This is a genomic window from Mucilaginibacter robiniae (assembly GCF_012849215.1).
In the GTDB taxonomy this organism is placed as follows: Bacteria; Bacteroidota; Bacteroidia; order Sphingobacteriales; family Sphingobacteriaceae; genus Mucilaginibacter; species Mucilaginibacter robiniae.
The window spans coordinates 4,669,790-4,727,460 of the sequence record NZ_CP051682.1 but is presented as its reverse complement, the minus strand read 5'-3'; the positions used below and the strand labels follow the sequence as shown (position 1 = coordinate 4,727,460).

Sequence of the window (57,671 nt, the reverse complement as noted above, 5' to 3'; positions counted from 1 at the left end):
GGATACAATGATCGTAAGCATCACGCAGGTAAGTTTTGGTTTCATCATTTATCAGCGGACTTATAGTACGAATCATATCGTTGATTTTATCCCGCTCCGGCCAGCTTGCACGACGTAAGGTAATCAACGTACGCTTCATGCGTTGGGTATCATACATGATGCTACGGTCAACTTTACCGTACAATCGATCTTCAATATTATCTAACGCTTCACCAATATGATCCATTACTACAAAGTATCTGTCAATAATGGTGTCTAACAATGCGTAGCATAGGTAGCCTGGTCCGGCAGTACGAATAGGGCCTTTACCGCCTTTTAGTCGATTTTCAACCCCTTCAAAATTTTCATCGTATGTTTCTTCAAAACTGATGATGATGTTGTCTTTCACCAGTGCTGAAAATTGCGTATTCAAGAGCTCATTATCTTTATTCATGTTAATGAGTCGGCTGGTGGCAAAAACGTAGTTGTCGTATTCATCAAACTTAGGCCGTTGATGTACATTCATGATATCTTCTAACACCAAGTCGTTAACACTAAGCTGATGACCAATTTGCTGTATCAAATCAGCATCCCCCAAACCATTTATTTTAATCCAATGATTATGTGTATTACACTGGTTCAACTGGTTGAAAACAGCTTTTGCATTATCACAAGTTGCAGTAACAAACTCTTTAGTATTATATGAAAATACTTGAATACGGGGCTTTAAAGCACCTTCAGGTACATGAATGCTTCCTGGGCGATCACCAACGTTACCCTGAAGCTTCATTTTATATAGCTTCCGTTTGTTCTGGTTAGACATTTAAAGGTAATTAACAGATTGCGGCCCCTGATTAAACAGCAAATCAACAATACTCAAATTTTTCAGGAAGCCATTTCGTTCTTCAAAAACCTGAAAGTAAGTCTTTTGTTCAAAGTTGCTCTCTTTTTTCGGATGTATGGAGTTCCGGTAATCAGTTAAATCAAGATAAGCTTCCTGGTAGTCTGTGGTGTAGTTCAAGGTGAGCTGAATTTTTAGGCATTTTAGTATTAGTTTTAACAGTTCTTCATTATACTCGAATAAATAAGGAAATTGCTTTTCATAAAAGCGAGCAAAATCATCTTCATAATACTCAAAGTATGCTGACCGACGATAGCAAGATTGTAAGCTCATCCAATGCAAACGCTGCCAGTTGAAGTCGTAACTTATCTTTACATCTTTTACTTTGGTATGCATCTTTGAGCCTTTTACTACAGGTACTACTAAAGCAAGCAAACCATCGGGCGAGTAAATGTGAGCACGGTTACGATAGGTTTGTTTGGGAAAATGCTCTTCCTTTTCTATCCATATATCAGGTTTGTTTTTTTGTAGTGCCGTAAAATATTCAACAGGCGGTAAATAAAACATAGGTAAAACAGCACCTTTTTCCATCATATATTTTTATGTTTGTGGCTTAATTTTTTGCGAAAGTAATGATTAGAAAAGGGTTTTCAATGTTGGGAGCGAGCTTGCTATACCTAATTTCATTGCTGCCTTTCTTTATTTTATACCGCATAGCTGATGTTCTATTCATTGTACTGTACTACATAGCAGGATACCGCCGCAAGGTAGTACAGGAAAACCTACGTAACGCTTTCCCAGAAAAAACAACTTCTGAACGTGCCTATATTGAAAAAGAGTATTATAAGCATCTAGCTGATTTGATTGTAGAAAGTATTAAGCTTTTTACCATATCACAAAAAGACCTTGAAAAACATTTTACAATTACCAATTTCGATAAAGTGGTAGTGCCTGCTTTTGCTGCCGGCAAAAGTGTTATAGGTGCTGTTGGGCATTATGGTAATTGGGAAATGGCAGCGCTCAAATTAAGTTTATTAACTACCGAAAGACGTATAATTGTATATAAACCTTTATCAAATCCGGAATTTGATAGTATGTTTCAAAAGATGCGTTCTAAATTTGGAGCTACGCTAATTGCCATGAAAAATACCATGCGCAAACTGGTTGAGTACAGAAAAGAGCGTACCATAACCGTACTGGTAAGCGATCAAACACCGGCAAAAAGAGAGATACAACATTTCACAACGTTTTTGAATCAGCCAACGGCCGTATTTCTGGGAGTTGAAAAGTTAGCTAAGCTTACGGATAGTGCGGTTGTATTTTGCGATATCAGACGTATAAAAAGAGGCTATTATAATTGTAACTTCGTGCCCTTGTTTAACGACGTTAAAAACACAGCTGAATACGAAATCACAAACGCGCATGTGCAATACTTGGAGCAGGTTATCAAAAACGAACCACAGTATTGGTTATGGTCACACCGCAGGTGGAAGTATAAGCCGGAGGATATGCATAAATGAATAGTTACCCCAAGGTAGCAGTGGTGATACTTAATTGGAACGGGTTGAACTTTCTGAAACAGTTTTTACCTGCTGTACTATCGTCAACCTGGCCTAATCTGGAAATTGTAGTTGGAGATAATGCCTCAATAGATGGTTCTGTTGAGTATTTGCAATCTACTTATCCAACGGAAGTTAAGATTATTCAAAACCGTATTAATCTGGGTTTTACTGGTGGATATAATAGAGTATTGGAACAAGTTGATGCCGACTATTTTGTGCTGCTCAACTCAGATATTGAAGTAACACCAAACTGGATTGAGCCGGTTGTTCAACTGATGGAAAGCGATGACGCTATTGCTGTTGCTGCTCCTAAAATAAAATCATTTGCGAAGAAAAGCCATTTTGAACATGCTGGTGCAGCCGGCGGGTATATAGATCATTTTGGTTATCCATTTTGCCGTGGCCGCATTTTTTATGAGGTTGAAGAAGATCAGGGGCAATATGAGCAATCAAGCGAAGTATTCTGGGCATCAGGAGCAGCCATGTTCATCAAGAAAAAATATTGGCAACTATCAGGTGGTTTTGATGAACGTTTTTTCGCCCACATGGAAGAAATTGATTTATGCTGGCGTTTAAAAAATCAAGGGTATAAAGTAATGTATTGTGCCCAATCTACCGTGTACCATGTAGGTGGGGGAACCTTGAATACTGAAAACCCTTTGAAAACTTATCTTAATTTCCGTAATAACTTGTTATTGCTTAAAAACAATCTGCCGGTTACACGTTCTGTTTTCACTATTGGTGCACGTTTCGGATTAGACTTTGTAGCTTTACTCCGCTTTTTATCTGAAGGTAAACGTAAAGATGCCTGGGCAGTAAGCCGCGCTCATCAAAGTTTTGTAAAGAGCTTGTTTACCAGCCGTGAAAAGAAGCTATTACCTGCACATCACCCAACTACCGCTATAAACGTTAAGCCAGCTGGTACACGCCCAGCTAATTTGAAAGGCTTATATCAAGGTAACATTATTGTTGATTTTTTCTTGAAAAAAAAGAGTCGCTTCACTGATTTGGATGCAAATCGTTTTTGTTGATCGGCGGTTGCCCGTTTTCAGGCAGGTATACTCTTACGTCTTGTGTACTCTTCGGAACTTCAATGCCTTCACTTTCAAACGACTTGTAGATAGACGATAATACACGGCTTTTTAACTGTTGATACAAACTAATATCTGCGGCCCAGAATTGTACTTTAAAATCGACCGAGGAAGGTGATAAGTTATTCAGGTACACCACAGGAGCTGGGCTCTCCATAATATCATCACGATTGCTTAGTAAGTTTCGTAAAATGTTTTTCACCTGATCTACATCGCAACCATAAGCTACACTGATATTAAGTTCTACCTGGCGGTTACTATCGCTCAATGTCCAGTTAATTACATGTTGCGAAATCAAATCACCATTAGGAATGATGATTTCTGCTCCATTACCTGCAGCTATCTTGCTAGACCGTATGCCAATTTCTTTAATGGTACCTGTACGGTTAGCTACTTCTATCACGTCACCAATTTGTACAGGCTTTTCAAACGCTAATATTAAACCGGAAACTAGGTTATTTACGATATTTTGTAAACCAAAGCCGACACCTACACCAAGCGCACTAATGATGATAGTAATTTTATCTAATGGAAAACCTGAGGCTCCAACTGCTAATAAAAATCCTATGCTAAACACAGCTATCCGAATTAGTAATAAGGATGTTCGGTTTTTGCGTTGTGCTGTATTGCCGGCTTTATGTTGATCGGCAAAATCATAAAAGTAGCTGATGATGCGGGCTAATACAGAAGAGAGCCAAATAACAGAAACGAAAATAATAATGCTTCCGAAAGTAAATAAAGTGCCGCCCAACTTACGGGATTGGGTTAGGAAATCACCTATAAAGTCGAAAACACTATCTTCTATATTCAGGTTTTGCAACAACATAACCAGCCACATTAATAAGGCTGCAATGTTTAGTACGTTTCTGAATTTGCTTTGCAATAATTTAAAATCAAGGTAAGAACTGATATTGTTTTTTTCGACTTTGTTGGCTTCCAGTTGTAAAAACAAGCTTTGTACTAATATCTGTACTAAATAATACAGGCATATAGCCAGCCAAAAATTGTAGATAGCTGTAACACCAATTATTTTACCCAAGCTAAAACGGCCTAAGATGTTACCGACACAAGAAGCTACTTCAAATAAGATGAGTAAAGTTAATCCTGCACGACTATAGGGCAAATAGCTGACTTTTTCACGCTGAACATGCCTTAAAAACATAAAGCTAATCCAAGCTACGCCTGCAGCAAGCAGTAAAACGGCTATGCGGTCAACCAATGACACCTCAATAAATAAGTTGCTAATGCTAAATAGTACGGTTAGAAAAAACAACTTACCCAAGTAAGCAAAAAGCGCTGGCGGACAAGTTTTCTTAACCAGATATAATACACAACTAATTGATACTAGAAACAACAACTCCAGAAACACTACAGGCGGATGGTCGTAAACGTAAGGTATAATCAGCGTAGTAATTAGTAAAGCTGACGTAAAAGGGTATTGAGCTACGTAAGTGGTTTGAGCCAAAATATCTCCAGGCAGTTCTTTGGTTTTTACAATTTTACGGCGATTAAAATATACCCAACTGAAAAAGCCAATTAGTAAAAAGATTCCGAGGACGTGGGTTAAGGTTTCTCCACTTAATAACCTAAATAGTTTAAAGTTAACAGTAACTGTTCTATCCAAAGCAGATTTGAAAGTGGTGCTATTTACTGTTTTTAGATCCCACAAATAGCCGTACTCGCAATTAAAAGCTTTGTAACTAAAGGCTCTAATTTTAGTTGCAACTTGTTCCCGCTCATCAATTAGTGCAATGTAAACCGATGTAAGCCGATTCTGCATTAATCCTATTTTAAGTAAGTTCTTTTTGTTTAATGAATCCAAGTGGTGAGCCTTAATTTCTAAGGTTCCACGTTGTTTCAAAAAAGTTAGTTGCAGAGCACTATCGGTAGGAAAAATAAGGAAGGCACTATCTCGGTTAATTTCTTCCAGATCTGAATGTATATCAATTAGCTTATTACTAATGTCTGATAATTGATCCTGCCATAAATCCACTTCATCCTGCCTGTGGGTTAAAATATCACGAATAGCATATAAATACCGCAAGGTGCCCGAGCGATCGCGATTGATGAGGTTGCGAATCAGCGTTGTCGTTTTTTCCAGGCGAGGTATTTGGGCACTGATTTCGGCCGTATCTAAATCACGAGAAAGCGTATTGTTAATTTGGTTATACGACTGTGTATAATACTCAATCTTTTGTAAAAGGTTGTTGGTTGAAGTATCTGAGGTTTTGTAGTATCGCATCATCGAATCACGCCTTAGCATGGCTGCCCTTAGCGAGTCTGTTTTGCTTCGATGACGCTTGGTTTGAGTTTGTGCAATGCATGTATTATCAGGTATAAACCCTGTTAAAAGCAGCAATAAAAAACTAATTTTTAAGACTTTATACATGTAGGAGCAGCTGGAATGCAAACACAACACATTTACATCGAAAGCGTTTGACCAGAAATTGCTTTATTGGTTTAAAAAGTTTTCTAATGCTAAGCGGTAAGAATCTAATCCAAAGCCTGCTATAACACCTTTACAACTTGCTGCCAGCATTGATTTGTGCCGAAAAGCTTCACGCTTGTAAACGTTAGAAATGTGAACCTCAATTACCGGCGTGCTAATGGCTGCAATAGCATCAGCAATAGCGATAGAAGTATGGGTGTAGGCCCCAGCATTCAGGATGATACCGTCTGAATTAAAACCTACCTCATGCAGCTTATCAATCAGTTCACCTTCCTTATTACTTTGAAAGTAGGTTAGGCTATGGCTGGTATAACGTTGTTGCAAAGTGTTAAAGTAAGTTATAAAATCAGCATCACCATAAATAGATTTCTCTCTTACACCTAGTAAGTTTAAATTTGGGCCGTTAATGATATGGATTTTCATTACTTCAAACTTAGCTATTAATTACTAAAACTTATACAGCATGGATTGGCAATCGGCAATTAAAGGGTTTCAATCCTATCTAAAACTCGAGAAATCGCTTACCGTAAATTCTGTTGATGCTTATAGTAGAGATATAGATAAGCTCTCTCAATTTTCTGATATACAGTTACCTAAGTTATTACCGGAAACAGTTACTTTGTCTGACTTACGTAGTTTTATTGTTTGGGTAAATGAATTAGGGATGATACCTTCATCACAAGCTCGTATTTTATCGGGAATAAAAACTTTTTATAAATACCTGCTGATTGAGGATGTGGTAAAAACTGATCCATCAGAATTGTTGGAAGCACCAAGGCTGCAACGTAAATTACCCGATACTCTGAGCTATACTGACATCAATAACATGATTGCTGTAATTGATTTATCCAAGCCTGATGGGGTGCGTAACAAAGCCATTGTGGAGATGCTGTACAGCTGCGGCTTACGTGTATCTGAACTTACTGATCTTAAAATATCAAACTTGTATTTGGATATTGAATTTATCAAAGTAGCAGGTAAGGGTAATAAAGAACGATTAATACCTATAGGCGAAGCAGCAATCAAAGCGGTGCAAATATGGCTTATGCATGTAAGAGTACAAATTCCTATAAAAAAAGGTGAGGAAGATTATGTTTTCTTGAACCGCCGTGGTAGTAGGCTAACTCGTGTGTTTATTTTTATGATGATCAAGCAACTGGCAACTGCTATCAATTTGCAAAAGAATATTAGTCCGCACACCTTCCGGCATTCTTTTGCAACGCACCTGATTGAGGGTGGTGCAGATTTGCGTGCTGTTCAGGAAATGCTTGGGCATGAAAGTATAACCACTACCGAAATATACACTCATTTAGACCGTGATTATCTTAAAAGCACCATTGTACAGTATCATCCACGCAGTTAAAATTTACATCGGCCATATAGCTTTTATCATCCGGTCTTTACCCAACATGTCTTTTCTTAACTCAATGTTGATAAATAATTTATGGGTTAACATATTAACTGTTTGTTGGCCGTAAGATTCATTGATTTCAAAGAAGAGGTAACCACCTTTGGTTAAATGCTGACTTGCAAAATCTGCTATAGCATTATAAAACAGCAATGGATTAGTTTCCAGAACAAACAATGCCGTATGTGGTTCAAAATCGGTTACGTTGCGGTGCATTTGCTGCTTGTCTGTCTCTGTTACATAAGGCGGATTGCTAACAATTAAAGTATAAAGTTCCTGTGTAATCTCAGTTGGTTTCCAATTTAAAATATTCGTTTCCTGAAAGTTGATTTCAACCTGATTCAGGTCTGCATTCTGTTTAGCTGTCTGTAATGCAGCAGGTGATATATCTAATGCAGCCACTACGCTATTTTTCAATTTATGCTTTAAAGTAACAGCAATGCAGCCACTTCCAGTCCCAATATCTAAAATGTTTTGTTTGATAGCTTTGTTGTTGATGACAGTCTCCAAAATCCAATGTACCAATTCTTCAGTTTCAGGGCGGGGTATAAGCACACTAGGGTTAACGTTAAAGCTTAACCCGTAAAATTCAGTATGACCTAGAATGTACTGTAAAGGTTCACCGGTTTGTAAAGCATTTAATATTGAGTTTAACTGATCTATTTGTTCATCATTAAGTTCTCGATCAGGAAAAGCTTTGAGCTGAGCTTTAGGCAGACGAATTATACTGCCTATGGATAAGTTAGTTATAGCTTCAATCTCACGTACATCGTATACACTTTTTAAACTGTTTTGATAGGCTTCATAAACCTGTTTCACCGTTTGCATGCTACAAAGAAACAGAAAAAGCTACTTTTGTACGATGGCACAACACGAAATTTATATGCAACGCTGCCTGCAGTTGGCACAACTAGGCGCTGGTTATGTAAGTCCGAACCCTATGGTAGGTGCCGTTATTGTGCATCAGGGTAAAATTATTGGAGAAGGTTACCATCAAAAATATGGTCAGGCACATGCTGAAGTAAATGCGGTAAACCAAGTATTGCAAAACTATACAGATGCCGAAACATTGCTACAGCAAGCAACAATTTATGTTTCACTGGAGCCTTGCGCGCACTATGGTAAAACACCTCCTTGTGCTGATCTGCTTATTAAGCATCAAATACCACAAGTTGTGGTAGGTTGTCGTGACCCGTTTGATCAGGTGGATGGCAAAGGTATTGAAAAGCTGCTACAAGCCGGTCATGAAGTCATTGTAGGTGTTTTAGAACAAGAGTGTCAGATGCTTAACAAGCGTTTTTTTACCCATGTTCGGCAACAACGCCCGTACATTATTTTAAAATGGGCTCAAACGGTTGATGGCTTTTTTGCTCCCGATAACAATGCTCAGTATTGGATAACGGGTGCAGAAGCTAGACAACTGGTACATAAATGGCGTACAGAAGAAGATGCTGTTTTAATAGGGACCAATACAGCACGTATCGATAACCCACAATTAAACGTACGCTATTGGCAAGGCAGAGCACCAAAGCGCGTAGTTATAGATCGGCGTTTACAACTAGATCCTCATCTTCACTTATTTGATAACGCTGCTGAGACTTTGATTTTTAATGAAATTAAAACAGATATTGAAGGTAAGAACAAGTTTATCGCTTTAGAAAGCTTCGATTACTATGTGCCTCAATATATTATATACCAGTTGTATTTGCAAGATATTCAATCAATTATAATTGAAGGTGGTGCTCGTACTTTGTCTGCTTTTATTGAAGCTGACTTGTGGGATGAGGCACGTATTTTTACCGGGACATCCAAGCTGGGCAAAGGTATTGCAGCGCCACAGATTTTAGGTACAACCATCGCCCGGCAAGATGTTGGTTCTGACCAACTTGAAATAATGCAAAACCATGTTATTTGACGATACTTACTTAACAGTTAGCCAGCAAGCCGAAGCCGTATTTACCGATCGAGGTAGTAAGTTTATTGCTTACATATTCCCGATTACTAATGAGGCAGAGGTTAAGCCGCATATTTTGCAACTTAAAGCACTGCATCCGAAAGCCAATCATCACTGCTGGGCATTACGGCTCAGTCCAGATCGCACGGTGTTTAAAATTAATGATGATGGCGAACCTTCGGGCACCGCTGGTCGTCCTATATTAAATGTACTATTATCTAAAAATGTAACCAATACCTTAATTGTGGTAGTGCGGTATTTTGGCGGTAAGTTATTGGGCGTACCCGGCTTAATCAATGCTTACAAAACGGCGGCTGAGCAAGCTTTACAGCAAGCAGGCATTACTGAAAAGGTGAGTACCGATATTTACACCATTACATTTGATTATATTCAAATGAACGAAGTGATGAGGATAATTAAGGAAGAGCGTATTAACGTATTACAGCAAGTATCCGACAATCAGTGCTCTGTTAAGCTGGAGTTAAGAAAATCAAGTGTAAATCAAATTCTAAAACGTTTAGAGACAATCAAAAACGTACAGATAAAATATAATTTTAGCAGCTAGAACATTCCTAGAATATAGAAGTAAATAATTTGCATTTGGGCAAATATATTATTAACTTGGTACAACATTTACTTCTAACCTATTTAAGAACATGAACAGCTTACCTATTGGAATCTATCTCGAAGATGAGAGGAGATTCGAGTTTGATTTTGTTAAGCATTTACTAAAAATTAGCTTTTTTAAGGAAACGAAGCCCGCGGGGACTATTGTATCGCCTTTCCGTTTAATTAAAAATGACGATAACTTGTACTTACTGATACACAATTATGACCGCTTGGGTGAACGTAAGATTATTATTGAGTCTATTGATCACAATGAGTTGGTTATCAATCATGAAAATACTTCTTACAAACTGCAAAAGGTAGCTTAACTTAACAGTTAGCTAGAGGGGTTTTAACAAAAGGGTAATAGCAATATTACCCTTTTTTGTGCTGCATTAAGCCATATTTTGTAACTTGGGCGTGCATGCAATCTTTTGATATTGATAAATCAGACCTATTACGCCTAAAAACTGCGCTTGAAAACAGCGATGCTGAACTACAACAGGTTCTGCAACAATATCATACCTCTGAGATTGCCATTCTGTTTGAAAAGCTGCAACCAGAAGAACGGGAACGAATTATTAAAATTCTGCCGGCAGTAGAAGCTTCGGAGGTTATCTCTGAAATGGATGAAGAACATCATCCGGCCGAATTGCTGATTAATCTGGATAAAGAAAAACGTTCAGAGATTGTTGAAGAGCTGGATTACGATGATGCCACCGATATTATTTCACAGCTGGGTGAAAGTGAGCAGCAGGAGATTCTGGATGGAATAGACCAGGAAGATGCCACCAACATTCGTACACTGTTAACTTACCAGGAAGATACTGCGGGTGGTTTAATGAACACTGACCTGATTAAGGTGAATGTAAATTTAACCAAAAATGAAGCATTGGAAGAAATCATCCGCCAATCTGAACAAATGGAAGAATTCTATACTTTGTATGGAGTTAATGATATCGGTGAGCTTAAAGGTATTTTATCAATTAAAGATATTATAAAAGCCCGCCGTCAGGTTAGGGTAGAAGAATTGGTAAATACCGACTTTGTATTTGTTAAAGCTGATCTGGACCAGGAAGAAGTTGCTAAGCTTATTTCACAATATAATTTAACCAGCATACCCGTTGTTAATGACGATATGAAGCTGTTGGGCCGTATTACGGTTGATGACATCATTGACGTAATGGAGGAAGAAAACACGGAAGATATTTTAAAAATATCCGGCGTGTCGGAAGATGAAGAGTTAAGCGGTGGCTGGCAGGATGCGGTAAAAAGCCGTTTGCCCTGGTTAGTTATTAATTTAGGTACAGCTTTCCTGGCAGCTTCCGTTATCCGGCATTTTGATGCTACAGCAGCCAAACTGCCTGTTATTGCAGCATACATGACTATCATAGCTGGCATGGGCGGCAATGCAGCCACACAAGCCTTAGCGGTAACAGTAAGGCGTATTTCGCTAAGTGACTTAACAGATAAGCAGGCTTATAATACCGTTTTAAAAGAGTTTTTAGTAGGCATGATTAATGGAGCTGCCAACGGCGTGATTGTTTTCATAGTGGCTTTGCTGTATGATGCTAATCCCAAGTTGGGTTTAGCCTTGTTTTTAGCCATGACAGGAAACCTGATTGTTGCCGGCCTTACTGGTGCTACCATTCCACTCATATTAAAACGGGTAGGTATTGATCCGGCAGTGGCTTCCTCCATCATTATTACTACTTTTACCGATTGTATAGGCTTTTTATTGCCATTATGGTTGGCAACAAAGCTTTTATTGTAAATTTGCCACTACTAATATTTGAATGCTCATGGCTGAAGTTAGACATAACTGGACAAAAGAAGAGATTGCAGAAATTTATCATTCTCCATTATTGGACTTGATATACCGTGCGGCTACTGTGCACCGCGAAAATAAAGATTACGCTGAAGTACAAATCAGCTCGCTTATTTCGGTAAAAACCGGTGGCTGCCCTGAAGATTGTGCTTATTGCCCGCAGGCTGCGCGTTACCAAACCGGCGTAAATGTGCATGCTATTCTGCCTAAAGAAGAGGTAGTAGCTGCTGCTGAAAAGGCTAAAGCAGCTGGTGCTTCACGCCTGTGTATGGGTGCGGCCTGGCGCGAAGTACGTGATAACCGCGACTTTGATAAAGTAATTGAGATGGTAAAAGCAGTGAATGAACTGGATATGGAAGTTTGCTGTACCTTAGGGATGCTGAATGAGCATCAGGCACAACGCTTGGCTGATGCTGGTTTGTATGCTTATAACCATAACTTGGATACTTCAGAAGAAGACTACAAACGTATTATTACTACCCGTACTTACGATGATCGTTTACAAACCCTGGAGAATGTACGTAAGGCAAAAATTACAGTTTGTAGCGGCGGTATTATCGGTTTAGGCGAAACGGTAGAAGATCGTATATCGATGCTGAAAACGTTGTCAAACTTACCTAAGCACCCCGAATCAGTGCCTGTAAATGCTTTAGTTCCTATCCAAGGAACACCATTAGAAGCACAGCCACGTGTATCCGTTTGGGACATGGTACGCATGATTGCTACAGCACGTATCATTATGCCAAAATCGGCAGTACGTTTATCTGCTGGTCGTACAGAAATGAGTACAGTTGAACAAGCTTTATGCTTTATGGCCGGTGCCAGCTCTATTTTTGCAGGCGAAAAGTTGTTAACTACGCCTAATCCGTCTTTTAGTGATGATATGGCTATGTTTGAGCTATTAGGCTTAACACCACGTCCGGCATTCAAAAATGGCCGTCTAAACCAAGTAGCCGAGCAACAACAGGAAGTAGCTGAAGTATAAATTTGTTTTTAAGCGATAATCAAGCAATCTCCATGCATTTATAAAAGCTAGGAGATTGCTCGATTGTCGTTTATGATATATAAATGTGCTTTCTTCTTTAGCAGCTTATACTGCAAGTACTTTTACCTCAATATTACCCCGAACTGCTTTTGAATAAGGGCAGGCCCGATGTGCTTTATCAGCCAGTTGCTGAGTTTCATCCAAGCTTTTGCCGGGTATATGCACATGCAATTCGGCAGAAAGAGCATAAGCATTCCCATCCTTATTAAAACTTACGTGTACTTCGGCAGTAGCTTCGCTTACATCAACGCCGTCGTGCTTGGCTATAGTTCCTAAAGCACCTAAATAACAGGCACCGTATGCGCCAGCAAATAATTGTTCAGGATTAGTATAGTTTCCACCTTCGCCACCCATTTCTTTAGGTTTCTTCAAGTCTAAATCAATCACCCCGTCTGATGATTTTATATGACCATCACGGCCTCCTTTGGCTGTAACCACAGCGGTATAAACTTTCTCCATGTTAGTTTTCTTTTCAATTCAAACCTGCATCAGTGTGGAAAAGTTTTGTTGGCATTAATATTGTTTTGCTAAAAATATTAGTAATTTTGATTAATATGAATGCCGAACGAATTACCGAAAAACTGAACATTTTAGCTGATGCTGCCAAATATGATGTTTCGTGTGCATCAAGTGGCAGCAAACGTAAAAACCAGAACAAGGGTTTGGGTAATGCCAGCAATGGCATTTGCCATACTTACACGGAGGATGGTAGGTGTGTATCGTTGCTTAAAATTTTATTGACTAACCACTGTATTTTTGATTGTGCTTATTGCGTGTCGCGCAAAAGCAATGATATTAAGCGTGCGGCATTTACCGTACAAGAGGTAGTTGATTTAACTATCAATTTTTACCGGCGTAATTACATTGAGGGTTTATTTTTGAGTTCGGGTATTTTCTATAATGCCGATTATACCATGGAGCGTTTGGTACGTATAGCTAAAAAGCTGCGTACAGAACATAATTTTAATGGTTATATCCATCTGAAATCAATACCAGGTGCCAGTGATGAATTGATGCAAGAGGCCGGGCTATATGCTGATCGTTTAAGCGTAAACCTGGAGATGCCTACTGAAGAAGGGTTGAAGTTACTAGCTCCTGAAAAAAATAGGCACGATATGATACAACCTATGGGCTTTCTGAAAAATGAAATTATTAAGCGTACGGAAGAAAAATCTTTGTTTAAAAAAGCACCCGCCTTTGCTCCGGCTGGGCAAAGCACACAGGTAATTGTAGGCGCTACTCCCGAAACGGATAAGCAGGTATTGCATACAGCGAATCATTTTTATAAAAACTTTAATTTAAAACGGGTTTACTACTCAGGTTATGTGCCGGTTATTAGCGATAATCGCTTACCTGCTTTAAATACCAGTGTACCTATGGTACGTGAAAATCGCTTATATCAGGCTGATTGGCTGATGCGTTTTTACGGCTTTCAGGTTAATGAAATAGTAGATGAGCAGAATCCGCATCTCGACTTGGATATTGACCCTAAGTTGGGCTGGGCCTTGCGCAATTTGAATGCTTTCCCTATTGATATTAATAAAGCCGATTTGCAATTGATTTTACGTGTACCTGGCATTGGTGTGCAATCGGCTCAAAAGATAGTAAGTGCCCGTCAATTTGGTAAGTTGGATTGGGAGCAACTTAAAAAAATAGGAATAGCGGTTAACCGGGCTAAGTACTTTATTACTTGTAATAGTCGCCAGTTTGAACGACGCGATTTAGCCGGAACAGCCATCAAACAATACATTCTATCGCAATCACAAAGCAAATACATTAAAACGGCTACCACTCAACTTAACCTTTTCTAACCATGACCACTTTAATATATGACGGTACTTTTGAGGGACTGCTTACCGTAGTATTCGAAATTTACGAACGACGGCTTCAACAAGTAAAGCTGCAAAAAGGCGTGTGGTTAAGTATGGCTTTGTTTGAAGATGTGCTACAAATAACTACAGACAATGGCCGGGCTGGCAGGGTATTAAATGGATTAAGAAGCCGGCTTTCGGCTGAAGGGTTACAACGATTGTATGCGGCTCATTTAGCAGAAGTAGAGTCTGAAGATGGTATGATATTGGGTTATATACGTTATGTATTTGATGCGCCATTCAACGTTGAGGAAGATTATGGCAATAAATATGTATTACGTTTATCAGAGATTGTACGTACGGTTAGGCGTGAAAAGCATCGAATGGAAGCCTTTGTACGATTTAAAGAGCTACAAGACAAAACTTTTTACGCAACCATTGAGCCTGACTTTAATGTGTTGCCCTTACTAGGCAAACATTTTAAAGATCGTTATGCTGACCAGAAGTGGATTATTTATGACATAAAAAGAAATTACGGTTTGCATTATGATTTGCACGATTTGCAATTTATTACATTAGACTTTTCCACTACAAACCCCACTAATGTTATTTCAGCTTATCAAGAAAACGAAAGCTTATACCAAGACCTTTGGAAAAATTACTTTAAAAGTGCTAACATTCCAGCCCGTAAAAATACAAAGCTACATATGCGCCACATACCTAAAAGATACTGGCGGCATTTGCCCGAAAAGCTATAATGGATGCATTGCCGAATGTCATACTACTATTTTATCTTAAATAGTAGTATGAACAAAAACATAAAGCTGAAAAACTAAGATTAAACTTTCTTGAAAATAAATTTGGAAAGTTTTTTTATTTACATTTACTTTGAATAACAAAGTACTTTAAATGGAAAATAAAGACGTTTATGCCGAATTAAGTTCTATTCGAAACATTATGGAGCGATCTACCCGCTTTATTTCTTTAAGCGGATTATCAGGTGTTATGGCGGGTCTTTATGCCTTAATAGGAGCAGGGCTGGCTTACAAACTGCTTTATGCAGATGCGGAAACTTCCTTATATCGTACTGACACTTACAATCATGATCTTAACTTTAAGCTCTTTATAATTGCTCTGGTGGTACTGGTTTTATCGATAAGTACCGGAATATGGCTTACTATTCGTAAAGCACAACGCAAGGGGCAAAGCATATGGAACCAAAGCAGTAGAGCTTTATTAAAAAGCGGGCTTTTGCCTTTACTTATCGGCGGCTGCTTTGTGCTGATTTTGCTATATCAAGGTCATTATGGTATTATTGCACCGGGTTGTCTGATATTTTATGGGTTGGCGTTAGTAGCTGCCAGTCAATATACCTTTGGTGATGTTAAATGGCTGGGGCTATCAGAAATAGCCCTAGGATTATTAGCAACCTTTTTGCCCGGATATGGTTTAGCTTTCTGGACCTTAGGTTTTGGCGTATTGCACATCTTGTACGGTACCATTATGCACTTTAAATACGATCGTGAAAATAGCTCTCATTAACTTTGATAAAGCGTTTGAAAATCGCTTACGCCTGCAAATTATGAGCGTGCTGGTAGCCAATGAAAGTTACGATTTTAACTCTCTTAAAGAACTATTGGATGTTACTGACGGCAACCTGGCATCGCATTTAAAAGCACTGGAAAAAGAGGAGTACATTTTAGTCAACAAATCATTTATTGGTCGTAAGCCTAATACCCGTTATGAGGCATCTGCCAAAGGTAAAACTGCTTTTAAAAAGCATTTGGAAGCACTCGAAAATTTAATCAAGCAGCAGAAATAATTTTTTTTACACATATACTTTGAATTACAAAGTACTTTATAGCTAAATAAAATGAAAACAAGCACAGGATGGATTAAGCATTTCAAAGTAAATGCAACGAAAACGCGTATTAACTGGCTTTTACAGCCTACAGCGACTCAGGAGCAAATCGCAGCTATATTACCTTCGCTACAAGCTTGGCAATTAGGAGAAACATCAGATGGTGAAAATCTGATCAGAGCAGCAACAAAGTATGCCAAGCGCGTAGGTGATCCTTTATATGTGGATTGTATCAAACTTTTTATCAAAGAAGAGCAAAAACATGGCGAAAATCTAGGTCAATACTTGGATCGTATCGGCAAACCACGCATTCAACATAATTGGGGCGACACTTTATTCAGGGAGATCAGACATTTAAATACCAGTATGGAGATGTGGACGCTAGCCGTAATTACAGTAGAAAGTGCTGCCCAAGTATTTTATCAAGCCTTAAAAGATGCAACTCAATGCAAACTACTACAACAAATATGCACTGACATTTTGATTGATGAGGCTTACCACATCAGTTTTCAAACGGAACGCATGGCCATACTGTTCAGTCAAAAAACTGCGATTGAAAGATGGGTGTACCGCAGCTTTTATAAAGGCTTTTTCTTTAGCACAGCTATGTTAATATGGTTTGCTCATAAAAAACTATTTAGAGCTGGTGGCAACACACTTAAAAGCTACTTGCGTAAAATGCACTATAAGTATCTCATGACTATAGGGCGCACAACGAATCCATTAGGTACTCAGCTGGCTTATTACAAATCATCAATTTAAAAAGTTATGAAAACTATAGAGTACCGGTTATTACGCCGGGCAAAAGCATGCATATGGGTTGTGATTACTGGTTTAGCCGTAAGTGGGCTAACTGCCTTCCCGATTGAAAGTGAGTTGATTTTTTTAGTTAAACATAGCAACGGGTTCCCGTCGGTGATGCAAACATGGTTGCACATGGTATATACAGCCGTTATTACCACTAATCGAAATTACCCTTATCTAAGTTATGGAACCGATTGGCTGGCCTTTGCACACCTAATGCTGGCTATTTTATTTGTTGGGCCACTGAATAATCCGGTTAAAAACGTGTGGGTAATTGAATTTGGTATGATGGCTTGTGTGCTCATCTTTCCGTTAGCTTTTATAGCTGGCTCTATTAGAGATATACCCGTTTTTTGGCGAATGATTGATTGTTCTTTCGGTGTGTTTGGAATAATTCCATTACTAATTAGCCACCTTACTGTTAGGCGTTTACAATACTTACATCAACAAAGCATATAATGGTGTTTACATTCAATAAAAGCTATTTCTGTTGGTTCATAATTCTCTTGGATGTTGAGTTTTTTATAGGCTTGTTTATGCACGATAGTATTGTCAGGCCCTATGGCGGCGATTTCTTAGTTGTAATAATGCTCTATTGCATTGTAAAAAGCTTTTCGAAAACAAAACCTTATAGCACAGGTATGGCCATATTGGTGTTTGCTTATGTAGTTGAAGTATCACAGTATTTTCATTTAGTGAACAGGCTTGGGCTACAGCAATCATCATTGGCAAAGGTGATTATAGGCACTTCTTTTGCATGGACAGACCTGCTGGCTTATACCTTAGGTATGTGCCTGACGTTATTAGTAGAAAGGCGACGTACCCGCAGGCGTATGCAGACTAAATAGATAAAGAAAACAAATGAATGCAGAAATAGAAGATGTAGCCACTTTGCACAACTCACAAGGTATACAGTATTTTTCAAAGCCGGGTTCAATTGTAAGGAAGATATGGGGGAAAGCAGATACGGTGCTATTTATTTTTGCAGGAGCATCGGCAGAGTTTGCTTTGAATAAGGCTGTTGATTGGCTGTATTACACTGGCCGTTTGCCTGCTGACCCGCTAGGACGGTTATTTTCTACAGTAGAATATGCTAGCCGGATTGTGTTTTCGGAACAGGATAAAGCGTTTAAAGCAATTGATCAAATTGTGGGAATACATCAAGCTGTAGAAACTTCCCGAGGCGCACAAATACCTGATTGGGCTTACCGTGATGTACTATTTATGCTGATAGATTACTCTATACGTGCATTTGAGCTGCTGGAAAGAAAACTCACCAGCAATGAAAAAGAAGAGATATTTGATACTTTTTATAAAATGGGCAGCCGCATGGTCATAAGCGGCTTACCTAAAAACTATATTGAGTGGACCGAGATGCGCCGAGCACATTTGCAAGATAACTTATCAAATAGCCGCTTTACCCAAGACCTGTATAAACAATACCGCAAACACTTGGGTTTTGTGCGTTATCAATTATTAAAACAAGTACAAGTTCTAATAGCTCCACCAAGTGTAAGAAAGTTATTGAACTTAAATCGCACGCCTTGGCTAAAACCAATTATTAGCTTGTATAAATTATGTCGGCTAATTAAACTAGATTGGCTGATTAAAGAAGCTATATTGCCTACAGCTTACAAGCCACAAATACGCCGCTTAGATGTATCACAGGCGTAAAAAGCAATGTATTTTATATTAAATAAAGCTAAGCTCAAAATGATAGCTCGTATACAATTCAGCTTTCATTATGCATGGAGCTCATTCTAACAGGCTCCCCTAAAAACAAAAATCCCTGACCTTGCGTCAGGGATGAGGAGCCGAACATAGTCGGCTGTGATAAGGTTGGGTAAGCTATTTAATTAATTGTTTAAACAAAAAACCAAAACTGCTACAATCCGTAAGTATGGTTTACTTACATCTTGATATAAAAAGTATTTACTGATGTAAGTATAGATACAATATCTTACATCGTACACAATAATTCTCAAATCAGGTGTTAGTACGTGGTTTTGTACACACGTATTTCTACCTGGATATACGAAGGTCTGAGTTGCACTATTAGCTTAGCAATACAAGGTATTGCATTAGACATTATCAGCACAGACATTAACCATTGCTTAACCGCTTACTTGCCTAAATCATAGCATTTAGTATTATGGTACTTGTAATTAGCTCACCTTTCATTTTCTACTTGACATTTAAATAAGCTTCATTACGAATATTGGATATAGTTTCGATTAAAAACTTTATCATATTCCCTGTACTGCACCTAGAAAATATTAACCTATAGTGCATAATATTTTTAACCAAATGTTAATATTTATCCTAACCTTTTCTAAAAAGTTTTCGTAAACAGGTTAAAAGATAAATAATTTATTTGCTTTTATGTAGTACGGCTATTACATTTGACATACACCCTTAGGTAAACCCAATTATTTAAACTTAGATGCAGTATTTTATTATTTACTTCATTGTTGGCTTTTTAATCATGTATTTCAATGCCTTCAAACATTCTGCTTTCTGGCAAGTGATGAGTGATGAAATGGATAACCGATTACATCACAAGAGTGATAAGCAGAAGCAGTTCAAAAATCATTTTCTGGCCAGTGTGTATATTCTCATGATGTGTATATGGCCGTATGTAATTGTGCAGCTTTTTTTGGTTAAGCACGAAGAATAATTCTTATATTTAGTAATAAACAACTTTTAAATAAATTATAGTAAAAGCAGGCTTTCTTCGCCTGCTTTTATATTTGAATTCAACTTCTTCCTTCAAAGTCTAGTTTTTCACTAATATTGCGCGTCAATATCTATTCGAAATTGTGCCTATGAAGAAGCTGTTACTTATTATTTTGATATTTGCTGATGCACTAATTAGCCATGCCCAGCAAAAAAAGCCGAATATCATTATTATCATGATGGATGATATGGGCTATGGGGACACCGAGCCTTATGGCATGACAGGTATTCCAACTTTCAACTTCAACCGCTTAACTAAAGAAAGTACTCGTTTCACACACTACAATGCTGCCGAACCTATTTGTACAGCATCACGCGCAGCTCTGCTAACCGGTTGTTACCCTAACCGTTTAGGTATGACGGGCGCTTTATTGCCTGCTGACAAAAAAGCATTGAACCCGAACGAAGAAACTATTGCCTCCATGCTGAAAAAAGAGGGTTATCAAACAGCCATGTTTGGCAAATGGCACTTGGGCAACAAGCCACCTTATTGGCCATTACACTATGGGTTTGATACATTTTTTGGCATTCCATATTCACACGATATCTGGAACCGTGATCATGAAGGCAACTTAATCACTGATAAAAAAGATATTCGCTACACCTGGCCGCCGTTGCCTTTACTCGAGGGAGATCGGGTGGTAGATTCTATTACCTCAAAGCAGAAACTATCACACCTAATCGGGCAGCTTACCGAACGTTCGGTTCAATTCATCAAGCAAAATAAAAATAAGCCTTTCTTTTTGTACTTGGCGCAAAGTATGCCGCATGTGCCGCTGGCACCTTCAGCACAGTTTAGGGGCAAAAGTGAATTGGGAGAGTTCGGCGATGAGATTTTGGAAATTGACTGGTCAGTAGGGCAAATACTAAAAACGCTGGATGAAGAGAGGCTTGCCAATAATACTTTGCTTATTGTAACCAGCGATAACGGCCCTTGGCTGAATTTTGGTGATCATGCCGGTTCTTCAGGCGGTTTTCGTGAGGGTAAATCCACATCATGGGAAGGCGGAACGCGAGTTCCTTTATGGATAAGGTGGCCCGGGCAGGTTGAAGCAGGAGGTACCAACAGCATGTTGATGACCAATATGGATATATTGCCCACTATTGCAGCGGCTACTGGTGCAACATTACCGCAAAAGCCTATAGATGGTGTTAACTTTTTGCAAGTATGGCGAGGCAAAGTAAAAACCGACCCACGTGAAGTATTCTACTACTATTTTGGTAAAAACAACCTGGAAGGGGTTCGTTATAAAAACTGGAAGCTGGTGTTACCGCATCCCTCTAATACCTATGCTCCTTTGCACGGCAAAGGTGGCGATGGTGGAAAAATAGGCAGAGTTGATGTACCCGTGGCTTTATATGACTTAGCACACGACCCTGGCGAAGCTTATGATGTGCAGCTTAACTACCCCGATGTTGTAAAAAAAATATTAGCACTAGCCGACCAAGCACGGAATGACATGGGCGATGACCTGACACAGCATGAAGGTAAAAATAGGCGTCAACCAGCCATGTTGAAATAAATTGAAGCCATGTTGAAATTTGGTGGTTATTTAAGTTTGTTAATTATGCTAACCGCTTGCGAGCCTAAGAGTAAACCTTTGGCAGAGCAGCCAAAACATAGCCAGATGAAGATGGCAAAACAAACTTTTTGTACAGCCAAGCTACCTGTACGATTCGCTCATGTTAAATCATCTACTACACCTATTTATATTAATGAAGGACGAAAAGAACAGGAAGGTATGGTGTGGATACCTGAGGGTACATTCAGCATGGGAGCTGACAACCAACAAGCCAGTGCTGATGAATATCCAAAGCATAAGGTTACCGTAAACGGCTTTTGGATGGATGTAAACGAAGTTACCAATGCTGAGTTTGCTGCGTTTGTAAAAGCCACAGGCTATATTACCACAGCAGAAAAAAAGCCTGACTGGACTGAACTACAAAAGCAACTACCGCCCGGCACACCTAAACCAAATGAAAGCTTGCTGGTTCCGGCATCGCTGGTGTTTTCACCGCCTAGTGAGCCAGTTAATTTAGATGATTACAGCCAATGGTGGAAATGGCAACAAGGTGCCAACTGGAAGCATCCGCAAGGGCTACAAAGTAATTTAAAAGGAAAGGCGAATTACCCAGTGGTGCAAATATCGGTATACGATGCTTTAGCTTATTGTAAGTGGGCCGGCAAACGTTTGCCCACCGAAGCTGAATGGGAGTGGGCTGCACGTGGCGGTTTAGAAAACAACGTTTATCCTTGGGGTAATGAACCAGCGAATAGTGGTAATATCAAAGGCAACTTCTGGCAGGGGCATTTTCCGGATCATAATACAACGGCTGATAAGTATTACAATACAGCACCTGTTAAATCTTTTACATCTAATGGTTATGGGTTGTATGATGTAGCCGGCAATGTATGGGAATGGTGCGCCGATTTATACCATTATCAATATTATAGTCAGGTAAATACGCCTACCGGAGTTAAAAATCCTACAGGTCCTACAAAAAGCTTTGATCCACAAGAGCCTTACGCACAAAAACACGTGGTAAGAGGCGGATCCTTTTTATGTAATGATAGCTATTGCTCCGGTTACAGGGTAAGTCGCCGAATGAAGGAAGCGGACGATAGTAGTTCGGAAAATTTAGGTTTTCGCTGTGTTAAAAACAAGTAAGCTAATACAGCTTTTTTAAGGTTCTTATACAAAAAGAAGTTGAGAATTAAACATCCTCTACCTTTCCTTGTGGCACAAAGCTCAACTCCGTATCTGGACTGAATACCACATACGCTCTTTGCCAAGGGCTATCATCAATTAACCGCCATTTATGGCCACTTCCGGTAGTATCTTGTGCCAGCAACACTTCACCAGGCTTTAATATAAAAGTTTCTCCCTTAAACGTGGTAAACTCCAGTGTGCCACACAAGTTAATGACGAACTGCTGTGTTGGTGCCGGATGCCAATCATATACCGAACCCGGAGGAGATTCCTGAAAACGGATAGATTCCGCTTTACTAATTACAGTTTGCGATATATTACCTGTACGAAAATAGGAGTGCCCGTCGGTATCTGTATAAAGTTGATATGCTTTAATCATGAGTAATTAGCTTAGTTAGTAAACAATTTATAAGCAACATTTAGAACAGCCACATAGTTGGGACTAAGCAGCAATAAAATATACTTTTATCATAAAACGTTAATAAACCAGCTTATAATAGAAACGCTTTCAATGCAATTTGCGAATAATTACCCCAATCTTTCATAACAGATTTGAAGGTAGCTTGTAGCTGTTTATTATCAACAGGTTTGCCTTTTACCGGTGGTTTAATGATATTAGCAGCTATAGTCTGGTCAGTTACTTTGGTAGCAAACCAAGTAATATTTTCATGCGGAAGTGCTACGCCTAAAATCATACCGGGCAAGCCTGTAAAAGATTCTGGTCCGCCAGATACCGGGATTTCATCTGTGTAAAAAGCTACAACATAAACAGAATCCATAATTAAAGCATTAGCCCTACGGCAAGAGTAGCCGGCAATATCACGCACCTCATCAGTGATTTTCCACTTGATTTTGCGCACGGTGTCTTTTACCAAAAACTTCTCTTCAAATACTGTTTTCTGGGTGGCACTAGTATTGGTTGATAGGTTGGTGTAAGTAATGTTATTCTGACCAACCATCGGGTTATCGCCAAAGGCACCTTCTGCACTTTCATTATTTGCCACAGGTGCAAACAGCGTTTGATTGTTACCGAAGGTTAAAGTGCTTTTAAGCTTTACAAACTGCGGCTTTGATTTTTTATAAGCATCAAATGCCTGCTGCATAAAACTTTCATTTTCTTTATTAATGGTTTTAGCAATCAAAGCAAACATGTTGACTGTTTTTTCAAACTCAACACTGCCTTCTTTTGTAAACCTTTTATTAGTTTGAGCATAGCTAACTTCGCTAAGCAGCAAACAAGAAATCGTGAACAAACTGATAAGGTATTTCATACAAGTTATTTTTTAGCAGTAGTACCACCCATTTTGTTAAAGTCCCAGCTCAATGAAAGCATAAAATATCTTCTGATGTTAGTATAAGTGGTTTGTGTAAGCAAGTTGCTTTGAGCACTTCGGTCAAAACCTTTATTCTGGTTCAGTAAATCATAAGCAGATAAGGTAAGCTTTACATTATCTTGCTTGAAGAAGGTTTTTGCTACTCGGGCGTTAATGGTTACACGTTGAAAATCCTGATTGAATGATTCTGTTTTGGCGCGGTATTGATAATTAGCATCTGAACCCACCTGGAACTTACCCGGTAAGTAGAAGTTAAAATTGGCATCACCATTCAAACCATATCCGTTATTATTAACGCTTTGTAAGGATGACTGGCTGATAGTATAGGATGGACCAAAAGAAACATAAGCATCGTATTTTTTCTCTTTGTATTTAGAGGCGTACAAACTTGCCGAATAGTTGATAGACTTAGACATATTCAGTGCATTGTTCGCATAGTTGTATGAGGTGTTACCGTTGGTAGAAGCGTTTAGCCCCATGTTAACACTCAATGCTTTTATTTTTCTGCTTAAATAAGCTGATAAATAAAAGTTGGTAGATTGCTTACTACCCATGTTTACCGACTGGTAGGTACTTCTACCGGCAGAGTCAGTAAGCGTGTTGCTTACTATAGGGTTGGAAGTAAAGCTGTAATTACCATACAAGCCAATATACTGATCCGTTAATACTTTATAAGAACTATAGCTAAAGTTAAACTGATTTCTGAATGATGGTTTTAAGTTCGGGTTACCAACAGTTATATTCAGAGGGTCAGTATTTACCCGCACAGGTTGTAACTGATCTATAGTAGGTTGTATGGTGCTGCCGGAATATGCTATACGGATAGAGCTTTGCTTGGTAAATTTATACTGGTAGGTAGCCTGCGGGTTCCAATTGATAAAGCTGCGTTTATAAATACTGTTAGTGTATTCGTTTACCTGCTTGTAATTTACAGCGGCCACTTTAGTACCAAAGCTAAATATGGTTTTCTTTTTATTGTTGTAGTTAAAGATGGCTCCGCCTTCATTATACACTTGGTTGAACTTATAATTATTACTCAAGGTAGTATCCAATGAGTTATATTGCCCAGGTGCTGATTGGTTGTATGACTCACGATCAGCACTACTATTGTTTAAACTAAAGCCATAGTTGATTACTGCTGCAAAGTTTTTGGCTAAAGGTTCAGAATATGCCAAATTACTTTTTAGAACTGAGCTTCTGATTTTATTGGTTTTATACTGATCTGTTATTTGCGAACTGCTCTGAACACCAGTTGTATCGTAATATTTGATGTTAGATTTTAAATAACCATGAGCATCACTTTCGTTATAAAGTTCATCAACAGTTAATGATACCGTACGCCCAACTTTTTTAAACTTCTTTGTCCATAAACCATTTGCATGAAATATTTTACCATCTACATCATTATCAACACTCCGTTTGTTCTGGTTTAATAGTACACCATTGCCACGCACGCTGGTAGCATTATAATCGTTACGCGTTTTACTGTTCTTCACTGTACCATCTACAATAAATTTCAATGTTGAGCTAGTATCCAGCTTAACAGAGTAAGTTGCATCCAGCTTCTGTCTGAACATGTAGTTGTCGAAAGCCTGGTCGTTATTGCTGTTAATGATACCTGATGGTAACGTATTTTGCGTTAACGTATTCTTGGTACCAGTTACTCCTAATGAGCCAATTTTGTAGTTTGCGTTTATGGATTCCTTATCGCTGTTCCATTTACTATCATAATGTACCCCTCCGGTTCTGGCCGTTGGAATACCTTCACCGTTGTAACGGCCATCAAAAGAATCTAAATCATCTTGCCCGCCATCGAAATAAATGGCTATACCGCCGCCATCCATTAGTTCAACATTGCCCCCTGATGTTCCGTATTTATTGGCATCTTCCCAGCCTAACCCGGTTTTCCCGGTGTTCGCTAAAGTACCATAAGCCGAAAATTTTTGCTTACCTTTAAAGGCATTGAACATGGCTTGCGTTTGGTAATATTTGTTGGTACCCACACCACCATCTACTTTACCAAAATAACCGTTCTTCTTATCTTCTTTCAGCTTTATATTGATGGTTTTTGTTTTTTGCCCGTCATCAACACCTGTAAATGCCGCCTGATCGCTTTTTTTATCATACAATTGCACTTTATCAACCATATCCGCACGTAAGTTTTTAGTAACTAGTGTAGGATCATCGCCAAAAAACTCTTCACCATCCACCAAAACCTTATTCACGGTTTGCCCTTGGGCTGTAATCTTACCATCTTTATCTACCTGTATACCAGGAAGCTGCTTTAATAAATCTTCTACCTTGGCATTGGGTTGTATTTTAAAGTTGCCAGCATTGTATTCAGTAGTATCACCTTTAATCTTTATGGCGGCTCTTTCCGCTTTAATAATTACATCGGCCAGCAATTTTGATTTCAGTATCATGTTTAGCTTACCAAAATCAGCACTGGTTTTAGCTGAATCCAAATTAAAGTGCTCTACATAATCGGCATATTTCGGATAGCTAATGAGCAGAATGAATTTCCCTTTATTTAAGTTTTGGATGGCGAAACTACCGTCAGCTGTGGCGCGTGTAAACTTAAATAGGGTAGAGTCTTTAGCATTTAGCACACAAATAGTAGCGTTTTCCATTTTCTGGTGCGATGCGGAGTCGATAACTGCACCTTTAATAGAATACGGTGATTGCGCAAACGTTAAGAATTTAAATAAACACAGAAAAATTGTGGTGAGTAGAGGAATTTTCATGCGAGCAATAAGGTTGAGCTACTAAAGTATAATTATTTTTCAGGCATAATTATAAATTAACAAAATTTAACAATGCCTTCGCAAATAAACTAAATATTTAGTTTAAAATACAAGAGCTGAACGGTAAATATTTTGTAGGCATTTAGCAGCGACAGGAATTCATCGAGATACGAGAAGGAATAAAGGAATAGTAGCTGGTAAAAAGCTATAAATTCCCTGATGAATACTTATATTCAATTGGAGTAATCGAGCATATGAGTAGACACTTAAACAGATTATTTTAAATAATCGTCAGATACTTTTGCTACATCTGTACTGATTTTATTAATAAAACCTAACTGGTCCTTCAGCAATGTTTCATCTCCCGAAAGTTCGGATTGCTCCTGTGCAGCTACAATGGGCTTATCACCAATAAATTCAATAGCCGTTCCACCCAGTTTTCGAGCTGTGTCATTTAATACATTAATACTTCGCTTAACCATTTTTAAGTTTTCGGGGCGTGTTTTATGCAGTTCTTTGCCTGATAACCCTGAAGCTATAGTGGCGATGTATGAAGACAAAATATGATTCAGCACCACAAATTTATGTACATCCTTGTTTTTAATCTGCCGTGCTTTAGGCTCAGAGTTCATACGCTCGAAAGCACCTGCCAGCTCAGCAGATTTAATATAAACGTCTTTACGAGCCAATTTGTAATTAGTGGCGCTTACAGCTATCCCTGTAATATTTTCTGCAATCTTAATCAGGTAATTTACATTAGCAGTAATCACATCGCGCATAGCTATTTTCAGTTGTTCCGATTCCCAGGTTGGAAACACCAGGTAGCTGGCGGCAAATGCAATTACCGAACCGATAATGGTATCTAAAATACGCTCTTCAGCCACGTTTAAATGGCCAACACCTAAAAACTTGAACAAAATAAGTACGTAAGGCGTCATGAACATGATGCTGACAATGTAATTGATGCGGATAAAGCTGTAGGCACCAATCATCAGTATGGCTAAAATTATAACCTGAGCTGTACCATTATGCACTAAGGTTAGTATAGCCACTCCAATTAAGCCGCCTACAATTGTACCCACCAAACGTTGGAAGTTACGTTGCTTGGATAAGCTGTACGCAGGTTTCAAAATCACAATAATGGTTAAGAGTACCCAATAGCTATGCTGCCCGAACGCAACCTGCTTGCCCGTTACACTATGAATTAAATAGAGTAAAGCACTGGATTTTGTGATAATTAACCCTAGCAATGATACCAGGGATACCCGTAAAGCAAATCGAAAAGCTGAGGATTTAAAACTTAAATTATTGATTAACACCTGCGGCGAAAAATCCTGATGGGATACAAAGCGGGCATAATCAACCTCGTTAGGATTGTCAATAAGCTTTTTGGAAGACCGGATAGTGTGATAATTAGCAATATTTACTATCTTCTGGCTTAAGTCACGCAAATTAATGAGCACTTTTTTCAAGACCATATTTGCCGTGGGCGGAGTGGTTGCGCCAATGGCGTCAATCTTAGTTTTCAGTTGCTCTAAATCAGCATCAAACCTTTTAATAGAATCATAAGAGGTATTGGAGAGAACCGCATAGCCAACATTGTCCAGTTCATCGCCCATACGATGTAGCAGATGGCCAATATCTTCCAATATACCTGTATGACCGTATTGTTCGTGCATATGGCTGTAATCGTAGTGTGTAGCCATAATCTGCTCGAACAAATCCACTAAATCTACAAAGGTTAACAGCAGCATACGGCTGTAATTGGTAGATTCTCTAACCACTAAACGGCTTTTGAACAGTAGTTCACGTACAGCATCCTGATGCTGGCTTACCAGTATTTGCTGGGATATGAGCTTACGGTAGTTCGCATCAAGATCGGTTTGAGAAAGATAGAAGTCAGATTTAGTACGTAAATAATTTACAACATCGCGTATATTTTCACCGAGAGCCTGCTGGGCGGCGCGGTATGGCCGTATACCAAAAAACAGTAGGCTCATGGCCATGTACCATATACCACCAGCTGATACCGTTAAGCAAAAGGGGAGTATTGCATTAACTGGCAAAGCTTTATCCATAGTAAAAATAATAGCCAGCACGCCTGCCGAACCTACATTACCAGCTCTGTTGCCATAAATAATCAGAATAGAAAATAGGAAAAAAAAGAAAGTAATTTCCGCGCCAAGCACCCATAAGTTATAACGTGCAAAGCCAGTAATTAAAGTGATAAAAAATACCACCAGGTTGCCGATCAGCATAGCATTACGCTTGTGTATGGCTGGTCCTGGGTTATCAATCACACTCATGCAGGCCGCACCTAAAGACAATGTTACTCCGGTTGCCAGCATGCCGAACTGTGCAAACACTACAGCTGGCAGCAACAAGCCCATACTAATACGCAGCCCATCAGAAAAATACTGACTAAAAAAAAAGCTTTTTATTTCGCGGCTGTGTAAAGGCATGTATAACTGAAAAATTAATGAGCAAAAGTACACAAATCCCCTTGCTGTATGTTAAGCATAAAGAATCAAATAGCATAACTCATAAAATATCAACAGAGTTTGGTACTTTGATTTTTTAACCGGAATATTATAGCGCGCTTGTTTAAAGTTAGCGTTTACACATTTACGTGATATATACATGTCTGCAGCAGCACAATTAACCCACAGAGAGCATATTTTTAATCAGGAGGTGATTACCCGGTTCGAGTTGTATAACAGCTTATTTTTAACGCTTCCGTTTTATCAGGTTAAAGATACCGGCATTCTGTTGCCTTTCTTTAGCTCATTTTGTGAAAAGGAAACCGCTAAGCTCAAATCACCATCGGAAATTATTGAATCATTTTTTGAAGAATATGTACCCAACACCGATGAACGTGAGCATATCAATCGTTTGTTCCGCTTTATACAATATATAGAGCGCCAGGTGGTACTATTTGATGCTATTGAAGATTCTTCATTTAGCAAGCTTAATCGGCCTGAAGATACTGGTACATTACAGAACTTGATACAGCAAGCCACTGCTGATGATAGCTTACGTGCCAAAATCAGTGAAAAGCTAAAGAATTTTTCATTAAGATTGGTGCTAACTGCGCATCCAACCCAATTTTATCCAAGTACGGTACTCGGTATCATGACCGATTTAATTGATGCATTGAAGCACAATGATATCAATGACATTAACCTGCTGCTGCAACAATTAGGTAAAACTCCTTTTTTCAATAAAACATCCCCAACACCGATTGATGAAGCTCGTAGCCTGATTTGGTTCATGGAGAATACCTTTTATTATGCATTAGCCTCTATAAAAACCCGTTTAGCGGAAGTATTCGATATTGATGATATTCCTAATCCGATTTTTGAGTTGGGTTTTTGGCCTGGAGGCGATCGTGATGGCAACCCAAATGTAAGAACCAATTCTACGCAAACCGTAGCAGCTACATTAAGGCAAATTATATTCAGATGTTATTACCGCGATTTTCGTGTATTAAAACGTCGTATCACCTTCAGGGGCGTAGAAGAACCAATGCACCAATTGGAGAGCCTGCTTTATGAAAATGCTTTTAGCCCAAAACCTGATGCAGGTAATTTGCAAAATGACATGCTTGATTTGCTACAACAAATTAAGCACAAGCTTATAGATGAAAACTACGGCATTTTTGTTGACCTGATTGATGATTTAGCATTAAAGATTAAATTATACGGCTGCTATTTTGCTACACTCGACATTCGGCAGGATAGCCGCATTTTACGCAAAGTATATGATTACGGACTACAACAGCCTGAACTTTTTAATGGTGTTACAACAGAGTATGATAATTTACCAGAAGATGAAAAGCTAACAACCATCAGCTTTAATGAAGTGGATTATGCTTGTCAGTTAGGCGGCGACGATGTTAGCGATAAGAGTGATGAGGCTATGATAAAGGATACATTATGTACCATCAGGCTCACGCACACCATACAACAGCATAATGGCGAAAAAGCCTGCCATCGCTTTATTATCAGTAATTGCCAGGAAGCGTCAGACATATTACAGTTGATGCAACTGTTTTTATGGAGTGGTTGGAAAAAAGAGGAGCTGTATATCGACTTCATGCCGCTATTTGAAACGGTAAACGACTTGAAAAATGCAGCTGCCGTAATGAAAAAGCTTTATACGCATCCATACTACCAAGAGCATCTGAAACTTCGGGGCAATCGGCAAATGATTATGCTGGGCTTTTCAGACAGTACAAAAGATGGTGGCTACCTAACAGCTAACTGGTCTATTTACCAAGCCAAAGTTGAACTGACTGCCATCACTAAGGAGTATGGTATTGAATTAGCATTTTTTGATGGGAGAGGTGGGCCTCCGGCACGTGGTGGTGGCAAAACACACCGCTTTTATGCAGCTATGGGTAAAGAAATTGCTAATGATCATATTCAGCTCACCATACAAGGGCAAACCGTTAGCTCACAATACGGCTCGGTAGAAACAGCTAAATTTAATATTGAGCAATTAGTGAATGCTGGTATTACATCGGCTTTGCACCCTGAGCATCATGATTTATTAGATGAAAACCATAAACGATTAATTGCGGAAATGGCTGATGAAAGCTATCGTTTGTTTATGGATTTACGACATCACCCAATGTTTACCCAGTATTTGGAAAATTTAAGTCCGCTTAAGTTACTACCAAATGCCAATATCAGTAGCCGGCCTACCAAGCGTAATGGTGATGCGCCTTTAAAATTGGAAGATTTAAGAGCAATAAGCTTTGTAACTTCATGGAGCCAACTTAAACAAAACATCCCTGGTTTTTACGGTGTAGGCACTGCTTTACAAAAAATGAAGGAAACTGGTAAATGGCAAGAGGTTGTTGATTTATACAAATCATCAGGTTTCTTTAAAACCATGATAGATAATTGTATGATGTCTATGTCAAAAGCTGATTTCCGTATTACAGCCCATTTGGCGCAAGACGAGCAATACGGCACTTTTTGGACTATGTTAAAACAAGAATTTGATTTAACTAAAGCGCTGCTGTTAGAGCTCACCGGTACTAAAGAGCTGATGCAAGATTATCCAATTGAAAAACGTTCAATTGCTACCCGCGAGCGTATTGTTCTACCGCTGGTTATTATACAACACTTTGCATTAAATAGATTAAACCAAACAGAAGACAAAGAATTAAAAGATACTTATAGTAAGCTGGTTATTCGTACAGTTTATGGTGTTGTTAATGCTGGGCGCAACTTAGTATAAGTTTTATGGGCATAGTGTAAACCAGACTTGATTTTTATTGTTAATCAGGACAGATAATACCTCTAAAATCATCTAAAACATTATGAAAAACATAATTTGTCTGAGTGCATTAGCCTTAACATTAGCAGCTACAGGTTGCCATGATAACAGAAAAGCAAAAAACTACAATGATAAAACTCTGGTAGATGACGAAGGCGCTGCTTTTATTAAGCAAGCTACCGAGGCTGGCAATACCGAAATTAAGGCAGCTAATGTGGCTCAAGCTAAATCTCAAAACCCGCGAGTAATTAGCTTTGCAAAAATGATGATTGCCGACCATATGAAAGCGGGAGAGGAGTTGAGCAAAATTGCTAATAAAAAGTATGTAAATACACCTTCAGGTCCTAACCAAGAACATCAAATGAAAATTGATAGTGTATCAAAATTGTCTGGTGCCGCCTTTGATAAAGCTTATATGCAAATGATGGTTATGGACCATGAAAAAGTTGTGCAACTGTTTAGCGATTCACGTAATAATACCAGTGCCGCTATTGATAATTTTATAAAAGAAAATTTGCCAAAGATGCAAATGCACCTGGATTCGGCTAAGGCTATAAATTCTTTATTAAAATAATTGGCATAGCTAAAAGTTGTGTAGCAAACTGTGCGGAGCACTGCACAATTCAAAATGAGATTAAACATTAACACGATCCTGATGTACTTAAAGTATAATTAATTAATAATTTATATTTTAAGTACTATGAAAAGATTTACTATTGCAACTTTAGTATCAGTTTTTAGCTTTGCATTCGCCGCTAATGCGCAAATCCAAAAAGGCAACGTTTTGGTAGGAGGCGATTTTGCCGACATAAGATTGGGATTGGACAACTCTAAAGAATTTAATTTTAATATTACTCCTAAGGCGGCTTGGTTTATTCAAGATAATGTAGCGTTAGGTGGTTATGTAAACTTAGGTATAGAAACAGCTAAGCATTCCAGTACTACTGTAAACTATGGTGTGGGTGCACTCGGCCGTTACTATACAGGTAATGATGTAGCTGTATTACGCCACGGACGTGTGTTTGGTGAAGCTACCGTTGGTGTTGGCGGTATCAATGTAAGTAATGGAGGCGGCCATACTAACGGTTTAGATTTTGGCTTTGGTCCAGGTTTTGCTTACTTTGTAACACCGAACATTGGCTTAGAAACTTTACTTAAATACAATGGCATAGCAGGCTTTGGTGATGCAGGTTACCAAAACACTTTAACTTTGAATTTTGGCTTACAAATTTATTTACCAGGTCGTGGTACAGCTGCTAAAATAAAACGCGACGCTAGATAATCAATTTACTATCATCCCTAATAAAAAAGGCTTTCTCACAATATGTGGCAAGCCTTTTTTATTGTTTACAAACTCTTAACTCAGCAGTGTACGATATTGATAAACAAGTTCTACTTAACATAAAATATATTATTTAGAATATTATAATATTTGACCTATAATTTATATTATGTTAAGTAAGTGTTTAAAATATAAAGGGATAAATAGATTATCCCTTTATATTGCTATTTACAATGCATCTATCCTCTTCTTGATTTCTGCAGCGTGTGCATTATCATTTTTGATGATGTAATAGTTTCTTAAGTTGGTTAATGCAATATCTGATTTTGGGTTTAATTCAACCGCTTTATCCAGGTATGGTTTAGCTTGGTCAAGCTGTGCATAAACCTTGTTTTTTAAAGCATCATATTCAGTTTGCTTGATGGTGCGTGAGTTATTAGCATCTTGTAATTTGTAGATAGCTGGGCTCATCAAAACATATCCTAAGTTTAAAGAAGCATCTGCAAAGTTCGGATCTATTTGAAGTGCTTTTTTGTACATTTCAGCAGCCTGTGTAAAGTTCTCATCTTTAGTTTTTACGAAGGTTGCTTTCTTAGCTGGTTCTTTAGTCGCTTTAGCTGATTTTTCAGCGTTCTCAGCAACTTTTGAATACGCTAAACCTGAGTAATAATATAAATTTTTGTTCTGAGGATCTTTATTAATAGCCTCTTGAATTTGGCCTATTATTTCAGTTTGTTTACCTTGGTTTAAGCCAATTTGTATTTCAGTTGAACGTAAATCGTTGTTGTTCGGAAACTTCTCGATACCTTCATGTGCAGCAGCTAATGCAGCTGTAGTGTCATGTTTAGCTAAATAAATGTTTACGATATCGTTGTAGGCCTCTCCTTTTTTGCTGGAGTTGGTGGTAGCCAATTTTTTATAATTGGTTACGGCAGCATCATAGTTTTTAGCAAGGTTTGCCGCTAATGCAGTATAGTAAATAGCTGTAGTATCTTCCGGACTGCTAGCACGATAGTAATCGAAAGCTTTATAAGCATCATTATAGTTTTTGGTTTGATACTGGCGTACACCTGCATTAAGCTGATAGTAACCTAAATATTGCTTTGCAGAAGCAATAAGCTGTTTGTTTTCACCTTTAGCATCTGTTTCAACAGCTTTTTTGTAAGCTTCATCACCTGCAGCAAATAACGGCTGTGAACTACTAGCCACAGTATCCTGATAAGCTAATGCACTATATATAGCAGCCTTTAAAGCATAAGTTTGTGGTAGAGTTGCTGTTTTTTCATTAGCAGCAGCTTTATCAATGGAAGTTTTAGCTGTATTTATACTGGTTTGACCTTGTGCAAGCGTAGCTTTATTTTGTTTAAATACCTCGTACTTGCTGTACTCACTTTGAGCATTAGTTAATTCATTCTTTTGTGCAAACAAGGTTGCTGTGGACAGGGTTAGCACACCCGCCATTACTAACTTGGTTTTCATAGATTTATTAATAATTTAGTTGTTGCAATTTGTTACTTATTTTATTTAGTTGTACAGTATTTCCGGTTTTGGCATATATAAGTTGTAGCAATTGCAGTGTGGTTGCGTTTCTAGGTACCATTTCACTAGCCCTTTGCAGCCATTGTGCTGCCCTACTCATGTTTTTATCAGCATTATCTTGATACTGTTTTAACGTGGTTTCTTTTAAATACAAAACACCTAAGTTAAAAACTGCAGCATATTTTACATTGTTCAAATCAACCGCCCGTAAGTATAAGGATTCGGCACGATCGTAATCTTCTAAATGATCATAGCAGTTAGCTGCTAAAAATACAACATCAGGATTATTCGAATTTTGCTCAAGTAGCTTGCTTAGAATGGACTCCAATCCTTTATAATCTCTCTGGTTATTGTATATAGTAGCTTCTTCCATTAATAAACCTTTATCATTGGGCAAATACTTTAACCCCTTTTGTACGGTTTGTAGTGCTTTAGCAGTATCTCCCATCAACTTATAAATATTTACTGCTGCAGAAACATACTCAGTTTTAACGCTATCAGTTGTTAATAAGCCATTGTAGTATTTTACTGCATCCTGATAGTTGCCGTTTTTGGTATTAGCATAAGCAATATACGAGTTCAACTGACCAAAGTTTGGAGCGTAGGTTTGTGCATCATGGAAAGATTGTACCGCATTACCAAAGTCGCGTTGTTTAAGTTGCTCAAAGCCATGTCGTATATAAACGTTAGCCAGGCAGCGCTTAGCATAATCAATTTCGGTTTGATACTTGTAAATAGTGCTGCGTGATCTTAGCTTGTTTACCAGCTCTACCGTTTGGTCAAAGAAATTAGCTGGCTGATTTAGCTTATTGGTTGAATCAAGATAAGCTATACTGGAGTAAACAATGGCTTTATAAACGTTTTTAGCCATGTTGTTTGAATCAGAACGAGTTTTAATTAAGCTATCAACTGATTTTTTAGCATTACTTAAATATTTCAGTTCTGATTTTTGGCGGTAGTAAGCCAGGTTGTTTACTACAACTTTAAGCGCTTCAGTTTGGCTGAATGCTAAAGGTGCAGTAAACATAACCAATAAAACCGATAAGATGATTTTACGGCTCATCATAATATTTTATTCAATTTCTGTGTCAGCGGCAGATTCGTCCTCACCATTATCTTCAGGTGCAAAGTCATCTAAATTTTCACCGCTTTCATCTGTCGTTAAACCATTTTCTTCCAGCTTTTGTTCTAACTCTTCTTCCTCACTGTGTTCAATCTTCGCTACGGATGCAATCTCATCTCCTTCTTTTAACGAAATCAGACGTACACCTTGTGTAGCACGGCCCATCACACGTAATTCCTTCATAGCAATACGGATGATGATACCTGAACGATTGATAATCATGAGGTCATCGGTATCAGTAACGTCTTTTATGGCTACCAGCTTACCGGTTTTTTCTGTCACGTTAATGGTTTTAACACCTTTACCGCCACGGTTAGTTACCCGATAATCTTCAATGTCAGTACGCTTGCCATAACCCTTTTCTGACACTACCAGTACAGTAGTTTCAGCATCATTGATGGCAATCATACCTACTACCTCATCTTTTTCATCTTCTAAGGTAATGCCCCGAACACCAGTTGCAGTACGACCCATCGGCCTTACTGTAGCTTCATTAAAACGTATAGCCCTACCTGACTTTAACGCCATAACTACTTCACTATTGCCCGTAGTTAATGTTGCTTCTAATAAAGTGTCGCCATCATTAATGTTAATAGCATTGATACCATTAGCCCGCGGACGAGAATAAGCCTCAAGGGAAGTTTTCTTGATGGTACCTTTACGGGTACACATAATAATAAAATTATTATCCAAGTAATCCTGATCTTTCAGATTCTTAACTTTAATGTAGGCTTTAATTTTTTCTTCTTTCGGAATACTAATAATATTCTGAATAGCACGGCCTTTTGAAGTACGCGTTCCTTCCGGAATTTCAAATACCCTCAACCAGAAGCAGCGGCCAGCTTCAGTGAAGAACAACATATAATTGTGATTTGAAGCTACCAGCAAGTGCTCAATAAAATCTTCATCACGGCTATTGCTACCTAAAGCTCCTTTGCCACCTCTACCCTGCCGGCGGTATTCAGTTAACGGCGTACGTTTGATATAACCTTCATGTGAGATAGTAATTACAACATCCTCATCTTCAATGAAATCTTCCGTCATCATTTCGGCAGTTGAGTGTACCATTTCGGTTTTACGCTCATCGCCATATTTTTCTTTGACTTCAAGCAGCTCATCTTTGATGATTCGCATTTGCAGTTCCGGATCAGCCAAGATAGATTTCAGGTATTCTATCTGCTTCATCAACTCGGCATACTCTTCCTTTATCTTATCACGTTCCAGACCGGTTAAGCGGCGCAACGTCATATCCAGAATAGCACGGGCCTGAATTTCTGTTAAGCTGAACTGCTGCATTAAGCCGTCACGGGCTTCTTCAGGTGTTGCCGAACTACGAATTAAGCGGATTACTTCATCCAGGTGGTCTAAGGCTATTAACAAGCCCTCAAGTATATGAGCACGTTTTTCAGCCTCGGCTAGCTCAAACTTGGTTCGGCGTACAATAACTTCCTGACGGTGCTCAACAAAGTGATGAATTAAATCTTTCAGGTTAAGCAGCATAGGCCGGCCATTAACCAGCGCAATGTTGTTTACACTGAAAGAAGTTTGCAGCGCAGTATATTTATACAGATTGTTTAAAACGATAGCCGCATTAGCATCACGTTTTATTTCGTAAACAATACGGATACCTTCCCGGTTAGATTCATCGCGGATGGTAGATATACCTTCCAGCTTTTTCTCGTTCACCAAATCAGCTGTGCGCTCTATCATTTGCGCTTTGTTGATTTGATAAGGTATTTCGGTAACTATGATCCGTTCACGGTCATTGTTGAAGGTTTCGATCTCCGCACGAGCGCGTAAAACAACACGGCCACGACCGGTCTCGAAAGCATCACGAGCACCTTCGTAGCCATAAATAATACCACCAGTCGGGAAATCCGGACCTTTGATATAGGTCATTAACTCGGAAACTTCAATGTCCCGATTATCAATCAGCGCTACTGTAGCATCAATTACTTCCGACAGGTTGTGTGGCGCCATGTTGGTAGCCATACCTACGGCAATACCAGAAGCACCGTTTACTAATAAGTTCGGGATTTTAGCTGGCAGAACGGTTGGTTCTTCCAGCGTATCATCAAAGTTGAGCTGATAATCGATAGTATCTTTATTGATGTCAGCCAACATCTCTTCTGCAATTTTTTGCAGACGAGCCTCAGTATAACGCATGGCCGCCGGGCTATCACCATCAACAGTGCCGTAATTACCCTGACCATCAACTAACGGGTAACGTAAGCTGAAATCCTGTGCCATACGTACCATAGTATCATATACCGACGAGTCACCGTGCGGGTGATATTTACCCATCACCTCACCTACTATACGAGCCGATTTCTTGAAGGGTTTGTTATTATTTAAACCCAAATCAAGCATACCAAATAGTACTCGCCGGTGTACAGGTTTTAAACCATCACGCACATCGGGCAAGGCTCTGGATACGATAACTGACATTGAGTAGTCAATGTAAGCCGATCGCATTTCTTCATCAATATTTATCGGGATTATTCTGTCGTTTTGTTGTGAATTATCTTCAGCCATCAATTAGAATTTTTGTAGAAAAAACTTGCTAAACGTTTACAAGGTTGATGTAAAAAGTAACCTGCGAATATACCAAAAATAAGCCATATTACAGCTAAACTTACCAACATTTACGCGTGGTAAGTACAGTATTGAGCAGAAGCTATTTTATTAATTTTTAGAAAACAAAAGCATTGCCTACTTGGCCTTTTTCCAATATTCAAGCACATCCATGCCGCTGGGTAAATGGCCTTTCAAAAACAGCGTATCATTTCTGAATTCATAATGATAATGCAAGGTAACACCAGTTAGCTTGGTTGATTGTGCGTTGTAGGTTTCGGTTTCTAAACAACTATCTGTAGTTAAAGTATAATCACCCGCCTGAAATTTTTCCGGTTTGCTGCCTTGTTCAACAACAAAAGCTTCAAAACTAGATGCGGTATATTTTCTTTGCAGTTGATAATCGGTCGGTGCTGAATCTAGCTTGCCGTTATAGTACCCTCCGGCATATATCCAAGTACCTTTAAGGTTGCTTTTAGGCGCAAATGCCAGCAAAAAAGTAGCAGCTACCAAGCCAACAGCAGGAACAATCTTCATAATTGATATAATAAAAAACGCCAGCATTGCTAAGTAGTAACGCCGGCTCAAATCAAACAAGTTAATTAATCAGTGTATTTGATTTACTGAATAATTTAAACCCAATTTATACCTTTTTTTAGTAGTTGCAGCGTTTTCTCTTCTTCACTGCCCGGCTCTGGTTGGTAGTTATACAACCATTTAGCGGTAGGCGGCAAACTCATCAGTATAGATTCTATACGACCATTGGTCTCCAAGCCAAATTTTGTACCGGCATCATAAACCAAGTTAAATTCAGCATAACGACTACGACGTTGATATTGCCACTGCTGCTGGCGGGCTGAATAAGCAAACTGCCGGTTTCGGTTAACTAATTCTGAATATACAGGTGCAAACGTACGACCGACTGCTTTAGAAAATTCAAAGATTTCTGTCCAACTTAAGTCTTCGTTAGCGGTCAATCGGTCATAAAATATACCACCTACGCCGCGTGTTTCATCACGATGTTTGATGAAAAAATAATCATCAGCCCAGGTTTTAAAGCGTTTATAAAAATCAGGATGGTAATGGTCGCAAACTGATTTTAGTTCACTATGAAAAAAACGAGCATCATCTTTAATAACGTAATGAGGCGTTAAATCGATACCTCCGCCAAACCAGCGTAACGGAGAACCGCCAGCTATAGAAGAAGGCATTTCAAAATAGCGAATATTCATGTGGATGATAGGTATCAGTGGATGATTAGGATGCATCACGATAGATACGCCAGTTGCAAAAAAGTTATCTTGATCAACTTTTAAGTTTTTTTTCAAGCCATCAGGCAATTTTCCGTGTACAGCTGAAAAATTAACACCGCCTTTTTCCAGTACGTTACCGTTTTGTATGATACGTGTGCGGCCACCACCACCGCCTTCACGTTCCCAAATTTCTTCTTCGAAATGTGCTTTTCCATCCAAAGCTTCTAAACTTTGGCATATTTCATCTTGTATAGTTTGATAATCGGCTGCTACTTGTTCTTTAGTTATCATCAGCGCAAAAATGCAAATTTGAAGTGGCTTTAAGATAATACTTGCTTTAAGATACTACATTTACTTTTCCGTCCGGTTCATCTACTTCAACATAGTTTAAATCCTTGCCAAAACTTTCCTTCAACTGGCTAAGAGCAACCAAGGCAATTATTGTAACAATACCCATCATAACGTACGAACTCATAATGATACTATTATCCTGATAGCCATGTGTACTAAAGTATTTCACCAACAGCTCAAAGCCGGCAGTGATAGGAATTAATGCACCTCGTACAAAGTTGGGCACGGTGGTGGTTACAGTTGCACGTAAGTTGGTACCAAATTGTTCAGAAGCAATAGTCACGAAAGTTGCCCAATATCCTACAAAGAAGCCAATAAACAAGCACAAGCCAATAAATTGCCCGGTGGTAATCTGATCGGCAGTTAAATAAAATATTACACTTACAATTGACATTAACTGAAACGTCAGCATAGTTAAGCGACGTGATTTGGTAAACTGTGCAAAAAAGCCGGCAAAAACATCGCCGATAGATAAACCGATATAGGTGTACATAATACCCGTACCTGCATTAAGGCTTTGCTGAGCATGTAGTTCATTACCTATTTCGGGAGATTGAGCTATTAAAATACCTACGATAAACCAAAGAGGCATACCAATTAATATACAGCATATATACTTTACAAAGCGTTTTTTATTGTTGAACAGCATACGAAAGTCGCCTTTGGCAACCTGTTCGTGGGCAGCTTGTTTAAACATACCTGACTCGAAGGTTCCTACCCGAAGCAGAAGTAATAAAAGACCTAGTACACCACCTATAAAGTAGGCGTTTTGCCAACCAAAGTGTGATACTATATTAGCAGCTACCGCTCCGAATAAACCTACCACGGCTACGATCATGGTGCCATATCCCCTGTTCTCTTTACTCATGGTTTCACTAACCAAAGTTATCCCTGCGCCCAACTCGCCTGCCAGTCCGATGCCGGCTATTAACCGTACTACAGCATACATATAGTAGTCTGTAACCAAACCATTGGCAAAATTGGCTAATGAGTACAATAATATGGAACCGAACAATACTTTGATACGCCCGAACTTATCGCCAATTACGCCCCACAAAATACCGCCTAAAAGCAAACCGAACATTTGTGTATTAATGATGAATTCACCTTTAGTACGTATATCAGCATCTGAAACGCCAATATCATGCAAGCTTTTTACCCGTACGATTGAAAAAAGCAGCAAATCATATATATCAACAAAGTAGCCTAATGCCGCCACTAGCACCAGGAATATAACGTTTTTTGTATTTTTTGAAGCAAAGTCGTGTTGCGTGTCCATCCAAGAGAGTTTAGGGAAGGCAATATAAAATTTTAAGCATAAAAAAACCTCTGTGATTGCAGAGGTTTTTTTATGCCTATATTATAAAATCTATACTTTTTTCACTTTTACAGCTTGTAAGCCTTTGCGGCCATCTTCTACATCGTACTCAACTGTATCGTTATCTTTTATGGCATTTACGCCACCTTCAACATCTTTAAAGTGAACGAATAAGTCTTTCCCTTCTTCTGTGACAATAAAGCCATACCCTTTTTGGGTATTAAACCATTTTACTTTTCCAGTTTTCATAATATAAAAAATATCATCTAAGTTTATGAGGTAGTCAATATATAATGCCCTGAAAAAATGCAACAGCTTAGTATTCAGAAGATAATGGCAGATTAAATATTTGTTTCAAATATATAAATTTTATAATATAAACATAATTTATTTATTAGGCTGTGGAGTTAAACGTAAATATGGTTTAACTTCAACATGCCCTTTCGGGAACTTGGCAGGTATATCTTCGTTTTTAATAGATGGCGATATTACTACTTCATCACCGTCTTTCCAATCAGCAGGGGTTGATACACTGTAATTTGCTGTTAACTGTAAAGAATCAATTACGCGCAATAGTTCCTGAAAATTACGACCGGTTGAGGCTGGGTAAGTAATAATTAGTTTGATGGTTTTATCGGGAGCAATTACAAATACCGAACGTACGGTTACTGTTGCTGAAGCATTCGGATGAATCATGTCGTAAGCCTCAGCAACTTTACGGTTTTCATCTGCAATAAGCGGAAAGTTTACTTCCACATCTTGTGTTTCGTTAATATCCTGAATCCAGCCCTGGTGTGATTCTGCACTATCAACGCTTAATGCAATTACTTTGACGTTACGTTTGTCAAACTCTTGTTTAAGCGAAGCTACACGGCCCAGTTCAGTGGTACAAACTGGCGTATAATCAGCAGGGTGAGAAAATAATACGCCCCAGCTATCACCTAAATACTCATAAAAATCTATTTCGCCTTCAGATGTTTTGGCTTTAAAATTTGGCGCTACATCGCCTAATCGTAAACTCATAGTAGTATGTTTTTTGATGTTTTCAAATCGGTTTTTGCTAAGTTAAAACTTTAGTTTTTACATCACTATACTGATGCAAAAATCAACTATAGTTTACACCAGCATTACACTAACCTTTTAACCCTGAATATATGCATTAGCCATAAAATTAAGCGTTCAGTACTGTTACTCCCGTAGAAAGCGTATCTAATAAACGCCGTACCTCATCAGGGTTACGTAAATAAAATTTTGCTGCTGATGATCCTGAACCTACTTTAATAGTAATTGCTTTTTCGGGCATGGCTTTGAAAGTATCCTCATCGGTTACATCATCGCCTAAAGCCATAATGAAATCATACTCTGCCTGATCAAGCAAGCTCAAAGCAGCTTTACCTTTGTTGATTTCCATGTTTTTTACTTCAACCACTTTATCTCCAGGTAAAAGCTGTAAGCCTTTGTCGTTAGATGATAGCTTTAAGGTATTGATTAGCTCGCTGGCTCTAAGTTCGCCTAAGCCAAGTTGTGCTTTACGATAATGCCAAACTAACGAGTAAGTTTTCTCTTCAATGAATGTTCCGGGCGTACGATCTACAAATTTCTCCAGTATTGGATAAATATCCTTTTTCCAAGCAGTTGATAAACCATTGATTTTATACCATGATGATGTTCCTTGTGCTTTGAACCAGGCACCATGTTCGGCAATCATGAACAACTTCTCCTTGCCAAACCATTCTTCCAGATTTTCATGCTTGCGGCCACTAATAAGTACCAACTGGTTTTCCGGATCGGCAGTAAGTTGGCGTATAATTCTATAAAGCTCTTCGTCTGGGCTGGCTTGATTTATATCAGTCTTGAAATCTACTAACGTACCATCATAATCTAAAAATATGAGTCGTTTATGCGTTTGATGGTAACGATTAATGAGTGATTGTTCGGTAGCTGATGCTATATGCCGGGTTTGCATAGCACGCTGTAAAAACTTAGTTTCGGACAAGCCCGACATAAATAAGTTTACCCAGTGCGATATATTAAATTTACTAACCGCATGACGTAACTGCTTCATTCGGGTTTGCTGCTCTTGTAGCGGCATGTTAACAGCCTGAATTATAGCATCACGTACTTGAATAACATTATTAGGGTTAACAATCAATGCATCAATTAATTCTCGTGATGCACCTGCCATTTCGCTTAATATAAGCACCCCATCATTGTTGGTTCGGCTGGCTACGTATTCTTTACATACCAGGTTCATGCCATCGCGCATGGGTGTTACCAAAGCTACATCAGCGGTGCTGTATAATGCCGAAAGGGTTTCAATAGGTACCGACCGGTAATAGTAATGTATGGGCGTCCAATCCATAGTTCGGTACATCGCATTGATGTTACCGACTTTCTTATCAATCTGGTTATGTAATTCCATATACTGCGGAACCTGATCGCGCGATGGAACAACAACCATATACAAAGCTACTTTACCGACATATTCAGGATTCTCTTTTAGTAATAACTCAAATGCCTGCAAGCGGTGCAATATGCCTTTGCTATAATCAAGTCTATCTATAGATAAGATCAGATTAACATCTTTAAATACCAGCTTAATTTGCTCAGCTTGGTGCTGTACTTCCGGCTCTTGCGTTAAGCTGGCATATTTCTGTTCATCAATTCCCATAGGGTACGCTTCTGCTACTACTATCCGTTCATCACAGGTAATAGTATTGGATGATACTTGCATAGGCATGATCCGTGAAACAGAACTTAAAAAGTGTCTTACGTCATCAAAAGTATGGAATCCAACCAGATCGGCACCCAGCATTCCTTTTAATAGCTCCATACGCCATGGTATCAACCTAAACATTTCTTGTGATGGAAAAGGTATGTGTAGAAAGAACCCAATCGTCACATCGGGCAGTTGCTGTCTGATTAAAGCTGGCAGCAACAAAAGCTGGTAATCATGTATCCATATTGTATCGCCAGGTTGTGCATGTTCCAGCACAACATCTCTAAACTTGTGGTTTACCGAACGGTAGTAGTCCCAATTGGAAGGTTTATAGGTAGTATAAGTGGAAGCATAATAATGAAACACCGGCCATAAAACCGTATTTGAAAAACCTTCATAATATTCATTGTACTCTTCTTGTGTGAGGTACACAGGTACTAAACTTAAATCATGAAGCTTATTTGCTATTTGTTCCTGATGGGCAGGTTCATCTACAGTAACGCCAGGCCAACCAATCCAGATATTTCCATCCTGCTTGTAAATAGTACCTAAACCAGTAGCTAAACCGCCCTCACTGGCTGATAATTCATAATTTCCATTATTCTCTTTAACCTTTACCGGCAGCCGGTTTGAAATTATAATTGTTTTTCCCATTATTAAATCACCTCAGTTTGTTTAATAACAGAAACTATAAACTTGTTTTAATTACATGATAAATGGAACACTTGTAAATGCTTGTTAAAATAAAAGAGCCCTGCTTATATAAGCAGGGCTCTTTTATTTTAATGGTAGGTAACTATCTAATTATTTGATTACTTCAATAGATGAACTTGGCGTTACTTTGATAATGTGCTGTACATTATCTTTTGACAGCTTTACAAAGTAAGTTTCATCGTTTGACATATAGCGCTGTAAGGCTGGTGATACATTAGTATCTTCATAACGAAGTACTTCATCTGCAAAAAAACCTTTGTAAGTAGCGGCTAATTCTTTCTTAGCAGCTGCAGGCAATTCATTGAAAGTTATTTGTTTAGAAAAGCCAATATACTGACCAGTGGTATTATAATAAGCAGCCATCTTAACACCATCTTCTGTAAATTCAGCTTTTTGAATTTGGTTGTTAACTGTCCAGGTTACATTCTCGGCTGAGCCAAACTCAGCATTGAACTGGTTTTTAACGGTGTAAAATACTTTATCACCATCATCAGATAATTTAGCAGTCTTAGCAGCAAAAGTGCTATAGCCTAAAGTTAAAGCAGCGAACAGGGTAAATATTACTTTTTTCATGACGTATCCTTTTTATTTATGCAACAAAAATACAACATCATTGAAAATATGTAAAATATATTTTAATTTTTATGATAAATTAATAATTAATCGGTTTCATTGTTAAAATTTAAAAATACACAATGTATTCAGTAGCGTCAAAAATGAATTTATTAAAAAAGGGAGTAATCATGCGTTTACTCCCTTTTTTCTATGTTGCTTGTAATCAGCTTACAATTCTTTAATGTACTTTAAAAATAAATACAAAGCTTGCTTTTTAGCTTCCGTAAGTGGGTAATCTATACGCTTCATCAAATAATCTTGTATATCGAAGTCGGTGCGCATAGGTATTTCTTTAAACAAGTCATCCCGATGATCTAATCCGTACTGCAACGCTTGGTTGAAATCATTCATAAAGGATTGGGAAATAGATTTATTGGCAATCCATGCAGCAAAAGTAAATGGCAAGCCGGTAAACTTTATCCATTCAGCAGCCAAATCATATACAAAGGGGTAACTTTCTGCTTTGCCAAAAGTACGGTCGCCAATTTGCACAAAGGCTGTATATTCATCTGCCGGCTGTGCATAGTCGGGCGCGGCTGTTATTAGCTCTGGCTGTATTTGCCAGTAGTTTTTCAATAGAACTTTAGCCAGATTATTTGACGAGCGCGATTGTGGATCTAACTGTAGGCTTTTAACCTGTTGAATGTCGCAGTTACTAAAAATAAAAACAGAGTTAACCGGCCCAACGGCACCAATGCAGTAGTCAGATACTATTTCCCAATGTGGTAAGCTTAAGGTAGCTGCTACTGGTATTAAACCAATATCCACTACATCGTCAATAAGTTTTTGGGCACAATCTGATGGATTATCTAAACTTAAATCAATTTGATTGATAATGTCGGTATGTTGAATACCATATAAAAAAGGTTTGGTGTTAGTATAACTAACAGCCGATATTCTGATCTTTTCCAAAGAAGTAGATTAATGTATTTTAAGATGGATGGCATTATTAAAATCGGCTATTTCAAACCGGCTGCCATCGTAAGTAACTTTATACAGTACCAAGTTCTGGTGCGGAAAATTGTCCATCTCGATAAGTGGCTTATTGGTAAGCAGGCATAGTAACAAACGCATGGCGCGGCCATGCATGCAAATCAGTACATTTTTTTCTTCCGGATGGCTCATGATGGTTTCCAGCGCTTGTAGCTGCCGGTGTTTAACCTCATTCGGGCTTTCCCCTTTTTCAAACTTGGAATCCAACCGACCGCTGGTCCAGTCTCGCATAAGCTTGAAGAAAGCTGCCTTGGTTTCTGGTGTGCTGGGCTGACCTTCATGTATGCCCCAGGCTAACTCGTCTAGCCCGGAAAGCTTCTCGTAGGGAATGCCAAAATCTATAAAGGATTGAATGCTTTGCTGCGTTCGCTTCAGCGTAGATATATAAATTTTATCAAAAGGTATATGATGGTAAGCCTTATAGAAAAGGCTGGCTTGTAGCCGGCCTTCCTCGTTCAGGTTGGTATCCATACCACGGCCCTGAACAATACCTTGTTTGTTAAGGTCAGTTTGGCCATGGCGGACGATGTATAATGTTTTTTGAATCATTCTTTTATAACAGCTGCTTTAGTTTACAACAGGCAGCTTGTAAAATTGTGGTTTGGGTTCGTCAATAAAATCATGGTTGCTGTAATCAGTAACTACATGATATAAAGTATCCCGTTCAATAGGCTGACGGCCCACTGCTTTAATCAGCTCAACCAGTTGTTTGGTGCTCATGCCAGGGGTTTGTTCTTCAGCACCTGCCATGGTGTATATTTTGGTAGTATCATCTAAAGTACCATCAATATCATCCACACCAAAGTTTAAAGATAATTGTGCGGTGGTACGGCTAATCATGGCCCAGTATGCTTTGATATGATCAAAGTTCTCCAGATAAATGCGGGCTATAGCATAATTGCGTAAATCTTCTATCACAGATGATTCAGGAATGTCCGACATCTGGTTGTCTTTATTGCGGAACTTTAATGGAATGAAAGTCTGGAAACCGCCGGTACGATCTTGCAATTGGCGCAGACGTTCCATATGGTCAACCCGATGCCAATATTGCTCAATGTGGCCGTACAGCATAGTCGCGTTGGAGCGCATACCCAGCTTATGCCACTCCTCATGAATTTGCAGCCATTGGTCGGCTGTACATTTATCTTTGGCAATCAGCTCGCGTACATCCGGGTGAAAAATTTCGGCACCGCCACCTGGCATTGATTCCAAGCCAGACTCTTTCATCAGGCGCATACCGGTGGCATAATCTACCTTGGCTTTTTTAAAGATGTAATGATATTCTACCGGTGTTAAAGCTTTTACATGCAGTTCGGGACGGTGCGCTTTTATAGAACTAAAAAGCTGCTGATAGAAAGGCATATCATACTGCGGCAATACACCACCTACAATGTGCACTTCGGTCACTGGCTCATCATCGTATTTCTTAACGATGTTCAGCATATCTTCCATCGTGTACTCCCAGCCTTCCGAACGCTGTTTAATCAAGCGGGAATATGAGCAGAATTTGCAATCGTACACGCATAGATTGGTAGGTTCAATATGAAAATTGCGGTTGAAGTAAGTTTTATCTCCGTGGCGCTGCTCGCGGATATAGTTGGCCAATACGCCCAAATAACTGAGCTCACCTTTTTCGTACAATATAACGCCTTCTTCAAAGTTGATACGCTCATGGTTGAGCACTTTACGGGCAATATCTTTCAGGTCATCAGCCAAACGGGTATCTTCGAGTAGTACCCTTAATGATTGTTCAGCATCCATGTATATGTGTTTGCAGCAAAATTAATGATTATGCAACTATGGTGTATCACTTGTTTGTAACATTAGCGGCGAGGGCTTGACCAGAGTAGTGTTACAGGTGTTACATGTTTCAGTGTGTAACACCTGTAACACCCTGTAACACTGACAAACCATTGGCAGTGGTGGCATTAGTTTGTCACCATTTTATAACTAAACATTCTGTTGTTTAGTTATATTTCTGACCACCTGATAAATCTTGCCTAGCAATAACTTCAACGTACCTATTTAATCCTCTCGTATTCCGGATATAGGAAATCAGGTGAATTGTACCAACCTATACTTAACGTGTCACGTAAGCCATGACTAATGCTATAAAGTTGCCACCGCTCTGAACCTAATTGTATACCAGGTGCATTATAGCTTGACGAAAAGGCATAATGCTCATTAGTAACATAGCGCACCGTTGATTGGGAAACATTACTGTTGAACACTGTTAGTTGGCTATCAATAGAAATGGAAAGTACTACATCTTCGGTAGCTGGATGATGTTTGAACCCGGCAACTCCTCCGGAGTAGCTTACTAATTTCCATTTTCCGATAACAGACGAGGAACTGTGTATTTTGGATTTCTTACATGCAGCAGTAACGCTGCTTAAGAGCAGAACAATAACGTAAATATTCTTCATAGTCAAAGGCTTTACCTGATTACGTGTAAATACCAAGTATTGTAACAGGCTATGATGCTTTATTACGCTGTTTTCTGGCTGATAGCAATGCCAGTTTTATAATTAATAGCAAAGGGCAGATGTTAAACACCTGCCCTTTGCTATTAATTATATTGTATAACTGTATTATAGTACAAAGCTTTTTGCTTTAGCCAAAGCCCTATCTAAGCCACTTGCATCTTTACCGCCAGCAGTGGCAAAGAATGGCTGACCGCCGCCGCCGCCTTGAATTTCTTTAGCCAAGTCACGCACAATGGCACCGGCATTCAAGTTACGTGATTTTACCAGGTCTTCAGCAATCATGACTGTTAAGTTCGGTTTGCCATCAAAATTGGCAGCCAATACCAGGAACAAATCTGATACGATATCTTTCAACTGATAGGCTAAGGTTTTTACCGCTTCGGCATTGGGTAATTCCACCTTTTGGGCAATAAAGTTAATGCCATTAACGGCTTCAGCCTTTTGTGCCAGCTCTGTTTTTAAACCGGCTGCTTTTTCCTGAATAGATTTTTCAATCTCTTTTTTCAGTCGGCTGTTTTCGTCCAATAAAGTTTCAATGCTTTTGGTTACATCTTTCGGATTTTTTAACAACTCTTTTAATTGCTGCACCAAACGAGCCTGCTCGGTAATAAAGTTTTCGGCAGCGATACCACTAATTGCTTCGATACGGCGTACGCCAGCAGCTACAGCACTTTCACTAACTATTTTAAAGTAACCAATCTGGCCTGTATGTTGAATATGCGTACCACCGCAAAGCTCTTTTGAGAAGGTTTCATCAAAGGTAATTACACGCACATAGTCGCCGTACTTTTCACCAAACAATGCCGTAACGCCACTGCTGATAGCTTGCTGATAAGGCACATTGCGTTCTTCTTGCAAAGCAATGTTCTCACGTACCTTTTGGTTTACAATAGCTTCAATTTGAGCCAGCTCCTCTTCCGTTACTTTGCTGAAATGTGAAAAGTCGAACCGCAGGTTATTCTCGTTTACTAACGAACCTTTTTGGTTGACGTGGCTGCCCAATACCTGTTTTAGTGCAGCGTGTAGCAGATGCGTAGCAGAGTGGTTATTTTCGATACTTAAACGGCGTTCCGGATCTACATAGGCGGTTAATGCATCGCTCATATCCTGCGGCAAGGTGTCAGTAAAATGCACGATCAAGCCGTTTTCTTTTTTGGTATCTGTCACCGGTATAATATCACCATTCGGAAAAATCAAATCACCCACATCACCTACCTGGCCACCGCTTTCCGCATAAAAAGGAGTTTTATCCAGCACTATCTGGTATTGTTCCTTTCCTTTAGTTTTTACCTTACGATATTTGATAATATGTGCCACGGTTTCCGTTTCATCATAACCGGTGAACTCAACACTATCATCATCCTGCAAAATCACCCAATCGCCAGTATCTATAGCTGTTGCAGCACGTGAACGGTTCTTTTGCTGTTGCAGCTCATGCTCAAATTGCTCTACATTTACGTTGAAGCCTTTTTCACGAGCTATTAACTCCGTTAAATCAAGTGGAAACCCAAATGTATCTGATAGTGTAAAGGCAAAAGTTCCATTCACTAGTCTATTTTTTCGATCTTCATTAAACTCCCTTTTTATTTTAATGTGTTCAGCTACATCCTCATCTAGATGAGTCGCTATTCCCATTTCATTTGACAGATCGAAATATGTATCAAGACGACGTAAACCTAGCTCCAAATTTCTTAAAAATGCATTTTCTTCTTCTGAAACTACCTTTTGTACAAAATCCTTTTGGCTCCACAATTCATCAAACACCCCTTTAAATTGTTCAGCTAATAATGGTACCAGTTGATTTAAGAAGGGTTCTTTGAATCCTAAGTATTGATAAGCATAACGTACAGCCCTACGCAAAATACGGCGGATTACATATCCTGCTTTGTTATTAGATGGTAATTGTCCATCGGCAATAGCAAAGCTGATGGCGCGGATATGGTCTGCCATTACACGCATAGCTACAGCTTCGTTCCATCCTTCGGTGCCTGGTGTAGCAGCAGCGTTGTAAGGCTTGCCACTTTTTTCAGCTATGAATTGAATTAATGGTTGGAAAACATCCGTATCATAATTGGAAGTTTTGCCTTGCAGTACGCGTACCAAGCGCTCAAAGCCCATACCTGTATCTACGTGTCGAGCAGGCAGTGCTTGTAACGAACCATCTTTTAAACGGTTAAACTGCATGAACACGTTGTTCCAAATCTCAATTACGTTCGGATCATCGGCATTCACTAAGGCTTTACCATCTACCCGAGCTCTTTCTTCCTCACTCCTGCCATCATAATGTATTTCAGAACATGGTCCGCATGGGCCGGTTTCGCCCATTTCCCAAAAATTATCTTTCTTGTTACCTAATAAAATGCGGTCTTCTGCAATGTGTTGCTTCCAATAATTGTAAGCTTCCTGGTCGCGTGGCAATTGCTCTTTCTCGTCTCCTTCAAACACAGTTACATACAGGCGGTCGGCAGAAATGCCATATACTTTAGTTAACAACTCCCAGCTCCAGGCAATTGCTTCCTGTTTAAAATAATCGCCAAAGCTCCAGTTGCCCAGCATTTCAAACATGGTGTGGTGGTAAGTATCAATACCAACCTCTTCCAAGTCATTATGCTTGCCCGATACCCGTAAACAACGTTGCGTATCAGCCACACGCGGATATTTGGCCGCACTCTCGCCCAAAAATATATCCTTAAACTGGTTCATACCTGCATTGGTAAACATCAGCGTAGGGTCGTTCTTGACCACAATAGGTGCTGATGGAACAATGGTATGTCCCTTAGAAGCAAAAAAGTCCAGAAAAGCTTGCCGTATCTGTTGAGCTGTCATCATTGCAAAAATAAGTTTGCAAAGATAGAGGTTTTAGAACCAAGAGCCAAGAATCAAGAACCAGGACTTAGACTATTGAAGTTAAAAGGCACAAAATAATGACCAAGCTTTGCGTAATAGCAAGTATTAAGCTTCTTATATTATTAAACTACTTGCTCACAAAGAAATAGTAATTATATCCGTATTAAAATGAAAAAGTCTTGTTTCTTGGTTCTTTGCGCTTGGTTCTTTTTCAGTATGTTTGGTGAATTTTTTGACAGCCGCAGATGAATAAATTCTGGACTTATTTAAAAACTAAAGACTTTCGAAACAACTTTCTGGCGGCCATAGGTACGGTATTGGCTATTGTGCTCATTGCTTATTTAAGTTTAGGCCAGTACACACGGCATGGTTCGGGCATACCGGTACCGCAATTAAGCGGCCTACCTGTTGAACGCGCTACGGCCTTGCTAGACCAGCAAGGCTTCCGTTATCAGATTGACTCAGTGTATGTGCAGGATAAAACGCCTGGTACCATCATTCAGCAAGACCCTGACCCAGGTACTAACGTGAAAGAAGGACGTACTATTTACCTCACTATGGTAACTACCCAGGCTCCAACTATCTCTTTACCGGATATTGAACAAAGTACTTACCGCGAAGCCGCTGCTATATTATCAAACAATGGTTTAAGAGTTGGTGACACTACGTACAAGCCCGATATTGCTCGCGATCGCATTCTGGAAATCAGCTTTAATGGACAGCCAATTAAAACCGGATTCCGTTTACCTAAAGGTTCAAAGGTTGATTTGGTATTAGGTGATGGTGCAGGTGCTAATGAGGTAGATATACCCGATTTAATGAACCAGGATTTGGATGCTGCACGCTTCGCCATAAAAGGTTCAGGCTTAACTTTGGGAACGATTACTTATCAGGGAGCGATTACTGATTCATCGAGCCTGGTAGTGGTATCGCAATCACCGATGCGAACGGATTCAACCAGTAAAACCAGTATTGGCACCCGTGTTAATTTAACTGTTTCACAAGCTAAAAAGCAAGATGAACAACAGCCCGAGCCACCACAACCCTGAAATTAGCGCTACTGAGCTAAAGCAGCGTTTGCAAAATGCTGAAAATCTGTTTTTACTGGATGTGCGGGAGCCGGTTGAATACCATACCTATAATATAGGTGGCATTAATATTCCTTTGTCTAAACTAGCTGAAAGCCTGAGTAACATCAGCCAACACCAGGGAGATGAAATAGTATTGGTTTGTCAGGCCGGGTTAAGAAGTAAAACAGCACAATCTATTTTGCTTGAAAATGGTTATACACAAGCAAGAAACCTGACCGGCGGATTGCTGGCTTTAAGAAAACTACAACAATAAAATATTTTATACATAGCTATGGCTAATCAAACTTCATCAGGCAGCACGTTTAAAAAGTTTATTATTGCTTTGGTGGTGCTTATTATTGTGTCGCTGGCGCTTACTGGTATCTTTTACTACCTGCGCTATTTTGGGCCGAATGTAACTGGCAAGCAAGAGTTTTTGTACATCCACACCGGTGCCAGCTTTCCGGAAGTTTACCAAACTGTACGTGAAGAAGGCATTGTGAAAGATTCTACCTCTTTTTTGTGGGCTGCGCATAACATGAAGTACACCGACCGTGTAAAACCTGGAAAGTATCGTTTAAAAAGCGGCATGAGCAATCATACCTTAATCAGGATGTTGCAACTGGGCGAGCAGGAGCCTGTACAACTAGCGTTCCATTCTTCCAGTAAACTACGTTTAAAAACACAATTTGCCAGCTATGTTTCCAAACAGCTAGAGCCCGATTCGGTAGTATTGATCGGGTTACTGGATTCAGCCAAGTTTGTAGCCCATTATGGTTTTACGCCCGAAAACGTGTACACCATGATTTTGCCTAACACTTACCAATTTTACTGGAACACAACCGGGATCAATTTCTTTAAACGAATGCATCAGGAATATGAAAAATTCTGGAATGCCGAGCGCAAGCAAAAAGCAGCAGCTTTAAACTTAACACCTATTCAGGTTTCAATTTTAGCTTCTATTGTTGATGCTGAAGCTTTACATGATGATGAAATGCCTACCATAGCAGGCTTGTATTTAAACCGCTTGCACCGGGGCATCAAGCTGGAAGCTGACCCAACTGTAATTTATGCAACCGGTGATTTTACCATTCACCGGGTGCTGAACAAGTATTTGACAAACAATTCACCTTATAACACTTACCAACATACAGGTCTGCCTCCAGGACCTATTATGATGCCATCTATTAACGCTGTAAATTCGGTGCTGGATTATAAGAAGAGCGACTACATTTATATGTGTGCCAAAGAAGACTTTTCAGGCTATCATAACTTTGCTAATAACGTAGCCGACCATTTGGCTAATGCCCACCGCTTCCAGCAAGCGCTTAATGAAAGGGGGATTAAGAAATAATGCTCGTTCATAGTACTAAACTTCGGATACGTTATAGCGAAACCGACCAAATGGGCGTGGTATATCATGGCAATTATGCACAGTTTTATGAAGTAGGCCGTATTGAAATGCTACGCAGCATAGGGTTAGATTACAAGTGGATGGAAGAAAACGGCGTAATTATGCCCGTACTGGAAATGAAAGGACGTTTCCTGAAACCAGCTTTGTATGATGATGAAATTACAGTAAAGGTGATACAGGAGAAAATGTCGGGTATTAAAATTCATTTTAAATACGAGTTATATAATTCTCAAGATGAACTAATTCATGTAGCTGAAACCCTGCTGGCTTTTTTAAATAAAGAAACTAAACGCCCCTGCCTGCCCCCGCAGGAATTTATAGACCGTATCAAGCCTTATTTTGATTAACTTTGGTTAATGAAGAGGCTGCACCGATTGTTGTTAAGGATAAGTGTTTATCGGGCGTTTATTGAATGGACTAAAACTGTATTCCTGCCAGGCTTCCGGCCATTGCCACTATATACTATAGCAGTTTTCTTTATTGGCGAGTTACAAAAGAGCTCACTCATTAACCGGGCTTCGGCATTGGCCTACAACTTTATGCTGGCCATGTTTCCGGCTACTATATTCTTGTTTACACTTATCCCCTTTATACCCATACATAATTTTCAAGGCAAATTACTTGATTTGCTTTCAGTTATATTGCCAGCCAACGCCTTTTCAGCAATGAAAGGTACCATCATGGATATTGTCAAAAATCAAAATGGCAAGCTCCTCTCCTTCGGTTTTGCTTCCGCCTTGTATTTTGCAGCCAATGGTGTTTACAACCTGATGCAAGCCTTCAATAAATCATCGCTAACGCTAGAAAACCGTAGCTGGATGAAACGGCGTTTAATATCATTGGTGTTAACTATTGTAATTAGTTGTTCACTGTTCAGCGCTATAGCCATACTTATTGCCGGGCAAGCCGTTGTTCACTTTTTGAAGTCGCATGTTTTTTCTACGTGGCGCATTTGGTTTTACCTCATTGCTTTGATCCGCTGGATTATTGTTGTGGTTATCTTTTTCGTGGTAGTATCTATTCTATACCGCTACGGCCCTGCTCATAAACGCCGTTGGAAGTTTTTAAGTCCGGGTTCTATACTGGCTACTACCCTGGCTGTACTTACCTCACTGGGTTTTTCTTACTATATCAATCATTTTTCCTCTTACAATAAAATATACGGATCTATAGGTACACTCATCGTTATGATGCTGTGGTTATACCTAAATTCATTAATAATTCTCATCGGATTCGAATTAAATGCCAGCGTTGACCTATCTAAACGCAGCATCAAGATTGTAAAACCACGTGTAAATACCTTCCGTAACCACAAAAACAGGGTCATTCAATAAATTTTTCTCCTTGATAATCAATCACTTTTTCAACAAAGAGGCACTTTATCAAAAAAAATGAAAATCAAATTTGCCAATTCAGTCCGGATTTGTACTTTTGTCCCCGGAGAGTTGGCAGAGTGGTCGATTGCGGCAGTCTTGAAAACTGTTGACTGTAACAGGTCCTGGGGTTCGAATCCCTAACTCTCCGCCAGATAAGAAGTTAAACTTCCGAAAGCCCTTAAATTATTAATTTAAGGGCTTTTCTGTTTCTTATGCATCTCAAAGCATTCATATATAAGATGGTTTGTCTCCCGCAACGATCATGAAGCTTTCTAGAATTAGTATCTTGTGGCTGATTATTGCGCCATTAATACTCAAAGTATAGCATCTATTCTGTAATAAAAGGCTGCAGTACAATAATGGACTAGAATAAATTATTAAAAAAACTTTTGTTGGATAAGGCTATACAAAATTAGGCATGAGCAGGAATTTAGAAAGGCAACTAGTGGTTATTAAGAACAGACTATGTTTGCTAGGCACATTCCTTGTACCTCTATTACTAGCAGGCTATTTTGGGTGGTACACCTATGAGATTGACCGCTCTTTAGTACCAATTAGCGGAACTATTCACTCATTTGAAAGAAAGGGTACGCATAGCACGCGTCGCAGAATTTTCAGCCTGGAAGAATACCGTACTAGCTTTGTACGATATGATGAAGGGCTTCATGATCTTTTTATCCGAAACTTGCTTTATGATATTCATGAGCCGCCACCACATACTGCAATTGAACCGATCTACTACTTGCAACCACAGTTAAAACCCCGGCAGCAACGGCAGGTTAGCTTATTTATCCGAAAGCAGGATTGGAACGCCTTACAGAACAGAAACCGCACAATACCTTTCTTTTACTTGCTCCTAATACCAAACCACTCGTCGCGTAGCGGGTATTACCTGGACCTTTACTTATTTGTATTCCGCAGTAACTATGGGGTATTAGCCATGTTTGTTTCGCTTATGAGTTTTCTAGGTTGCTGCTTGGGTGCAACCTGGTGGTACGAGCGATATAAAGCGTTGCAAGTTTATGCTATAAGTATCATTATTTTGCACGTTGCCATATTTATGTTTTAACTAAATGTCACCTATGGGATTCATGAGTAAAAAAGTTCCGCAGGATGCTAATAGTAAACAACTGGTCAGAAGTAAAATGAATTTTCGTGAAAGCGCCAAAATTGCCTTTTATGCACTGATTGTTATCTTCATTGCGGTTATAGTCGTCATTATCTGGAAAATCTATTTGGACAATGAACAACAAGGCCTTTCTAACATTGGCGAGGCACAAGACCTTCCTTACAGCCGTTACAGCCGCGGAAATGGAAAAATCTATTATCTTAAAGTGGGCTCAGGTTACTATGATGTGGATAGTGCAGATGCAGGTACCTTCAAGGCTTTTAATACGGTAAATGATCGCGGAACAATGGGCAAAGATGCCAGGCATGTATTTTTTAAAACGGCAATTGTACCTGGTTTGAAACCCGAAGAAGTAATTTACATGGGTAATAATTTTTGTAAGACTAAGCATGGCATTTTCTACGGGAACACACATTTGAAAACGGCAGATTCGGCTTCGTTCCACTACATCAGGAATTATTATGCTGCAGATGGAAAACATTTGTACTACAAACAAAACGTAGTCATTGGAGCAGATGCTAATTCTCTACAAGCCATTATTTATGATACAGAACATGGAAATCCACCTGATGAATACATTCGAGACCGGAATCATGTCTATTTCCGTGGTATATGCATAAAGGGAGCACAACCTTCAGCATTTACCTTCTTGAAGGTAGAAGACGACGCGTGGGATACGCAGTACGCGTTTGATGGTGTGCATTATTTTAATGAGGAGCATGAAGTACTAGTGGATCAGGATGAGGCAAAAACGCAGCTGAAATTACTCAGCCTAGATAAAGGTTTTGGCTGGTATGGCATTTTTTACCAAGGCACCG

54 protein-coding genes and 1 tRNA gene (2 of these 55 running past the window's edge) are annotated in these 57,671 nt (G+C 39.1%); 30 read left to right on the top strand and 25 right to left on the bottom strand.

What is annotated here, in order from left to right:
* Both corA and HH214_RS20730 read right to left on the bottom strand, forming a co-directional pair.
* Positions 1-802 carry the 5' portion of a magnesium/cobalt transporter CorA gene (gene corA, locus HH214_RS20735; RefSeq protein ID WP_169610869.1) on the bottom strand. It extends 323 nt beyond the left edge of the window, so only the first 802 of its 1,125 coding nucleotides appear in the window; it begins with the start codon at positions 800-802; its stop codon lies beyond the left edge, outside the window.
* On the bottom strand, positions 803-1,414 hold the full coding sequence (locus HH214_RS20730) for a WbqC family protein (RefSeq protein WP_315853182.1): 612 nt from the start codon (positions 1,412-1,414) through the stop codon (positions 803-805).
* A 38-nt stretch (positions 1,415-1,452) separates the two neighbouring features.
* Between HH214_RS20730 and HH214_RS20725 the strand changes: the two genes are divergently transcribed.
* Together HH214_RS20725 and HH214_RS20720 are read left to right on the top strand one after the other, a co-directional pair.
* Positions 1,453-2,340, top strand: coding sequence for a lysophospholipid acyltransferase family protein (locus HH214_RS20725; protein ID WP_169610868.1), 888 nt, complete (start codon positions 1,453-1,455; stop codon positions 2,338-2,340).
* A complete protein-coding gene (locus HH214_RS20720; RefSeq protein ID WP_169610867.1) occupies positions 2,337-3,413 on the top strand; it encodes a glycosyltransferase family 2 protein in 1,077 nt (358 codons plus the stop codon). Before HH214_RS20725 ends, HH214_RS20720 begins: the two co-directional genes overlap by 4 nt.
* Here HH214_RS20720 and HH214_RS20715 read toward each other — a convergent pair.
* Together HH214_RS20715 and aroQ are read right to left on the bottom strand one after the other, a co-directional pair.
* Entirely contained in the window at positions 3,382-5,718 is a 2,337-nt protein-coding gene (locus tag HH214_RS20715; RefSeq protein WP_169610866.1) for a mechanosensitive ion channel family protein, read from the bottom strand. The two genes, HH214_RS20720 and HH214_RS20715, sit on opposite strands and share 32 nt — an antisense overlap.
* A gap of 207 nt (positions 5,719-5,925) precedes the next feature.
* On the bottom strand, positions 5,926-6,345 hold the full coding sequence (aroQ, locus tag HH214_RS20710; RefSeq protein WP_169610865.1) for a type II 3-dehydroquinate dehydratase: 420 nt from the start codon (positions 6,343-6,345) through the stop codon (positions 5,926-5,928).
* 40 nt (positions 6,346-6,385) lie between these two features.
* On the opposite strand from aroQ, the gene HH214_RS20705 reads away from it, so the two are divergent.
* Positions 6,386-7,285, top strand: a complete 900-nt coding sequence (locus HH214_RS20705; protein ID WP_169610864.1) for a site-specific tyrosine recombinase — start codon at positions 6,386-6,388, stop codon at positions 7,283-7,285.
* Positions 7,286-7,288: 3 nt separating this feature from the next.
* Here the strand turns inward: HH214_RS20705 and prmC are convergent, their stop codons facing one another.
* A complete protein-coding gene (prmC, locus tag HH214_RS20700; RefSeq protein ID WP_169610863.1) occupies positions 7,289-8,158 on the bottom strand; it encodes a peptide chain release factor N(5)-glutamine methyltransferase in 870 nt (289 codons plus the stop codon).
* Positions 8,159-8,192: 34 nt separating this feature from the next.
* Between prmC and ribD the strand changes: the two genes are divergently transcribed.
* The 5 genes from ribD to bioB all read left to right on the top strand — a co-directional run bounded on the left by ribD (position 8,193) and on the right by bioB (position 12,703).
* Positions 8,193-9,245, top strand: coding sequence for a bifunctional diaminohydroxyphosphoribosylaminopyrimidine deaminase/5-amino-6-(5-phosphoribosylamino)uracil reductase RibD (ribD, locus tag HH214_RS20695; RefSeq protein ID WP_169610862.1), 1,053 nt, complete (start codon positions 8,193-8,195; stop codon positions 9,243-9,245).
* A complete protein-coding gene (locus HH214_RS20690) occupies positions 9,235-9,849 on the top strand; it encodes an IMPACT family protein (protein ID WP_169610861.1) in 615 nt (204 codons plus the stop codon). Before ribD ends, HH214_RS20690 begins: the two co-directional genes overlap by 11 nt.
* Positions 9,850-9,940: 91 nt before the next feature.
* Positions 9,941-10,219, top strand: a complete 279-nt coding sequence (locus HH214_RS20685; RefSeq protein ID WP_169610860.1) for a hypothetical protein — start codon at positions 9,941-9,943, stop codon at positions 10,217-10,219.
* Between the two features lie 95 nt (positions 10,220-10,314).
* Positions 10,315-11,664 (top strand): magnesium transporter, encoded by a 1,350-nt coding sequence (gene mgtE / locus HH214_RS20680; protein ID WP_169610859.1) that lies wholly within the window; start codon positions 10,315-10,317, stop codon positions 11,662-11,664.
* A 28-nt stretch (positions 11,665-11,692) separates the two neighbouring features.
* Positions 11,693-12,703 carry a biotin synthase BioB gene (bioB, locus tag HH214_RS20675; RefSeq protein WP_169610858.1) on the top strand — a complete coding sequence of 337 codons (1,011 nt, stop codon included), beginning with the start codon at positions 11,693-11,695 and terminating at the stop codon, positions 12,701-12,703.
* 105 nt (positions 12,704-12,808) lie between these two features.
* Here bioB and HH214_RS20670 read toward each other — a convergent pair whose 3' ends face one another.
* Complete coding sequence (locus HH214_RS20670; RefSeq protein ID WP_169610857.1) at positions 12,809-13,222, bottom strand: organic hydroperoxide resistance protein; 414 nt, start codon at positions 13,220-13,222, stop codon at positions 12,809-12,811.
* A gap of 95 nt (positions 13,223-13,317) precedes the next feature.
* Between HH214_RS20670 and HH214_RS20665 the strand changes: the two genes are divergently transcribed.
* The 11 genes from HH214_RS20665 to HH214_RS20615 all read left to right on the top strand — a co-directional run bounded on the left by HH214_RS20665 (position 13,318) and on the right by HH214_RS20615 (position 22,644).
* A complete protein-coding gene (locus tag HH214_RS20665) occupies positions 13,318-14,574 on the top strand; it encodes a putative DNA modification/repair radical SAM protein (protein WP_169610856.1) in 1,257 nt (418 codons plus the stop codon).
* A gap of 2 nt (positions 14,575-14,576) precedes the next feature.
* Entirely contained in the window at positions 14,577-15,332 is a 756-nt protein-coding gene (locus tag HH214_RS20660) for a TIGR03915 family putative DNA repair protein (RefSeq protein ID WP_169610855.1), read from the top strand.
* Between the two features lie 151 nt (positions 15,333-15,483).
* A complete protein-coding gene (locus HH214_RS20655; RefSeq protein WP_169610854.1) occupies positions 15,484-16,116 on the top strand; it encodes a hypothetical protein in 633 nt (210 codons plus the stop codon).
* Entirely contained in the window at positions 16,097-16,396 is a 300-nt protein-coding gene (locus tag HH214_RS20650) for a winged helix-turn-helix domain-containing protein (protein ID WP_248282165.1), read from the top strand. The genes HH214_RS20655 and HH214_RS20650 overlap by 20 nt, the downstream gene beginning before the upstream one ends.
* A 51-nt stretch (positions 16,397-16,447) precedes the next feature.
* Positions 16,448-17,197, top strand: a complete 750-nt coding sequence (locus HH214_RS20645; RefSeq protein ID WP_169610853.1) for a ferritin-like domain-containing protein — start codon at positions 16,448-16,450, stop codon at positions 17,195-17,197.
* Between the two features lie 6 nt (positions 17,198-17,203).
* The gene (locus HH214_RS20640) at positions 17,204-17,698 is read left to right on the top strand and encodes a hypothetical protein (protein ID WP_169610852.1); all 495 of its coding nucleotides are present in this window, start codon (positions 17,204-17,206) and stop codon (positions 17,696-17,698) included.
* Between the two features lie 77 nt (positions 17,699-17,775).
* Positions 17,776-18,087: a ribosomal maturation YjgA family protein gene (locus HH214_RS20635; protein ID WP_248282164.1), complete on the top strand. Its 312-nt coding sequence runs from the start codon at positions 17,776-17,778 to the stop codon at positions 18,085-18,087.
* 13 nt (positions 18,088-18,100) lie between these two features.
* Entirely contained in the window at positions 18,101-18,913 is an 813-nt protein-coding gene (locus HH214_RS20630) for an oxygenase MpaB family protein (protein WP_248282163.1), read from the top strand.
* Between the two features lie 769 nt (positions 18,914-19,682).
* A complete protein-coding gene (locus HH214_RS20625) occupies positions 19,683-19,916 on the top strand; it encodes a hypothetical protein (protein ID WP_169610850.1) in 234 nt (77 codons plus the stop codon).
* A gap of 148 nt (positions 19,917-20,064) precedes the next feature.
* The gene (locus HH214_RS20620) at positions 20,065-21,498 is read left to right on the top strand and encodes a sulfatase family protein (protein ID WP_169610849.1); all 1,434 of its coding nucleotides are present in this window, start codon (positions 20,065-20,067) and stop codon (positions 21,496-21,498) included.
* Between the two features lie 111 nt (positions 21,499-21,609).
* Positions 21,610-22,644 (top strand): formylglycine-generating enzyme family protein, encoded by a 1,035-nt coding sequence (locus HH214_RS20615; protein WP_248282162.1) that lies wholly within the window; start codon positions 21,610-21,612, stop codon positions 22,642-22,644.
* A gap of 46 nt (positions 22,645-22,690) precedes the next feature.
* Here HH214_RS20615 and HH214_RS20610 read toward each other — a convergent pair whose 3' ends face one another.
* The 4 genes from HH214_RS20610 to HH214_RS20595 all read right to left on the bottom strand — a co-directional run bounded on the left by HH214_RS20610 (position 22,691) and on the right by HH214_RS20595 (position 29,226).
* Positions 22,691-23,065 (bottom strand): AraC family ligand binding domain-containing protein, encoded by a 375-nt coding sequence (locus HH214_RS20610; protein WP_169610848.1) that lies wholly within the window; start codon positions 23,063-23,065, stop codon positions 22,691-22,693.
* Positions 23,066-23,177: 112 nt separating this feature from the next.
* Positions 23,178-23,957, bottom strand: a complete 780-nt coding sequence (locus HH214_RS20605; protein WP_169610847.1) for a GLPGLI family protein — start codon at positions 23,955-23,957, stop codon at positions 23,178-23,180.
* 5 nt (positions 23,958-23,962) lie between these two features.
* Positions 23,963-26,764 carry an outer membrane beta-barrel family protein gene (locus tag HH214_RS20600; RefSeq protein WP_169610846.1) on the bottom strand — a complete coding sequence of 934 codons (2,802 nt, stop codon included), beginning with the start codon at positions 26,762-26,764 and terminating at the stop codon, positions 23,963-23,965.
* Positions 26,765-27,039: 275 nt separating this feature from the next.
* Complete coding sequence (locus tag HH214_RS20595) at positions 27,040-29,226, bottom strand: FUSC family protein (protein WP_169610845.1); 2,187 nt, start codon at positions 29,224-29,226, stop codon at positions 27,040-27,042.
* A 178-nt stretch (positions 29,227-29,404) separates the two neighbouring features.
* Between HH214_RS20595 and HH214_RS20590 the strand changes: the two genes are divergently transcribed.
* The 3 genes from HH214_RS20590 (at position 29,405) to HH214_RS20580 (ending at position 33,332) form a co-directional block, all read left to right on the top strand.
* Positions 29,405-32,011 (top strand): phosphoenolpyruvate carboxylase, encoded by a 2,607-nt coding sequence (locus HH214_RS20590; protein WP_169610844.1) that lies wholly within the window; start codon positions 29,405-29,407, stop codon positions 32,009-32,011.
* 82 nt (positions 32,012-32,093) lie between these two features.
* Positions 32,094-32,624 (top strand): DUF4142 domain-containing protein, encoded by a 531-nt coding sequence (locus HH214_RS20585; protein ID WP_169610843.1) that lies wholly within the window; start codon positions 32,094-32,096, stop codon positions 32,622-32,624.
* Between the two features lie 126 nt (positions 32,625-32,750).
* Positions 32,751-33,332 (top strand): hypothetical protein, encoded by a 582-nt coding sequence (locus HH214_RS20580; RefSeq protein ID WP_169610842.1) that lies wholly within the window; start codon positions 32,751-32,753, stop codon positions 33,330-33,332.
* Positions 33,333-33,560: 228 nt separating this feature from the next.
* On the opposite strand, the gene HH214_RS20575 is transcribed toward HH214_RS20580, so the two are convergent.
* The 15 genes from HH214_RS20575 to alaS all read right to left on the bottom strand — a co-directional run bounded on the left by HH214_RS20575 (position 33,561) and on the right by alaS (position 51,843).
* A complete protein-coding gene (locus HH214_RS20575; protein ID WP_169610841.1) occupies positions 33,561-34,811 on the bottom strand; it encodes a tetratricopeptide repeat protein in 1,251 nt (416 codons plus the stop codon).
* A 7-nt stretch (positions 34,812-34,818) separates the two neighbouring features.
* Positions 34,819-35,937, bottom strand: a complete 1,119-nt coding sequence (locus HH214_RS20570) for a tetratricopeptide repeat protein (protein ID WP_169610840.1) — start codon at positions 35,935-35,937, stop codon at positions 34,819-34,821.
* 6 nt (positions 35,938-35,943) lie between these two features.
* Positions 35,944-38,529 carry a DNA gyrase subunit A gene (gene gyrA, locus HH214_RS20565; RefSeq protein WP_169610839.1) on the bottom strand — a complete coding sequence of 862 codons (2,586 nt, stop codon included), beginning with the start codon at positions 38,527-38,529 and terminating at the stop codon, positions 35,944-35,946.
* Between the two features lie 177 nt (positions 38,530-38,706).
* Positions 38,707-39,105, bottom strand: coding sequence for a hypothetical protein (locus HH214_RS20560; protein ID WP_169610838.1), 399 nt, complete (start codon positions 39,103-39,105; stop codon positions 38,707-38,709).
* Between the two features lie 95 nt (positions 39,106-39,200).
* Complete coding sequence (gene hemF / locus HH214_RS20555) at positions 39,201-40,112, bottom strand: oxygen-dependent coproporphyrinogen oxidase (RefSeq protein ID WP_169610837.1); 912 nt, start codon at positions 40,110-40,112, stop codon at positions 39,201-39,203.
* A 46-nt stretch (positions 40,113-40,158) separates the two neighbouring features.
* The gene (locus HH214_RS20550; protein WP_169610836.1) at positions 40,159-41,451 is read right to left on the bottom strand and encodes an MFS transporter; all 1,293 of its coding nucleotides are present in this window, start codon (positions 41,449-41,451) and stop codon (positions 40,159-40,161) included.
* A 90-nt stretch (positions 41,452-41,541) separates the two neighbouring features.
* The gene (locus HH214_RS20545; RefSeq protein WP_169610835.1) at positions 41,542-41,739 is read right to left on the bottom strand and encodes a cold-shock protein; all 198 of its coding nucleotides are present in this window, start codon (positions 41,737-41,739) and stop codon (positions 41,542-41,544) included.
* A 138-nt stretch (positions 41,740-41,877) separates the two neighbouring features.
* The gene (locus tag HH214_RS20540; RefSeq protein ID WP_169610834.1) at positions 41,878-42,513 is read right to left on the bottom strand and encodes a peroxiredoxin; all 636 of its coding nucleotides are present in this window, start codon (positions 42,511-42,513) and stop codon (positions 41,878-41,880) included.
* Positions 42,514-42,661: 148 nt separating this feature from the next.
* Positions 42,662-44,863 carry a bifunctional alpha,alpha-trehalose-phosphate synthase (UDP-forming)/trehalose-phosphatase gene (locus tag HH214_RS20535; RefSeq protein WP_169610833.1) on the bottom strand — a complete coding sequence of 734 codons (2,202 nt, stop codon included), beginning with the start codon at positions 44,861-44,863 and terminating at the stop codon, positions 42,662-42,664.
* Between the two features lie 150 nt (positions 44,864-45,013).
* Positions 45,014-45,496: a hypothetical protein gene (locus HH214_RS20530; protein ID WP_169610832.1), complete on the bottom strand. Its 483-nt coding sequence runs from the start codon at positions 45,494-45,496 to the stop codon at positions 45,014-45,016.
* A gap of 210 nt (positions 45,497-45,706) precedes the next feature.
* The gene (locus HH214_RS20525) at positions 45,707-46,450 is read right to left on the bottom strand and encodes a menaquinone biosynthetic enzyme MqnA/MqnD family protein (protein ID WP_169610831.1); all 744 of its coding nucleotides are present in this window, start codon (positions 46,448-46,450) and stop codon (positions 45,707-45,709) included.
* A 9-nt stretch (positions 46,451-46,459) separates the two neighbouring features.
* The gene (locus HH214_RS20520) at positions 46,460-47,080 is read right to left on the bottom strand and encodes a histidine phosphatase family protein (protein WP_211166271.1); all 621 of its coding nucleotides are present in this window, start codon (positions 47,078-47,080) and stop codon (positions 46,460-46,462) included.
* 18 nt (positions 47,081-47,098) lie between these two features.
* Entirely contained in the window at positions 47,099-48,292 is a 1,194-nt protein-coding gene (mqnE, locus tag HH214_RS20515; protein WP_169610830.1) for an aminofutalosine synthase MqnE, read from the bottom strand.
* Positions 48,293-48,552: 260 nt separating this feature from the next.
* The gene (locus HH214_RS20510; protein WP_169610829.1) at positions 48,553-48,957 is read right to left on the bottom strand and encodes a hypothetical protein; all 405 of its coding nucleotides are present in this window, start codon (positions 48,955-48,957) and stop codon (positions 48,553-48,555) included.
* Between the two features lie 165 nt (positions 48,958-49,122).
* Positions 49,123-51,843, bottom strand: a complete 2,721-nt coding sequence (gene alaS, locus HH214_RS20505; RefSeq protein WP_169611237.1) for an alanine--tRNA ligase — start codon at positions 51,841-51,843, stop codon at positions 49,123-49,125.
* Positions 51,844-52,109: 266 nt separating this feature from the next.
* On the opposite strand from alaS, the gene HH214_RS20500 reads away from it, so the two are divergent.
* From HH214_RS20500 to HH214_RS20465, 8 genes are all read left to right on the top strand, one after another.
* A complete protein-coding gene (locus HH214_RS20500) occupies positions 52,110-52,913 on the top strand; it encodes a PASTA domain-containing protein (RefSeq protein ID WP_169610828.1) in 804 nt (267 codons plus the stop codon).
* On the top strand, positions 52,882-53,208 hold the full coding sequence (locus tag HH214_RS20495; protein ID WP_169610827.1) for a rhodanese-like domain-containing protein: 327 nt from the start codon (positions 52,882-52,884) through the stop codon (positions 53,206-53,208). Before HH214_RS20500 ends, HH214_RS20495 begins: the two co-directional genes overlap by 32 nt.
* Positions 53,209-53,226: 18 nt before the next feature.
* Positions 53,227-54,288 carry an endolytic transglycosylase MltG gene (gene mltG, locus HH214_RS20490; protein ID WP_169610825.1) on the top strand — a complete coding sequence of 354 codons (1,062 nt, stop codon included), beginning with the start codon at positions 53,227-53,229 and terminating at the stop codon, positions 54,286-54,288.
* Complete coding sequence (locus HH214_RS20485; RefSeq protein ID WP_169610823.1) at positions 54,288-54,695, top strand: acyl-CoA thioesterase; 408 nt, start codon at positions 54,288-54,290, stop codon at positions 54,693-54,695. The genes mltG and HH214_RS20485 overlap by 1 nt, the downstream gene beginning before the upstream one ends.
* A 9-nt stretch (positions 54,696-54,704) precedes the next feature.
* Positions 54,705-55,682 carry a YihY/virulence factor BrkB family protein gene (locus HH214_RS20480; RefSeq protein WP_169610821.1) on the top strand — a complete coding sequence of 326 codons (978 nt, stop codon included), beginning with the start codon at positions 54,705-54,707 and terminating at the stop codon, positions 55,680-55,682.
* A 105-nt stretch (positions 55,683-55,787) separates the two neighbouring features.
* Positions 55,788-55,875 (top strand) — tRNA-Ser (locus HH214_RS20475).
* Between the two features lie 267 nt (positions 55,876-56,142).
* The gene (locus tag HH214_RS20470) at positions 56,143-56,793 is read left to right on the top strand and encodes a hypothetical protein (protein ID WP_169610819.1); all 651 of its coding nucleotides are present in this window, start codon (positions 56,143-56,145) and stop codon (positions 56,791-56,793) included.
* Between the two features lie 22 nt (positions 56,794-56,815).
* A protein-coding gene (locus tag HH214_RS20465) for a DKNYY domain-containing protein (RefSeq protein ID WP_169610817.1) crosses the window boundary here: on the top strand, positions 56,816-57,671 show its 5' portion. Its footprint extends 485 nt past the window's final position; only the first 856 of its 1,341 coding nucleotides appear in the window; its start codon is at positions 56,816-56,818; its stop codon lies beyond the right edge, outside the window.

Coding starts and splice junctions, on each gene's coding strand:
- HH214_RS20510 (WP_169610829.1), bottom strand. CDS start 48,957: ATGAAGAATATTTACGTTATTGTTCTGCTCTTAAGCAGCGTTACTGCT.
- HH214_RS20540 (WP_169610834.1), bottom strand. CDS start 42,513: ATGAGTTTACGATTAGGCGATGTAGCGCCAAATTTTAAAGCCAAAACA.
- HH214_RS20595 (WP_169610845.1), bottom strand. CDS start 29,226: ATGCCTTTACACAGCCGCGAAATAAAAAGCTTTTTTTTTAGTCAGTAT.
- HH214_RS20580 (WP_169610842.1), top strand. CDS start 32,751: ATGAAAAGATTTACTATTGCAACTTTAGTATCAGTTTTTAGCTTTGCA.
- HH214_RS20665 (WP_169610856.1), top strand. CDS start 13,318: ATGAATGCCGAACGAATTACCGAAAAACTGAACATTTTAGCTGATGCT.
- prmC (WP_169610863.1), bottom strand. CDS start 8,158: ATGCAAACGGTGAAACAGGTTTATGAAGCCTATCAAAACAGTTTAAAA.
- alaS (WP_169611237.1), bottom strand. CDS start 51,843: ATGACAGCTCAACAGATACGGCAAGCTTTTCTGGACTTTTTTGCTTCT.
- HH214_RS20480 (WP_169610821.1), top strand. CDS start 54,705: ATGAAGAGGCTGCACCGATTGTTGTTAAGGATAAGTGTTTATCGGGCG.
- HH214_RS20690 (WP_169610861.1), top strand. CDS start 9,235: ATGTTATTTGACGATACTTACTTAACAGTTAGCCAGCAAGCCGAAGCC.
- HH214_RS20620 (WP_169610849.1), top strand. CDS start 20,065: ATGAAGAAGCTGTTACTTATTATTTTGATATTTGCTGATGCACTAATT.
- aroQ (WP_169610865.1), bottom strand. CDS start 6,345: ATGAAAATCCATATCATTAACGGCCCAAATTTAAACTTACTAGGTGTA.
- HH214_RS20715 (WP_169610866.1), bottom strand. CDS start 5,718: ATGATGCGATACTACAAAACCTCAGATACTTCAACCAACAACCTTTTA.
- HH214_RS20500 (WP_169610828.1), top strand. CDS start 52,110: ATGAATAAATTCTGGACTTATTTAAAAACTAAAGACTTTCGAAACAAC.
- HH214_RS20530 (WP_169610832.1), bottom strand. CDS start 45,496: ATGAAAAAAGTAATATTTACCCTGTTCGCTGCTTTAACTTTAGGCTAT.
- ribD (WP_169610862.1), top strand. CDS start 8,193: ATGGCACAACACGAAATTTATATGCAACGCTGCCTGCAGTTGGCACAA.
- HH214_RS20630 (WP_248282163.1), top strand. CDS start 18,101: ATGAATGCAGAAATAGAAGATGTAGCCACTTTGCACAACTCACAAGGT.
- HH214_RS20725 (WP_169610868.1), top strand. CDS start 1,453: ATGATTAGAAAAGGGTTTTCAATGTTGGGAGCGAGCTTGCTATACCTA.
- HH214_RS20570 (WP_169610840.1), bottom strand. CDS start 35,937: ATGATGAGCCGTAAAATCATCTTATCGGTTTTATTGGTTATGTTTACT.
- HH214_RS20720 (WP_169610867.1), top strand. CDS start 2,337: ATGAATAGTTACCCCAAGGTAGCAGTGGTGATACTTAATTGGAACGGG.
- HH214_RS20615 (WP_248282162.1), top strand. CDS start 21,610: ATGGCAAAACAAACTTTTTGTACAGCCAAGCTACCTGTACGATTCGCT.
- HH214_RS20685 (WP_169610860.1), top strand. CDS start 9,941: ATGAACAGCTTACCTATTGGAATCTATCTCGAAGATGAGAGGAGATTC.
- HH214_RS20495 (WP_169610827.1), top strand. CDS start 52,882: ATGAACAACAGCCCGAGCCACCACAACCCTGAAATTAGCGCTACTGAG.
- HH214_RS20485 (WP_169610823.1), top strand. CDS start 54,288: ATGCTCGTTCATAGTACTAAACTTCGGATACGTTATAGCGAAACCGAC.
- mgtE (WP_169610859.1), top strand. CDS start 10,315: ATGCAATCTTTTGATATTGATAAATCAGACCTATTACGCCTAAAAACT.
- HH214_RS20670 (WP_169610857.1), bottom strand. CDS start 13,222: ATGGAGAAAGTTTATACCGCTGTGGTTACAGCCAAAGGAGGCCGTGAT.
- HH214_RS20610 (WP_169610848.1), bottom strand. CDS start 23,065: ATGATTAAAGCATATCAACTTTATACAGATACCGACGGGCACTCCTAT.
- HH214_RS20645 (WP_169610853.1), top strand. CDS start 16,448: ATGAAAACAAGCACAGGATGGATTAAGCATTTCAAAGTAAATGCAACG.
- HH214_RS20640 (WP_169610852.1), top strand. CDS start 17,204: ATGAAAACTATAGAGTACCGGTTATTACGCCGGGCAAAAGCATGCATA.
- HH214_RS20585 (WP_169610843.1), top strand. CDS start 32,094: ATGAAAAACATAATTTGTCTGAGTGCATTAGCCTTAACATTAGCAGCT.
- HH214_RS20550 (WP_169610836.1), bottom strand. CDS start 41,451: ATGGACACGCAACACGACTTTGCTTCAAAAAATACAAAAAACGTTATA.
- HH214_RS20660 (WP_169610855.1), top strand. CDS start 14,577: ATGACCACTTTAATATATGACGGTACTTTTGAGGGACTGCTTACCGTA.
- HH214_RS20575 (WP_169610841.1), bottom strand. CDS start 34,811: ATGAAAACCAAGTTAGTAATGGCGGGTGTGCTAACCCTGTCCACAGCA.
- HH214_RS20655 (WP_169610854.1), top strand. CDS start 15,484: ATGGAAAATAAAGACGTTTATGCCGAATTAAGTTCTATTCGAAACATT.
- HH214_RS20605 (WP_169610847.1), bottom strand. CDS start 23,957: ATGAAATACCTTATCAGTTTGTTCACGATTTCTTGTTTGCTGCTTAGC.
- HH214_RS20560 (WP_169610838.1), bottom strand. CDS start 39,105: ATGAAGATTGTTCCTGCTGTTGGCTTGGTAGCTGCTACTTTTTTGCTG.
- HH214_RS20635 (WP_248282164.1), top strand. CDS start 17,776: ATGCACGATAGTATTGTCAGGCCCTATGGCGGCGATTTCTTAGTTGTA.
- HH214_RS20600 (WP_169610846.1), bottom strand. CDS start 26,764: ATGAAAATTCCTCTACTCACCACAATTTTTCTGTGTTTATTTAAATTC.
- HH214_RS20705 (WP_169610864.1), top strand. CDS start 6,386: ATGGATTGGCAATCGGCAATTAAAGGGTTTCAATCCTATCTAAAACTC.
- HH214_RS20520 (WP_211166271.1), bottom strand. CDS start 47,080: ATGATTCAAAAAACATTATACATCGTCCGCCATGGCCAAACTGACCTT.
- bioB (WP_169610858.1), top strand. CDS start 11,693: ATGGCTGAAGTTAGACATAACTGGACAAAAGAAGAGATTGCAGAAATT.
- HH214_RS20545 (WP_169610835.1), bottom strand. CDS start 41,739: ATGAAAACTGGAAAAGTAAAATGGTTTAATACCCAAAAAGGGTATGGC.
- HH214_RS20625 (WP_169610850.1), top strand. CDS start 19,683: ATGCAGTATTTTATTATTTACTTCATTGTTGGCTTTTTAATCATGTAT.
- hemF (WP_169610837.1), bottom strand. CDS start 40,112: ATGATAACTAAAGAACAAGTAGCAGCCGATTATCAAACTATACAAGAT.
- HH214_RS20470 (WP_169610819.1), top strand. CDS start 56,143: ATGAGCAGGAATTTAGAAAGGCAACTAGTGGTTATTAAGAACAGACTA.
- mltG (WP_169610825.1), top strand. CDS start 53,227: ATGGCTAATCAAACTTCATCAGGCAGCACGTTTAAAAAGTTTATTATT.
- HH214_RS20590 (WP_169610844.1), top strand. CDS start 29,405: ATGTCTGCAGCAGCACAATTAACCCACAGAGAGCATATTTTTAATCAG.
- mqnE (WP_169610830.1), bottom strand. CDS start 48,292: ATGGATGCTGAACAATCATTAAGGGTACTACTCGAAGATACCCGTTTG.
- HH214_RS20535 (WP_169610833.1), bottom strand. CDS start 44,863: ATGGGAAAAACAATTATAATTTCAAACCGGCTGCCGGTAAAGGTTAAA.
- HH214_RS20730 (WP_315853182.1), bottom strand. CDS start 1,414: ATGATGGAAAAAGGTGCTGTTTTACCTATGTTTTATTTACCGCCTGTT.
- gyrA (WP_169610839.1), bottom strand. CDS start 38,529: ATGGCTGAAGATAATTCACAACAAAACGACAGAATAATCCCGATAAAT.